This window comes from Brevundimonas nasdae (genome assembly GCF_019395145.1).
Classification (GTDB): Bacteria; Pseudomonadota; Alphaproteobacteria; order Caulobacterales; family Caulobacteraceae; genus Brevundimonas; species Brevundimonas nasdae.
Window position 1 is genome coordinate 2873229 of sequence record NZ_CP080034.1, and the last position, 53880, is coordinate 2927108.

62 protein-coding genes and 4 pseudogenes (2 of these 66 running past the window's edge) are annotated in these 53880 nt (G+C 63.6%); 31 read left to right on the forward strand and 35 right to left on the reverse strand.

Annotated features, from left to right (window positions below; all coding sequences use genetic code 11):
* Positions 1 to 1469: the 3' portion of an integrase gene (locus tag KWG56_RS13985; protein ID WP_219352625.1), read on the forward strand. Its footprint begins 694 nt before the window's first position; only the last 1469 of its 2163 coding nucleotides appear in the window; the start codon falls outside the window, past its left edge; it ends in the stop codon at positions 1467 to 1469.
* A gap of 169 nt (positions 1470 to 1638) precedes the next feature.
* Entirely contained in the window at positions 1639 to 2502 is an 864-nt protein-coding gene (locus tag KWG56_RS13990) for an ArdC family protein (protein ID WP_030538909.1), read from the forward strand.
* Positions 2503 to 2505: 3 nt separating this feature from the next.
* On the opposite strand, the gene KWG56_RS13995 is transcribed toward KWG56_RS13990, so the two are convergent.
* The gene (locus KWG56_RS13995) at positions 2506 to 2922 is read right to left on the reverse strand and encodes a MerR family transcriptional regulator (protein ID WP_016744720.1); all 417 of its coding nucleotides are present in this window, start codon (positions 2920 to 2922) and stop codon (positions 2506 to 2508) included.
* 74 nt (positions 2923 to 2996) lie between these two features.
* On the opposite strand from KWG56_RS13995, the gene KWG56_RS14000 reads away from it, so the two are divergent.
* The 5 genes from KWG56_RS14000 (at position 2997) to KWG56_RS14020 (ending at position 6299) form a co-directional block, all read left to right on the forward strand.
* Positions 2997 to 3356, forward strand: coding sequence for a hypothetical protein (locus tag KWG56_RS14000; RefSeq protein WP_021224336.1), 360 nt, complete (start codon positions 2997 to 2999; stop codon positions 3354 to 3356).
* On the forward strand, positions 3349 to 3573 hold the full coding sequence (locus KWG56_RS14005) for a GDCCVxC domain-containing (seleno)protein (protein WP_021224337.1): 225 nt from the start codon (positions 3349 to 3351) through the stop codon (positions 3571 to 3573). The genes KWG56_RS14000 and KWG56_RS14005 overlap by 8 nt, the downstream gene beginning before the upstream one ends.
* A gap of 12 nt (positions 3574 to 3585) precedes the next feature.
* On the forward strand, positions 3586 to 4365 hold the full coding sequence (locus tag KWG56_RS14010) for an organomercurial lyase (protein WP_021224338.1): 780 nt from the start codon (positions 3586 to 3588) through the stop codon (positions 4363 to 4365).
* Positions 4347 to 5696, forward strand: coding sequence for a dihydrolipoyl dehydrogenase family protein (locus KWG56_RS14015; protein ID WP_016744716.1), 1350 nt, complete (start codon positions 4347 to 4349; stop codon positions 5694 to 5696). The genes KWG56_RS14010 and KWG56_RS14015 overlap by 19 nt, the downstream gene beginning before the upstream one ends.
* Positions 5697 to 6026: 330 nt before the next feature.
* Positions 6027 to 6299, forward strand: coding sequence for a zincin-like metallopeptidase domain-containing protein (locus KWG56_RS14020; protein ID WP_219352626.1), 273 nt, complete (start codon positions 6027 to 6029; stop codon positions 6297 to 6299).
* A 385-nt stretch (positions 6300 to 6684) separates the two neighbouring features.
* On the opposite strand, the gene KWG56_RS14025 is transcribed toward KWG56_RS14020, so the two are convergent.
* Both KWG56_RS14025 and KWG56_RS14030 read right to left on the reverse strand, forming a co-directional pair.
* The gene (locus tag KWG56_RS14025; protein WP_153923443.1) at positions 6685 to 6900 is read right to left on the reverse strand and encodes a hypothetical protein; all 216 of its coding nucleotides are present in this window, start codon (positions 6898 to 6900) and stop codon (positions 6685 to 6687) included.
* The gene (locus KWG56_RS14030; protein ID WP_219352627.1) at positions 6897 to 7619 is read right to left on the reverse strand and encodes a restriction endonuclease; all 723 of its coding nucleotides are present in this window, start codon (positions 7617 to 7619) and stop codon (positions 6897 to 6899) included. Before KWG56_RS14030 ends, KWG56_RS14025 begins: the two co-directional genes overlap by 4 nt.
* Before the next feature lie 265 nt (positions 7620 to 7884).
* Here KWG56_RS14030 and KWG56_RS14035 point away from each other — a divergent pair, with 265 nt between their 5' ends.
* From KWG56_RS14035 to KWG56_RS14045, 3 genes are all read left to right on the forward strand, one after another.
* Complete coding sequence (locus KWG56_RS14035; RefSeq protein WP_153923445.1) at positions 7885 to 8112, forward strand: hypothetical protein; 228 nt, start codon at positions 7885 to 7887, stop codon at positions 8110 to 8112.
* Positions 8113 to 8424: 312 nt separating this feature from the next.
* On the forward strand, positions 8425 to 8727 hold the full coding sequence (locus tag KWG56_RS14040) for a DUF5983 family protein (protein ID WP_153923446.1): 303 nt from the start codon (positions 8425 to 8427) through the stop codon (positions 8725 to 8727).
* 64 nt (positions 8728 to 8791) lie between these two features.
* The gene (locus KWG56_RS14045) at positions 8792 to 9010 is read left to right on the forward strand and encodes a hypothetical protein (protein ID WP_153923447.1); all 219 of its coding nucleotides are present in this window, start codon (positions 8792 to 8794) and stop codon (positions 9008 to 9010) included.
* Here the strand turns inward: KWG56_RS14045 and KWG56_RS14050 are convergent.
* Together KWG56_RS14050 and KWG56_RS14055 are read right to left on the reverse strand one after the other, a co-directional pair.
* Positions 9007 to 9432, reverse strand: coding sequence for a hypothetical protein (locus KWG56_RS14050; RefSeq protein ID WP_153923448.1), 426 nt, complete (start codon positions 9430 to 9432; stop codon positions 9007 to 9009). The two genes, KWG56_RS14045 and KWG56_RS14050, sit on opposite strands and share 4 nt — an antisense overlap.
* Positions 9433 to 9435: 3 nt before the next feature.
* Positions 9436 to 9666 (reverse strand): hypothetical protein, encoded by a 231-nt coding sequence (locus KWG56_RS14055; RefSeq protein ID WP_153923449.1) that lies wholly within the window; start codon positions 9664 to 9666, stop codon positions 9436 to 9438.
* Positions 9667 to 9727: 61 nt separating this feature from the next.
* Between KWG56_RS14055 and KWG56_RS14060 the strand changes: the two genes are divergently transcribed.
* On the forward strand, positions 9728 to 10117 hold the full coding sequence (locus KWG56_RS14060) for a hypothetical protein (RefSeq protein WP_153923450.1): 390 nt from the start codon (positions 9728 to 9730) through the stop codon (positions 10115 to 10117).
* Here the strand turns inward: KWG56_RS14060 and KWG56_RS14065 are convergent.
* Together KWG56_RS14065 and KWG56_RS14070 are read right to left on the reverse strand one after the other, a co-directional pair.
* Entirely contained in the window at positions 10114 to 10497 is a 384-nt protein-coding gene (locus tag KWG56_RS14065) for a helix-turn-helix transcriptional regulator (protein WP_153923451.1), read from the reverse strand. The genes KWG56_RS14060 and KWG56_RS14065 overlap by 4 nt on opposite strands.
* Positions 10498 to 10671: 174 nt before the next feature.
* Positions 10672 to 10881, reverse strand: coding sequence for a hypothetical protein (locus KWG56_RS14070; protein WP_219352628.1), 210 nt, complete (start codon positions 10879 to 10881; stop codon positions 10672 to 10674).
* 858 nt (positions 10882 to 11739) lie between these two features.
* Here KWG56_RS14070 and KWG56_RS14075 point away from each other — a divergent pair.
* The 10 genes and pseudogenes from KWG56_RS14075 (at position 11740) to KWG56_RS14115 (ending at position 16749) form a co-directional block, all read left to right on the forward strand.
* On the forward strand, positions 11740 to 12117 hold the full coding sequence (locus KWG56_RS14075) for a single-stranded DNA-binding protein (RefSeq protein WP_219352629.1): 378 nt from the start codon (positions 11740 to 11742) through the stop codon (positions 12115 to 12117).
* A 73-nt stretch (positions 12118 to 12190) separates the two neighbouring features.
* A complete protein-coding gene (locus KWG56_RS14080; protein WP_153923454.1) occupies positions 12191 to 12430 on the forward strand; it encodes a hypothetical protein in 240 nt (79 codons plus the stop codon).
* 82 nt (positions 12431 to 12512) lie between these two features.
* Entirely contained in the window at positions 12513 to 12869 is a 357-nt protein-coding gene (locus KWG56_RS14085) for a hypothetical protein (RefSeq protein WP_153923455.1), read from the forward strand.
* A complete protein-coding gene (locus KWG56_RS18940) occupies positions 12866 to 13000 on the forward strand; it encodes a hypothetical protein (protein ID WP_255488867.1) in 135 nt (44 codons plus the stop codon). Before KWG56_RS14085 ends, KWG56_RS18940 begins: the two co-directional genes overlap by 4 nt.
* Positions 13001 to 13452: 452 nt before the next feature.
* The gene (locus KWG56_RS14090) at positions 13453 to 14253 is read left to right on the forward strand and encodes a hypothetical protein (RefSeq protein WP_219352630.1); all 801 of its coding nucleotides are present in this window, start codon (positions 13453 to 13455) and stop codon (positions 14251 to 14253) included.
* A 98-nt stretch (positions 14254 to 14351) separates the two neighbouring features.
* Positions 14352 to 14624 (forward strand): helix-turn-helix domain-containing protein, encoded by a 273-nt coding sequence (locus KWG56_RS14095; RefSeq protein WP_219352631.1) that lies wholly within the window; start codon positions 14352 to 14354, stop codon positions 14622 to 14624.
* A 151-nt stretch (positions 14625 to 14775) separates the two neighbouring features.
* Entirely contained in the window at positions 14776 to 15294 is a 519-nt protein-coding gene (locus KWG56_RS14100; RefSeq protein WP_219352632.1) for a hypothetical protein, read from the forward strand.
* Positions 15295 to 15323: 29 nt separating this feature from the next.
* Positions 15324 to 16061, forward strand: a pseudogene (locus KWG56_RS14105) (type IV secretory system conjugative DNA transfer family protein); the annotation flags it as partial.
* 116 nt (positions 16062 to 16177) lie between these two features.
* Positions 16178 to 16456 (forward strand): type II toxin-antitoxin system ParD family antitoxin, encoded by a 279-nt coding sequence (locus KWG56_RS14110; protein WP_021233332.1) that lies wholly within the window; start codon positions 16178 to 16180, stop codon positions 16454 to 16456.
* Positions 16453 to 16749: a type II toxin-antitoxin system RelE/ParE family toxin gene (locus tag KWG56_RS14115; protein ID WP_021233331.1), complete on the forward strand. Its 297-nt coding sequence runs from the start codon at positions 16453 to 16455 to the stop codon at positions 16747 to 16749. The genes KWG56_RS14110 and KWG56_RS14115 overlap by 4 nt, the downstream gene beginning before the upstream one ends.
* 11 nt (positions 16750 to 16760) lie before the next feature.
* Here the strand turns inward: KWG56_RS14115 and KWG56_RS14120 are convergent, their stop codons facing one another.
* The 13 genes and pseudogenes from KWG56_RS14120 to KWG56_RS14180 form a co-directional block, all read right to left on the reverse strand.
* Positions 16761 to 17342, reverse strand: coding sequence for a PRC-barrel domain-containing protein (locus KWG56_RS14120; protein WP_062127261.1), 582 nt, complete (start codon positions 17340 to 17342; stop codon positions 16761 to 16763).
* A gap of 52 nt (positions 17343 to 17394) precedes the next feature.
* A complete protein-coding gene (locus KWG56_RS14125; protein WP_062127258.1) occupies positions 17395 to 18216 on the reverse strand; it encodes a family 1 encapsulin nanocompartment shell protein in 822 nt (273 codons plus the stop codon).
* Positions 18209 to 19306, reverse strand: coding sequence for a Dyp-type peroxidase (locus KWG56_RS14130; protein ID WP_082824898.1), 1098 nt, complete (start codon positions 19304 to 19306; stop codon positions 18209 to 18211). The genes KWG56_RS14125 and KWG56_RS14130 overlap by 8 nt, the downstream gene beginning before the upstream one ends.
* Before the next feature lie 56 nt (positions 19307 to 19362).
* Positions 19363 to 22017: an excinuclease ABC subunit UvrA gene (locus KWG56_RS14135; RefSeq protein ID WP_126014096.1), complete on the reverse strand. Its 2655-nt coding sequence runs from the start codon at positions 22015 to 22017 to the stop codon at positions 19363 to 19365.
* A 22-nt stretch (positions 22018 to 22039) separates the two neighbouring features.
* The gene (uvrB, locus tag KWG56_RS14140; protein ID WP_062126562.1) at positions 22040 to 24016 is read right to left on the reverse strand and encodes an excinuclease ABC subunit UvrB; all 1977 of its coding nucleotides are present in this window, start codon (positions 24014 to 24016) and stop codon (positions 22040 to 22042) included.
* Positions 24017 to 24080: 64 nt separating this feature from the next.
* The gene (locus KWG56_RS14145) at positions 24081 to 25403 is read right to left on the reverse strand and encodes a DUF3422 domain-containing protein (protein ID WP_244999524.1); all 1323 of its coding nucleotides are present in this window, start codon (positions 25401 to 25403) and stop codon (positions 24081 to 24083) included.
* Positions 25396 to 26754 carry an NAD(P)/FAD-dependent oxidoreductase gene (locus KWG56_RS14150; protein ID WP_237237782.1) on the reverse strand — a complete coding sequence of 453 codons (1359 nt, stop codon included), beginning with the start codon at positions 26752 to 26754 and terminating at the stop codon, positions 25396 to 25398. Before KWG56_RS14150 ends, KWG56_RS14145 begins: the two co-directional genes overlap by 8 nt.
* The gene (fghA, locus tag KWG56_RS14155) at positions 26751 to 27581 is read right to left on the reverse strand and encodes an S-formylglutathione hydrolase (protein ID WP_062126555.1); all 831 of its coding nucleotides are present in this window, start codon (positions 27579 to 27581) and stop codon (positions 26751 to 26753) included. Before fghA ends, KWG56_RS14150 begins: the two co-directional genes overlap by 4 nt.
* Positions 27582 to 27728: 147 nt before the next feature.
* On the reverse strand, positions 27729 to 28127 hold the full coding sequence (locus tag KWG56_RS14160; protein ID WP_062126553.1) for a VOC family protein: 399 nt from the start codon (positions 28125 to 28127) through the stop codon (positions 27729 to 27731).
* 52 nt (positions 28128 to 28179) lie between these two features.
* On the reverse strand, positions 28180 to 29289 hold the full coding sequence (locus tag KWG56_RS14165; RefSeq protein WP_017980840.1) for an S-(hydroxymethyl)glutathione dehydrogenase/class III alcohol dehydrogenase: 1110 nt from the start codon (positions 29287 to 29289) through the stop codon (positions 28180 to 28182).
* Positions 29290 to 29630: 341 nt separating this feature from the next.
* A complete protein-coding gene (locus KWG56_RS14170) occupies positions 29631 to 30842 on the reverse strand; it encodes a glutathione-independent formaldehyde dehydrogenase (protein ID WP_020486678.1) in 1212 nt (403 codons plus the stop codon).
* A gap of 669 nt (positions 30843 to 31511) precedes the next feature.
* A pseudogene (locus KWG56_RS14175) lies at positions 31512 to 32233 on the reverse strand (IS3 family transposase); the annotation flags it as partial.
* A 264-nt stretch (positions 32234 to 32497) separates the two neighbouring features.
* A complete protein-coding gene (locus KWG56_RS14180) occupies positions 32498 to 32809 on the reverse strand; it encodes a metal/formaldehyde-sensitive transcriptional repressor (RefSeq protein ID WP_425331928.1) in 312 nt (103 codons plus the stop codon).
* A 162-nt stretch (positions 32810 to 32971) separates the two neighbouring features.
* Here KWG56_RS14180 and KWG56_RS14185 point away from each other — a divergent pair, with 162 nt between their 5' ends.
* Positions 32972 to 33796, forward strand: coding sequence for a cytochrome ubiquinol oxidase subunit I (locus KWG56_RS14185; protein WP_425331957.1), 825 nt, complete (start codon positions 32972 to 32974; stop codon positions 33794 to 33796).
* Here KWG56_RS14185 and KWG56_RS14190 read toward each other — a convergent pair.
* Positions 33748 to 34578 (reverse strand): annotated as a pseudogene (locus tag KWG56_RS14190) (DUF4158 domain-containing protein); the annotation flags it as partial. The gene KWG56_RS14185 and the pseudogene KWG56_RS14190 overlap by 49 nt on opposite strands.
* Positions 34579 to 34703: 125 nt before the next feature.
* On the opposite strand from KWG56_RS14190, the gene KWG56_RS14195 reads away from it, so the two are divergent.
* Together KWG56_RS14195 and KWG56_RS14200 are read left to right on the forward strand one after the other, a co-directional pair.
* The gene (locus KWG56_RS14195) at positions 34704 to 35144 is read left to right on the forward strand and encodes a recombinase family protein (RefSeq protein WP_280638387.1); all 441 of its coding nucleotides are present in this window, start codon (positions 34704 to 34706) and stop codon (positions 35142 to 35144) included.
* A complete protein-coding gene (locus KWG56_RS14200; RefSeq protein ID WP_000480968.1) occupies positions 35144 to 35980 on the forward strand; it encodes an aminoglycoside O-phosphotransferase APH(6)-Id in 837 nt (278 codons plus the stop codon). Before KWG56_RS14195 ends, KWG56_RS14200 begins: the two co-directional genes overlap by 1 nt.
* 41 nt (positions 35981 to 36021) lie before the next feature.
* Here the strand turns inward: KWG56_RS14200 and intI1 are convergent, their stop codons facing one another.
* Positions 36022 to 37089, reverse strand: a complete 1068-nt coding sequence (intI1, locus tag KWG56_RS14205) for a class 1 integron integrase IntI1 (RefSeq protein WP_219352634.1) — start codon at positions 37087 to 37089, stop codon at positions 36022 to 36024.
* Between the two features lie 160 nt (positions 37090 to 37249).
* Here intI1 and KWG56_RS14210 point away from each other — a divergent pair, with 160 nt between their 5' ends.
* From KWG56_RS14210 to aph(3')-XV, 3 genes are all read left to right on the forward strand, one after another.
* The gene (locus KWG56_RS14210; RefSeq protein ID WP_003159191.1) at positions 37250 to 37804 is read left to right on the forward strand and encodes an aminoglycoside N-acetyltransferase AAC(6')-Ib4; all 555 of its coding nucleotides are present in this window, start codon (positions 37250 to 37252) and stop codon (positions 37802 to 37804) included.
* A gap of 84 nt (positions 37805 to 37888) precedes the next feature.
* Entirely contained in the window at positions 37889 to 38443 is a 555-nt protein-coding gene (locus KWG56_RS14215; RefSeq protein WP_003159191.1) for an aminoglycoside N-acetyltransferase AAC(6')-Ib4, read from the forward strand.
* Positions 38444 to 38513: 70 nt separating this feature from the next.
* Positions 38514 to 39308, forward strand: a complete 795-nt coding sequence (gene aph(3')-XV, locus KWG56_RS14220; RefSeq protein ID WP_033945914.1) for an aminoglycoside O-phosphotransferase APH(3')-XV — start codon at positions 38514 to 38516, stop codon at positions 39306 to 39308.
* A 190-nt stretch (positions 39309 to 39498) separates the two neighbouring features.
* Here the strand turns inward: aph(3')-XV and KWG56_RS14225 are convergent, their stop codons facing one another.
* The 6 genes from KWG56_RS14225 to KWG56_RS14250 all read right to left on the reverse strand — a co-directional run bounded on the left by KWG56_RS14225 (position 39499) and on the right by KWG56_RS14250 (position 43865).
* Positions 39499 to 40263: an IS6-like element IS6100 family transposase gene (locus tag KWG56_RS14225; protein WP_001389365.1), complete on the reverse strand. Its 765-nt coding sequence runs from the start codon at positions 40261 to 40263 to the stop codon at positions 39499 to 39501.
* Positions 40264 to 40769: 506 nt separating this feature from the next.
* Positions 40770 to 41270, reverse strand: coding sequence for a GNAT family N-acetyltransferase (locus KWG56_RS14230; protein ID WP_000376623.1), 501 nt, complete (start codon positions 41268 to 41270; stop codon positions 40770 to 40772).
* A gap of 127 nt (positions 41271 to 41397) precedes the next feature.
* Positions 41398 to 42237, reverse strand: coding sequence for a sulfonamide-resistant dihydropteroate synthase Sul1 (gene sul1 / locus KWG56_RS14235; RefSeq protein WP_000259031.1), 840 nt, complete (start codon positions 42235 to 42237; stop codon positions 41398 to 41400).
* Positions 42231 to 42578 carry a quaternary ammonium compound efflux SMR transporter QacE delta 1 gene (locus KWG56_RS14240; RefSeq protein WP_000679427.1) on the reverse strand — a complete coding sequence of 116 codons (348 nt, stop codon included), beginning with the start codon at positions 42576 to 42578 and terminating at the stop codon, positions 42231 to 42233. Before KWG56_RS14240 ends, sul1 begins: the two co-directional genes overlap by 7 nt.
* Positions 42579 to 42734: 156 nt before the next feature.
* Positions 42735 to 43367 (reverse strand): type B-3 chloramphenicol O-acetyltransferase CatB3, encoded by a 633-nt coding sequence (locus KWG56_RS14245; protein WP_000186237.1) that lies wholly within the window; start codon positions 43365 to 43367, stop codon positions 42735 to 42737.
* Positions 43368 to 43502: 135 nt separating this feature from the next.
* Entirely contained in the window at positions 43503 to 43865 is a 363-nt protein-coding gene (locus KWG56_RS14250; RefSeq protein ID WP_219352635.1) for a hypothetical protein, read from the reverse strand.
* A 76-nt stretch (positions 43866 to 43941) separates the two neighbouring features.
* On the opposite strand from KWG56_RS14250, the gene KWG56_RS14255 reads away from it, so the two are divergent.
* The gene (locus KWG56_RS14255) at positions 43942 to 44709 is read left to right on the forward strand and encodes an IS6 family transposase (protein ID WP_066521070.1); all 768 of its coding nucleotides are present in this window, start codon (positions 43942 to 43944) and stop codon (positions 44707 to 44709) included.
* Positions 44710 to 44766: 57 nt separating this feature from the next.
* Here the strand turns inward: KWG56_RS14255 and KWG56_RS14260 are convergent.
* Positions 44767 to 45057 (reverse strand): annotated as a pseudogene (locus KWG56_RS14260) (acyltransferase family protein); the annotation flags it as partial.
* Positions 45058 to 45138: 81 nt separating this feature from the next.
* The gene (locus tag KWG56_RS14265; protein WP_219352636.1) at positions 45139 to 45306 is read right to left on the reverse strand and encodes a hypothetical protein; all 168 of its coding nucleotides are present in this window, start codon (positions 45304 to 45306) and stop codon (positions 45139 to 45141) included.
* Between the two features lie 96 nt (positions 45307 to 45402).
* Here KWG56_RS14265 and KWG56_RS14270 point away from each other — a divergent pair, with 96 nt between their 5' ends.
* Positions 45403 to 46347 (forward strand): LysR substrate-binding domain-containing protein, encoded by a 945-nt coding sequence (locus KWG56_RS14270; RefSeq protein ID WP_219352637.1) that lies wholly within the window; start codon positions 45403 to 45405, stop codon positions 46345 to 46347.
* Between the two features lie 65 nt (positions 46348 to 46412).
* Here KWG56_RS14270 and groL read toward each other — a convergent pair whose 3' ends face one another.
* Complete coding sequence (gene groL / locus KWG56_RS14275) at positions 46413 to 48059, reverse strand: chaperonin GroEL (protein ID WP_201098785.1); 1647 nt, start codon at positions 48057 to 48059, stop codon at positions 46413 to 46415.
* A 52-nt stretch (positions 48060 to 48111) separates the two neighbouring features.
* On the reverse strand, positions 48112 to 48399 hold the full coding sequence (groES, locus tag KWG56_RS14280) for a co-chaperone GroES (RefSeq protein WP_123288102.1): 288 nt from the start codon (positions 48397 to 48399) through the stop codon (positions 48112 to 48114).
* A 347-nt stretch (positions 48400 to 48746) separates the two neighbouring features.
* Between groES and KWG56_RS14285 the strand changes: the two genes are divergently transcribed.
* A complete protein-coding gene (locus KWG56_RS14285) occupies positions 48747 to 49208 on the forward strand; it encodes a hypothetical protein (RefSeq protein ID WP_244999526.1) in 462 nt (153 codons plus the stop codon).
* A gap of 58 nt (positions 49209 to 49266) precedes the next feature.
* On the opposite strand, the gene pgi is transcribed toward KWG56_RS14285, so the two are convergent.
* Positions 49267 to 50874 (reverse strand): glucose-6-phosphate isomerase, encoded by a 1608-nt coding sequence (pgi, locus tag KWG56_RS14290; protein WP_219352638.1) that lies wholly within the window; start codon positions 50872 to 50874, stop codon positions 49267 to 49269.
* Positions 50875 to 50974: 100 nt separating this feature from the next.
* Here pgi and KWG56_RS14295 point away from each other — a divergent pair, with 100 nt between their 5' ends.
* The gene (locus KWG56_RS14295; protein WP_219352639.1) at positions 50975 to 51451 is read left to right on the forward strand and encodes a hypothetical protein; all 477 of its coding nucleotides are present in this window, start codon (positions 50975 to 50977) and stop codon (positions 51449 to 51451) included.
* A gap of 178 nt (positions 51452 to 51629) precedes the next feature.
* On the opposite strand, the gene KWG56_RS14300 is transcribed toward KWG56_RS14295, so the two are convergent.
* Positions 51630 to 52283: a thioredoxin family protein gene (locus KWG56_RS14300; protein WP_219352640.1), complete on the reverse strand. Its 654-nt coding sequence runs from the start codon at positions 52281 to 52283 to the stop codon at positions 51630 to 51632.
* Positions 52284 to 52313: 30 nt separating this feature from the next.
* On the reverse strand, positions 52314 to 53880 hold the 3' portion of the coding sequence (locus KWG56_RS14305; protein WP_219352641.1) for a protein-disulfide reductase DsbD family protein. It continues 632 nt past the right edge of the window; 1567 of the gene's 2199 nt are visible here — the last part of the coding sequence; its start codon lies beyond the right edge, outside the window; it ends in the stop codon at positions 52314 to 52316.

Here is a 53880-nt window from a genome sequence, read left to right on the forward strand (position 1 = left end):
CTCGGCTGCTCGCCGCCGAACGCGGACTGCCTGATGCAGAGCGCCGCCTGCGGCAGCGCGCGCGCCTCGAGCGCTATCTCGCGCGCCGAGCCCGGCAAGGACGCGGCGTGCCCATCTGGACGACGGCACACAACGGCGCCACGCGCATCGATCCCCTCACCGGGGATGCAACCCCGCCGATCAACGCCCATCTCCTCCATTTGCATGCCGGCATCGATGCCGTCGCCGAGCCGGCCATGCATCTCATGCTCACTACCGGCGCACCGGATGTCATTCGCGAAGCGGTTGCATCGCTTGGTACCGAGGTCGGCGGCATGGACACGCCGATCTCGATCGCTCCCGAGAGCGGTCGGCCATGGCGTGCCCGCTTCGACGTGAAGACCCTAGCGATCGAGGAGCGGATGCTGCAGGCCGCCGCCTATATCGTATGCGCCTATCTGACCGGCATGCGCGACTGCGAGGTCCAGGCGATGCGGCGCGGCTGCCTCTCGATCGCGCGCAGCGAAGACGGCCTGATCGAGCGGCAACGCGTCCGATCGACCCTCTACAAGCGCCGATCGAGCGCCGGTGAGTCGGCGAGCTGGGTGACGATCGAACCGGTGGCCGAGGCGATCACGGTGCTCGAACGGCTGTCGGAACACGCGGCACGGAAGACTGGAAGCGACACGCTCTGGCCGGTGCTTCGTCCCCGCGCTGTCACCAAGACGCATCTGTCGAGCGAGGTGGTCCGCCAGCTCAACGCCTTCCGCGACCACCTCAACACCGTCTTCGGCAGCCCCGATGCGCCGGTCATCCCACCCGGCCCCGATGGCAAGCCGTGGCGCATCACGACGCGGCAGTTCCGGCGCACCATCGCGTGGCACATCGCCAACCGTCCGTTCGGCACCATCGCCGGCATGATCCAGTACAAGCATGCCTCGGTCGCCGCTTTCGAGGGCTATGCCGGGACCAGTGGATCGGGGTTTCGCGCAGAGGTCGAGGCGCAGCGCCGGCTCGGTCAGATTGACGATCTGCTGGACTATTTCGACCGGCGGCAGGGCGGCGCATCACTCGGCGGACCGGCGGGACCACGCATCGCGCGGACCCTCGACGATGCCGCCGTTAAGCTCGGGCCACTGCCCGCCATGATCGCCGATCGGGCCCGCCTGCGCGTCATGCTCGCCAGCGTCGCGCGCACCTTCCATGTCGGCCCGCTCGCGGATTGCTTCTTCGATCCCGCGACCGCGCTCTGCCTCAAGCGCGTGACGACCCCCGATCCCGCGCAGCCGCTTACCGCCCTGTGCGAACCGACCCGCTGCCCCAACGCCTGCATCACCGCCCGCCACAGACCTGCCTGGGAACGTGCGGCGGCCGATGCCCGGGCGCACTTACGCGAACGGCGCATCTCCGACCTCCAGCGTCAGGCGCTCCAGCGCGAGCTTGATCGCCTGACCGCGGTGATTGCCGGGATCGACCCTCCCGCGCCGTAGACCACCCCGGCTGTTGGCGGAGTCCTGCGCCGGTCGGCGCGCCCGCGCAACGGCTTCGCCGTCCTTCGCTTCGCTGCGGCCCTGACGGGTGCGCGAGCCCCCCTGTGCCCGGCGCGAACGGGCCTCCGCCGCCGGGGATGGTCCCCGGCGCGAGAACGGAGAACATATCATGTCAGCCTCACCACGCTCAGACGTCTACGCTCGCGTCACGCAAGCGATCGTCGACGCCATCGAAGCCGGCACCGGCACCTGGCGCATGCCGTGGCATCATTTTGGCGCCGACGTCACCCGCCCGACCAACGTCGCCAGCGGCAAGCCCTATCGCGGCATAAATACGATCTCGCTCTGGGCGGCCGCCTATGGCAGCGGCTACGCGAGCGGGGTCTGGGGCACCTATCGCCAGTGGCAGGCGCTCGGCGCGCAGGTCCGCAAGGGCGAGCACGCCAGCCTCGGCGTCCTCTGGAAGGAGTTTCGCGCGAAGGGTGACGACGCCGGCGGCGATGACGACCATCGACGGCTTTTCGCCAAGGCGTTCAGCCTGTTCAACGCCGATCAGGTCGATGGCTACGCGCCCGAACCGGCGCCGGACCTGCCTGAGAGCGAACGCCTCGCCGCCGCCGAAGCCTTCATCGCCGCGCTCGGCATCGATACTGTCTACGGCTCGGCCAGCGCCTATTATCATATCGCCGAAGACCGCATTCACATGCCGGATTTCAGCGCCTTCCACGATGCCCACGGCTTCTACGCCACCCACATTCACGAAGCGGCTCATGCCAGTGGCGCAGCCCATCGGCTTGACCGGGATTTCAGCGCCAAGTGGACCAGGCACGCGCTCGCCATGGAGGAAGCGACCGCCGAACTGACCGCATCGTTCCTGCTCGCCGATCTTGGGATCGCGCACGAACCGCGACCCGATCATGCGGCCTACATCGCCTCCTGGCTGCAACTGCTCAAGGACGAGCCTCGGGCGATCTTCACCGCGGCGAGCAAGGCGCAGGCGGCAGCCGACTGGATGCACGCCCGACAGCCGTAATGCTCACGCGACCCGCACTTCGGCGCCAAGTGTGTCGAGCAGCGGACAGCCCGGATCCCGACCGGCATCGCAGGCGCGCACCGAGTCGGCCAGAACCCGTTCCATCCGCTTGAGGTCCGCGATCCGCGCGCGTACGTCCTTCAGGTGCGACGCCGCGAGCTCGCGCACCTCGGCGCAGGAGGCCTGACCGCCAACCGCGAGTCCGAGCAAGGCGCGTACCTCGTCCAGGGTAAAGCCCAGCTCCCTCGCGCGGCGCACGAAGCCCAGGCGAGCCACGTCCTCCCGGCCATAGCTGCGGTAGCGGCCCCGCCGCGGCGGAGCGGGCAGCAGCCCGATCCGCTCGTAATAGCGGATCGTCTCGATGTTGCATCCGGTGCGGCGTGAGAGTTCGCCGATCTGGATCGCGCCGGTTGCGGCCATCCCCAAAATACCTCTTGAGTCTGTAGTCGCTACAGATGTTAGGACAGCTCAATGCCCGCCACAAGGAGTCGCCCGTGACCCAGACGCCAAGCCCGCCTAAGGGGATCGGCACCGCCACGCTCACGCTGGCGGGGATCGCTGCGGCGTTCGGCGTCGCCGCCTGCTGTGCGCTGCCGATCCTCTTCGCATCCGCCGGGATCGGCGCAGCTTGGCTCGGCGGCGTGGCCATTGTCGCCGCGCCGTATCGCACGCCGCTTCTCCTCATTGGCGCATTGTGCCTGCTTGCCGGCGCGGCGCTGCTGTTGCGCCAGCAAGTTACGGCGGCGCGCTGTGGGCCGGGCGGCATATGCACGCCGCGCTGGATGCGTGTTCTCACGCTCATCGGATTGCTGCTCGGTGCGGCCCTGCTCTGGGCAGGCTATCGCTATGTCTGATGCCACCCCCGAGCTGCGCTCGACGCTGACCTGTCCCCACTGCGGTCATCGGGCGACGGAGACCATGCCGACCAATGCCTGCCAGTATTTCTACGACTGCCGGGGTTGCGGCGCGGTCCTCAAGCCCAAGCCGGGCGATTGCTGCGTCTATTGCTCCTACGGCGACGTGCCCTGTCCGCCGATCCAGGAGAGCGGCGGCAAGGCGTGCTGCGGCTGAGGAGGGCGGGCGATGGCGCGCGCATCATCCGCTGAAGCCGCCTTTGGATCGACGGTTACATTTCCCGGCGGTGCCGTTGTCCCGGACTGGAGCGCAGTCACAACACCCAGCGCCCGCGCAGCCCTGACGGCACTGTTCGCGGCGTTCATCGGTTCGAAGTGGCGCGGGATGGACGGCGTCGAGGAGCGGGTCCGGCGCGCCGTGCTTCAAGCCTATGCTGCCGATGGTCGCTCGCCGGTGCCGGCACAGATCGCCGCCGCATCGGGACTCCCCTCCGGCGAGGTCGGCTCGGCCCTGCAGCGGCTCGCCGGGCGCGATCTCGTGGTCCTCGACGGCGCGGGCCGGGTGACCGGCGCCTATCCGTTCACCGACGGCCCCAGCGAACATCAAGTCGAAGTCAGCGGAGTGACCATGAGCGCCATGTGCGCCATCGACGCGTTGGGGATCGGCGCCATGCTGGAGCGGGACTGCATGATCCGCTCGGCCTGCCGCCAGTGCCGGCGCACGCTCGCCATCCATACCCCCAGCCGCGGCCGCGAGCTGGAAGAGGTTGAGCCGGGCGCGATCGTCGTCTGGTCCGGCCGTCGCTATGCCAGTGGCTGCGCGGCATCGTCGCTCTGCACCTTGCAGGCCTTCTTCTGCGATGACGATCATCTGGCGGCCTGGTGCGCGAGCGGTCCGGTCGGAGCCGATGACGGCATTCGTCTGTGCCTGGCCGAAGCGCTCGAGGTTGGGCGCGCGATTTTTGCGCCGATGCGGATGGAGATGCGACCATGGCTTCCTACGACCTGATCGTCATCGGCAGTGGCACGGCAGCGCAGGTCGCGGTCGGCCGGGTCCGTGCCGCTGGATGGTCCGTCGCCGTCATCGATCACCGTCCGTTCGGCGGCACCTGTGCGCTGCGTGGCTGCGATCCCAAGAGGATGCTGGTCAGCGGCGAGGAAGCGATCGACGCGGCAAGGCGCATGGCCAGACATGGCGTCGACGGCACGCTGGCGATCGACTGGCCCGACCTGATGGCGTTCAAGCGGACCTTCACCGATCCGATCCCCGCCAAGCAGGCGCACCGCTACGCCGAGCTCGGTGTCGACGCATTACACGGTGTTGCTCGCTTTGCCGGCCCAGACACGATCGTGGTGGAAGGCCGGACATTGCGGGCCCGCCATATCCTGATCGCCAGCGGCGCGCGTCCAGTCCCGCTCGGCATTCCGGGCGAAGATCTGGTGAGCACAAGCGATGCGTTCCTGGAGCTTCAGGCCCTGCCGCGCCGGATCGTGCTGATCGGCGGCGGCTATGTCGCTGCGGAGTTCTCGCATCTGGCGGCCCGAGCGGGCGCAGAGGTCACCATCCTACAGCGGGCCGAGCGGCTCCTGCCGCACTTCGATCCCGACCTGGTGGGCTGGCTGACGCCCCGGTTCGAGGCGCTCGGCATCCGCGTCGAGACCGGTGCCACCGTTACCCGGGTCGAGCGCAGCGGGAGCGGTCTGCTGGTCCACGCCGAGCGCCAGGGCGAGCCTGATCTCAGCGTCGCCGCCGATCTCGTCGTTCATGCCGCCGGGCGCGGTCCTGACCTCAAGGCGCTCGACCTGTCCGCCGGCGAGGTGGCGGTGCAGGACGGGCGCCTGCAGCTCGACGCGCATCTGCGGAGCATTTCCAACCCGCGGGTCTATGCCGCCGGCGACGCTGCCGGAGTCGGGCCGCGGCTGACGCCGGTGTCCAGCCACGATGCCAAGGTAGTTGCCGCCAACCTCCTGGATGGCCCGACGCACCAGCCGGACTATCGCGGCGTGCCGAGCGTGGCCTTCACTCTGCCGCCGATCGCCGCCGTCGGACTGTCAGAGGAGGCGGCGCGCCGCGGCGGCGTCGCGCTCCGGGTCAACGCAGCCTCGACGCCAGACTGGTTCACCGCCCGCCGCCTCGCCGAGCCGGTCTACGGCCATAAGCTGCTGATCGACGAGGACACGGACCTCATCCTCGGCGCGCATCTCGTGGGGCCGAACGCCGACGAGGTAATCAACGTTTTCGGTCTGGCAATCCGCCACGGCCTCACCGCGGCCGATCTTCGCTCCACCATGTTCGCCTATCCGACCGGCGCCTCCGACGTCGGCTACATGCTGACTTAACGCACGAGCGCCACTGCCATGGCGGCCGATCCCTCGCGCGATCGGCCGCTTCGCGATGCATGTCGATGCGGGCTGTCGCCCGCCATTAAGCGGACGCCGCTTGCGCGGCGGCTCCGATTTTTTGGCCTCTCCCTCGATGCGGGAGTGGTCGGCGCTCCCTGCTAGGCCCGCCGCGGCGCGCTGCAAGCCTCGGCTTCGCCGGGCTGCTCCATTTCATTTCGCCCCTGCGGGTGCAGCCCGCCGCTTCAGCAGGCCTCTCCGGTCGCTCTCGCCGCCCACCCCCGCCTCGGGGGAGGCCATGGGGCTTTTGGGCAGTGCTGGAGGCAACCGATGGTTTTCACCTTCCAACCGCCATTTTGGGCTGGACTGTCAGGATATGTCGCCGAGCTTGGAAGCGCCTTCCTCGGCGCCCACCTCGGCTTGCGGCCCGACCACATCGAGGACCATGCGGCCTACCTCGACCACTGGCTGAAGGTCCTGCGCACCGACAGCCGCGCCATTCTTCGCGCCGCGTCCCAGGCCCAGGCCGCAACCGATTACCTTCTGGCCATCGCTGGACGCGCGGTCGCCCCTGTCACGGAGGATCTCGCAGAGGCCGCGTGACGGCCTTTCCCTACCCTCTTCGTGTTCAAAAGGCGGCACGCCGGCGGCCCTCCGTCGGCGTGTTTCCTGTCGGCGTTTTCCGCAAGGAGAGCGTCTGCCCCATACCCGACACGACATCGATGGGCTCGACGATCTCCTCCAGGCCTCCTGTGGCCCTAGCTCGACGACCGCCGGCACATCGGCCAACCCGAAGTCGATCGTGCGCCACCAATTCTTGGCGCCGAGCGCGAGAGTTGCTCCAGCCGAGAGCAGAATGGCAACGCCCGCGAGGATTTGCCTATCGATCACCCGGCGTCGCCCTTTATGACGCATCTGACGCGGGGTCGCATCGCCGAACGCCTTCCGCAAACGCTCGGCCCGGGCCTCCCGGAACCACTCTCTGTCCTCAACGCCCACTGACTTGCTCCTCTCTCACGAAGAGCCAGCCGTTCACCTGCAGGACCTCGCCGGTGTCCATGCACGTCGCCTCGAACGTCCCGTCCAGATCGGCGTCTGCAGCATGGGCGAGATCTAGATCCACACCCGTCGAGAAGAAGTCTCCGCGACAGTCATGGCCGCGCTCGGCGGCCAGCTGCGCGGGCGATCTCGGGGCGGCGCTCACAGCACCGCCCCTTCGATCGCTGCGCGCCCCTTGGAGGGAGGGGGGACAGAGGCGCGCGCGATTTGAGGTTTTCCGGCTTCGACGGGCGAGACCGGCGACGCCGGCGCGAGGGTCAGACTGACGCTATGCCCGGCGAAGAACTTCAGCAGCTCCTCGCCGCTGATGATCCGGACGTCGCCGCACTGGCGTTGCATCTGGCGCAGTCGCTCGGGCGTCCGTCCCGTATGGACGAACAGCCCTCGCGCCTTGCGCCTTTGGCAGACGGCGTCGAAGGCCCAGACGTGATCTTCCTTGATGTAGGCCTTGTAACGCTTGGCCTGGATGAGCCAGCGTTCGCCGTTCAGCGTGAACTGGCCGTCGATTCCGCCGTCCCCGGAGTAGGAGGTTCCCCGGATGATGTTGATGCCGCGCCGGGCCAACTCCGAGAGGATCATGTCCTCGAACCGGTAGGGGCACACCTTGCGCAGGTAGCCGAAGACGCGCCCCGGGTTTTCCAGCGGCGCCATCGAGCGGATGAGCTTCAGGTCGTCCCAGGAACGGCGCTCGTTGTAGGCGTGCTGTTTTTGCGCCTTCGTCTGTTTCGGTCGTTGCAAGAAACCGATGAAGATCGCGAACAGGAAAAACCCCGCCAGATAGGGCAGGGCGGGTTGCATCGCGGTCCAAAGGGCACCGGCGATGTCGATGTTTTTAGTGGCTTCGAGAGCCGCGTTTTCACTCATGTCCTGCATCCTGGGGTTGGGGATGCAGGGATCGGACTGACAGCCCGACTGTTTTGCCACGATTTTCCGGCGAAGTCTTTAACGGCGAGGGTTAAATTCGGGCGTCTCCCCGCCGAGGCGGGGGCGGGCTCTACTCGTCGCTGCGCTCCTCACCGAACCTCGCCAAGGGGCGAGTTTCGTCCCGTCCGGGTGACGATCCCTGACGCGGGATGCTGGACAGCGTTACACCCCGTGTGCAGTCTCCCCGAGACCAAAGGAGAGCACATTGGAACGACTTCCGACCCCTCTGAAGATCGTAACGGTCGCTTTGGCCGTGCCGCTTTTCGCATTCGCGATGTGCGCCATCGCCGTTTTCGCGGTGAAGCTCTTCGGCCTTATGCCCGTATCGGTGGCCGCGCTCTTGCTCTTGCTTGTCGGACCTTCGACCTACGGCTTTCTGGTACGCGCCCAGGAACGCAGAAAGCCCTTCGTGCGGTACGATACCAAGCGCTAGGACTCCGCCGTCCGTCTGGGCATTTCGCCGAGTTCGTCAACCAAACTGCGATCTGTCAACCACGGCTCGGTTTGTAAACCGGGCCACTTTCACGGTTCGTTCCGTTCCTATGTCGTGAACAGGACACCGCCTGTCCCTCGGCCCTGCTCCTCGAGACCGGAAGGTGCGGACCCCAGATCGCTAGCGGCCCGGGCCCGGTCGCCGCCAACCGCTGCGCAGTCCTCCACTCCGTTCCGGCCCTCCGGGTGCGGCTCAGACCCTACCCGCTACGCGTTCGGTCACGCACTGATCCCGGTGCTGTCTGGAGGCCCCATGTCCGACTTCGACCCCAAATCCCTCGACAACAACACCCGCCGGATGCTCGACGTCTCAACGGCTCACATCTCCCAGGAGACCTGTGACGCCGCCACCGCCAAGGCAATCAGCTGGGCGAACACCGGCCCGACCGAGTTCGGTTTCATCGTCTACGTTCACCAGGAACGCGACGACGAGACCCACAACGACCTCTGGGCCGTCATCGAGTTCGCCCGCGCTTGGGGCTTCGACTACGTCATGTTCGACCGAGACGCTCCGCACCTCCCCGAAGGCGCCGCTCTACCGGTCTTTGACTGGTGACCACGCGCGCGGCCGCTGGACACGACCGGTGGCCGCGTGTGACCATCCTGAAACGGAGCCCTTCATGACGCGCATGACCTCGCCCCTCTTTCCGATGACCTTCGCCGCCATGGCGATCGGCCTTATCGCCTCCCTCCTGATCGCCTTTACGCCGGTCATTCATTCCGGCCTTCCGCTGGCGATCGTCGCCGGCGGCCTCATGCTGGCGCTGATGACCGCCGGGATCGCCATCGACCGGCGCCGGGCTATGCCCGCCGCCGTTCTGGTCCGGACCAGGTCTTAGGCCTCGACCACGTCCGCGAACGCCCTGCAGTCGTCCAGCAGATCGCGGGCGACGGCCGCGCAGTCAACGAGCGACGGCCTACCGGCATCCTTCGCCATGTCGTCCAGTTCGTGCCTCGCATAGCGGGGACTTAGGGCCGCGACGACGGCCTGCGTCCGGTCGTTTCGCACCTTCAGCCCCGCGCCGGTCGCCGCCTTCAGACCACGCATCAGGTCATGCCTGATCTCGCGCCGGTTCTGATCGTCCGTCCAGCCGTTTGCAATCAGGGCGGCCTTCAGCGCCAGCTCGATGGCGCAGCACAGCATCTGCGCGCGCGGGGCCCACGCCTCCGGCTCAGGCCCTTCGGAGCCGGCGCGCAGGAAGCCCTGCGCATTTTCCAGAAACACCGGCACCAGGTGGGCGTCCGCCGATCGCTGCCGCATCGTCTATCGCCCCCTTACGTCCGCTGACACCCGCACCAGGTCCTCGCCCATCATCTCGAGCACGATCCGCTCCTTCTCATTGGTCGGCCGGATGATGATCCCGAAGGTGAACGGTCGCTCCACGAACGCGGCTGGGCTCAGCAGCGAACGCACGTGTTCGATCTTGTCCGGATCCATCGGCATCCACCATTCCGGCATCTCATTACCCACGCTTGTTTCGCCCTTCTCGCGCACGTTGCGATTCCAGTAACACCGCTCGGCTTATGTTCAACTCACAGTGGCGGGGGAGAGCCGCGTGTTTGTCGTGATAGCCGCTTCAGGTATCGGGATCGCCGCCTCTGGCTGGGCGGCGCTGCGCTGGCGCGCCCGCCGTGCTGCAGAAGCGCCTGTTCACGAGGAACTATGCCGCCTCATGCTCGCCGCGGCAAAGCCCGCCTTGCGGGCGTCGCCCACGGTGACGCACGGGCGCACGGTCGACGGGGCCTGGATCATCCCCGAAGGCTTCCCGCATGACTTCGTCACGGGATGGGAGGAGGTCCGCCACTATCTCGGCACCACATGCGGCGGCGAAGGCCTCGCTCGCCGCCGGAGACGACTCCGCCGGGCCTGCCGCGCAGTCCGGCGCGACCTCGACCCGGCGCAACGCGATCGCCTACGGACGATCTGCGAGACCTATGGCGGCTAGGCCGCGTCCGGCCGCTCGAATTCTCTCGCGACCTTCAGCAGCAACGCCCGGTTCGGCGCCGGCATACGCGAGAAGCTCTCCGCCAGCTCGTGGCTTCCCTTGATGGCGCCGAAGCCCGCCTGGGGGCTTGCCGCCTCTACACCGTGCACCGGGAAGACATCCCCCGGATGGAAGTCCAGGACGCCCGCGATCCGGTGCAGCATCGAGGCCGAAATCCTGTTCGCGCCTTTCTCGTATTTCTGAATCTGCTGGAAGGTCACCTTCACCGCCTTGCCCAGGGACTGCTGGTTCATCCCGGCGCGGAGCCGATACGCCTTCACCGCCAGCCCGACATGCACATCCACGGGGTCCGGACCTTCGTCTTCCACCTTGCCGCTCATCTCAATCTCCAACGGATTACCACAACCCCCACTGGCATATTCGCTCACAGGTTCACTGTCACGGGGGAGGGCGCAGATCGACGAACCCACTCCCTCCGCCCCGGCCCTTCTGCAGAAACCGCCCGGGCTTCGGACTGACGGCCCCTGCGCAAAAGGGGGGCGAACCCCCCTCCCTTAGTGGACGCTCTCGATGGCCGACAGCACCCGGTGGAACTGGTGGAACACCCGCTCGCTCGGACGAGTAGCGGTCCAGTCCGCCCAAGCCTGCAGCTTCTGTTTCCGGCTCAGCTTCTCCCAGCCTGCGGCCAGTTGCTGCGCCTGGTCGATCATCTGTTCGACGATGACCTGGTGACGGTTGGCGGTTTGGATCGAAACGGTTTGCATGGCGAAGCCTCCATTGAAGCCGCCCCCAACGGGCGGCGATGAAGCCTTCGGGGCACGGTGGGCCCCGGCCAGTCACCGGAGCGACGGCTCTTGCCGGCGCGGAGGGGAACGGCGAAGCCGTTGACGGGCAGGGTGCCGTGAAACGATGCGTAATCGACGCGCGTGGGGCCTGTGGCCGCGACTAGCGGCCACTCGATCCGGGTAGAGAGCGCAGCGAACGGACCGGGAACCGGCGGGGCCGCATCCTCGCCGTTCAGGGGCGGATGCCCATCACCGATCTCTGGGCCAGCCACTCATTGACCAGCACAGACCCCGTCGGACGCCCTTCGTACAGGGCATAGGCTCATGGTGACGACGATGGATCGCTGTCCTCTTCGACGGCTTCGTCGCTTCGAATGCCTTTGCTGAAGGCCGAGGCGGGGAGGGGGTGGGCGTCTGGCTCTGGGCCCGTCCCCGGGCGTCTTGGGGGCGTCGGAGTTGGGCGCGTTCGGGGGCGCGTCATTGTGGAAGCATCGGGACGTTGATGGACCAAGGGCGGCCTGTCCAACAGGCTTCAGCGCGTTTTCCGCTCACCTGAAGGATGGGTTCCCCCGGCTGGGCGGGTAGCCGCAATGGATCACTCTTAACCTACGACGGGTCGGGTTCTTACCGAAGGCAACCCCGCTGCGCGGGGCGAGCCTGGCGGACCCTCACGGCGCTGCGCGCCTCGGCCTTCCGCGCTGCGCTTGTGCAGGCCGGTTTCCACCAGTCTCGGCCTTCGGACGTCCCCTTGTCCCCGTCGCTGACGGTCTCGTGATCGCGGCAGTGCCCGCGAGCCGGACGGGAAATCCCGACCGGTGAGAAAGAAGGAAAACGACGATGCTGAACCAAGTTGAACTGATCGGCCGCCTGGGCAACGACCCGGAGTTCCGCACCCTGAACAGCGGCGACCGCGTGTGCAACATCCGGCTGGCCACGACCGAAACCTGGAAGAACGATGCCGGCGAGCGCAAGGAGCGCACCACCTGGCACACCGTCGAGGTCTTCGGCAAAGGCAAGGTCAACGCGATCGAGAAGTGCCTGCGCAAGGGTTCGCTGGTCCACATCATCGGCCAGCTGCGCTACGACGAGTACGAGAAGGACGGCGTCAAGCAGGTCCGCGCCAAGATCAACCTGAGCGGCCCGAAGCACCAAGTCATCTTCCTGGACAAGAAGCCGACCGAACAAGCCGACGACGAGCCCGGCTCGGAAGGCTGATCCGCCAGCAGCGGCCCCCCGGGAAACCGGGGGGCCTTTTGGTTTGCGAAACCACAGCAGCCTGGAGGCTCACATGTTCGATAGCATCCAAAGCACCCCACCCTGGGACGAGGTCCAGCCCCGGCCGGACCATCCGGGACCCTTCGCGGTGATGCACCGGCCCCACGGCCGGCTCAACATCGAGACCCGCTTCTACGGTCCGTTCGACAGCTTCGACGAGGCCTATGACGCGATGGACTCGATCCCCGCTCTCGGCTTCGCCGTCGAGCTGCCGGGCGTGAAGTGGATCGTGCCGCTGGAGCGTCTGCCGTGAGCAGCCGGCGGCCCGAGGGGGACACTGGTCCCTGGTTCAGAAACACGTATGAGTGCCCGTGCGGCACGGAATGGAGCGACGAATGGTCATGCGCCTGCGACGACGACTGTCCCGACTGCGGGACCACCTGTTCACCTTCGGACAGCGAGGAGGCCGACTGATCGGCCGCGGGCTGGCCTTGGCGTCCGGCGTCTTCCGTCCGGACCATCCCAAGGTCACCGAGGAGCGCCTGAAACTCGGCGCCAACGGTTGCCAGACGGCGGCTCTCACGCTGGCCGTGGCGGTGTTCGTCACGCCCCAGCTGAACGCGGCCTTCGTGGTCACGCCAGCGTGGATCATCTCAAGCGGCATCGGCGTTATGTTGCTGATCGTGGCGGCCCACGCTCTTTTGGGCTATATTCCCAATCCACAGACGCCCCAGAAGGAGGATCGTCCATGATTGAAGTTGGTCTCTTCGGTGTCGGCCTCGCCGCTGGCGCGGTCATCGCCTGGTTCGTGAAGCCGCTTGTTGCTGGCTTTGTCGCCGGTCTTCAGGCCTCGGCCACGCAGCCGACCATCCCGGCCGAGTAGATTTCTCGCACCGCCATTCGAGGCCCCGCCGTTCCCCGGCGGGGCCTTTTTCGTTTTATCCGCTCAGCGCTGGCTCTCGCCGCCTGCGAAGGCCGTCCGCGCGAAGCGCGGTCGCTTTCTGTGCGCTTGGCCTAGCTGGACGCCGTCCGTGCCGTCTAAGGTCGCTCTATGCCCGCTCGCGGGCATAGAGCGGTCGTCTCACTCCCCCCCGACGTCGACCGCTCCAGAGATCCTGACGGCGTTCTCCTGCTTTCCGCCGTTGGGGTCTCTGTAAGGGGAGGGGGCGCGCGGTTCTGTCCCATCCCACCGTGAGGGCTCCGCCGGTTATCCCGTCAACGGCTAAAGCCGTTCCCCTCGCGCCGCCGAAGGCGGCGCTTCGGTGACGGGCCGGCACCTCACGTTCGGATTGCTCCATCACCGCCCAGCCCGGGCGGTCTTCACTGGAGGATCCCATGACTGCCGTTTCCATCGAAACCATTCAGCCTGACCCCGCCGTCATCTTCGATGACGCGACCGCTGCGCTCGATGAGGATTTCGACGACGATACCGATTTCACAGGGGACGATGACGACATCGACGACGTCCCCGCGCAGCGGGGTCGCTCGCGGGAGCCTTCGTACATCGATCTCCGCGATGCCGCCGTGTTGCGCATGGCGCCCGATCTCCCGGCCGACCAGGCCGGACTGGACACTGTGGCGCGCGAAGCGTTCGAGGCCTTCCACGCGGCCGTCGTCATAGGCGACGAGGCCGCCATGATGGCCGCCAGCATTCGCTATGATGCGGTTGTCTGGAAACTCAACGGCGGCGCCTTCTTCGCCTGCGAGGCAGGCAACGAGGCGGTTTCACCCCGCCTGCGGGCACGCCTTGCCGCCGCTCCGGGTGCTGTCCCCCTGTGGGGCCAGTCCGGAGAGTTCCTGGTCGATCATGCCGGCATCAGGGCGATCGTCATCGCCCGGGGCGGGCCTTCGTCCCTGCAGGTCGAATTCCGCGCCGTGTCCGCCACCGGCCCATTCATCTCCAACACGGGTTATCGGTCCCTGTGCGGCTGCCGGCCGATTTACGAGACGACCATGGATGAGGCCGCCAGAATCTGGATCAGCCAGATCCTGACCGAGAAGAAGGGCCGGGAGTTCATCGGCCCCCAATACCGTAATCGCGACTTCCTCGCGGCGTTCCCCTGGGCCGAGGCCGGCGAAGCGGCCTCTCCGGCCCAATACCAGGAGCCGACCGGGCAGTTCGCCTTCAGCTTCTAGCCCGGGCGGGTCGCGTGAGGCGCGACCCGCTTCGTCGTCCCCTTGTCCAGCTGCAGCCCTGTTGCGATCTGAGGGGGCCATACATCGCGAGCCCCTTCATGTCCCAGACCCATACCCTCACCGCAGACGACTACGGCGTGCTGGCCAACGCGGATGCGGCGGCCGACGGCCGCTGTCGCATCAGCCCTTCGGCCAGCCCTGAAGGGCGCGAGGCCACCAAGGCGGCCCTGCGTCACCTCCATCGCCTAGCAGATGAGGGTTATCTTGCGGAGGTCCCCGTGCCGCATCGTCCGGACTTCCCGGTCTTCGCCCTGACCGAGACGGGACGGACGGCGCTGGCCGCACGCACGGCAGGTTCCGCAGCAGACTGATCGGATTCGGCATCTGTCGGCCCGGCCCATCGTTCGTGGGCGCCCACACTCGGCGGCAAGGGACGCTTCGCTCTGAAGCCCTTGCCGCCTTCGTGAGCCCACTACCGCCAGGCTCCGGCCGCCAGCGAGGCGGCTTCAAAAGGAGCCTCCCATGTCTGCAGCACAGGCTACCCTGCCCGGGTTGTTCGCCACCTCGGCGCAAAGCGCCCTTGTGGCCTCGATGTCCCCTGACGAGGCCATTGGCTTCGTCGCCTGTTCCATCATGTCGGTCGCCCAGGCCTGCGGTTGCGATCCTGTCGCGAACACCGTCGATCGCAAGCTGCAGAACGACATTCGCTTCCGCTCGGCCATGAGCCAGGCCGTAGGCCTGTCGCTCGCCCTCGATGATCGGGCCCGGAAGCTAGCCAGCGACCGTTGCGCCTTCCTCACCAAGCATCTGCGCGATCGCGGCGCCGGCGGCATTGCGGGCAAACTTGCCCGCGCCGCCTATCTTCTCGGCCGCGCAGCGCAGGCGGTCGAAGAGACGACCGACATGACCGAGGCCCTCGCGCTCCTGGATGAGGCGATCGTGCTTCATGCGATCATCCACCAGCAAGATGTCGCCGTCGCCCGCGCCCGCCACCAGCTCGGCATCCTCAACCGGGCGCAGCCCGGTCGTCGCCTTCACTAGGCGGGCGCTGTTCGGGTAACAAGCACCAGGTCCGCTTGCTGCTCTTGCTGGACGAGTTCTCGCGCCTCGGCCGCGCATCGGTGATCGCCAATGGCTTCAGCTACGTCGCCGGCTATGGCATTCGCCTCCTCCCCGTCATCCAGAGCGGAGCGCAGCTCGAGAACGTCTATGGGCCGAAAGTCGCCACGGAGATTGAATCCAACTGCGGCGTCCAGATGGTCATGCGCCCCGCGACCAACGATGATGCGAAGGATATTTCCGAGCGGCTTGGCACTTATACGTTTCGCGCCAAATCGCGCTCCTTCGGCATGTGGGGCCGTGGGGGCGGCTCGGTATCGGAATCCGATCAGCGCCGGCCCCTGATGCTTCCTCAAGAGCTGATGCAGCTCCCCGAAAAGGACATGATCGTCCTGCGCCTCGGCATCCCGCCCGTCTATGGCAAGAAAATCCGCTATTATACGGAGAAGGCCATGGTCGCACTGACCAAGATCCCCGCACCGCAAATGCCGAACATTCGACCCGACCCCACCGCACCGATAAACAGCCTGCGGGTGATCGCCGCGGCCGAGGCGGATGATAATGGCGCCCCTGGCTCGGCCCCGCCTGCTCATGGTCCTGGGCCGCAATCCGGAGGCGGCGGCACGGCCCCGACCCACCACCGCTTGAACCAAGCCGCGATCGCCGCCGCCATGGCCGCCCCTGCCGGGGAACGCACCAGCAAGCTTTTCCAACATATTGTTATGGTGGGCGAGGCAAAGGTCGCTTAGCGTTATGTGATCTTGCCCTCGCCGGTGGGATGACCCGAAGGGGGAACGGCTGCACAAGAGAGGCAGGCGCCTTGAAACCAATGGCAGTTTTTGCCATAATGGTAGTGAGGTGATTTATGGCTTCGATGAACGTCTCCCTTCCAGACCCCATGCGGGATTACGTCCAGCGCCGCATCGACAGCGGGCATTATGCCAGCGTGAGTGATTATGTTCGCGATCTCATTCGGCGCGATCAGGGTGAGACGCAGGATGTCGAACGGTGGCTGCATGATCTTGACGCCTCGATCGAACGCGGCCTTGCCGATGCGGAGGCGGGGCGCACCCACGACCTCGACGACGCCTGCGATGCTATCATCGACAGGATTCGGACACGGGCAAGCGCTCAGCCGCAATGAAAGTCATCCTGACGCCGGATGCGCTGGCCGACCTCGATCACATCGCCGAACATATCGAAAAGGACAATCCCGCGAGAGCCATCAGCTTTGTCGAGGAATTGCGTGAGGCGGCCCGTCGCCTTGCCGATCTGCCCCAGGGCTATCCTCTGGTGCCTCGCTATGAGCGCTACGGTATCCGTCGCCGTTCCTATCGCCGCTATGGCATCCTCTACCGGCCAGAAGCCCACCGTATCCTGATCCTGCGCTTTCTTGGCCCCGGTCAAGATCATGATCGCGCGCTCCAATTGGTTTGAGCGATCGCTTGCTAGGGATTGATCGGAGCGAAGGCGGGCCAGTCACGACTTTTGAGGCCGGGCTGTGACAGGAAGCTCGGGCCGTCCAGCAACAGCGTCATGCGCGTGTAGCCGATCCTGAGGGATTCGAGCGGCACCGCTCGCAATGTCTCTTCAAGACCGGCATATCGCTCGTCCGAGATCACCACATAGTTTATCCTGCCGGTCGAACATTCGATCAGGGCCTCGACAACCCGGCCCAGATTCATCCCGCTCTTGTCATCAACCGCCATGCCGATCAGGCCGGTCGCGGTGAACAGGTTCGGCGTATCGGATCTTTGGCTGGCTGTTTCGGCCGATCGGCCGCCATCCTCATATTTGGTCTGCTGCCCCAACCATCGCCAGATACCGACGAGGTTCGTCAGCATCAGGAATCCATTGGTGGCAACCAAGGCTGTCTGTCCTGTGGCGTAGCCCAATGTGGTCCAGCAAACCGAGCTGATGCTGAACACCACGAAGCCCCAGCCCGTCACGCGCGCGCCCAGGTTGGAAGCCGTCATCATCGCCGCGATCATCGTCGCGATCGTGGCGAGCCAACCGACGAGACTTATCATCGTCCCACCCCTCGCTGCGGCCCGCGTGGGGGCGGCGCAACCGGCAACGCCTTCACGCCGGCTGCGCCGACGCTTCCGCTGTCGGGAGCGAAACAGCCGCCTCGCTCGTCAGCAGCCGGAAGGTGAAGCTCTCTTGCAGGTACAGCTCAACCACCTCGGCGGTGTGGCTGAGATAGCCAATCGACAAGTCCTGTCCGAGATCGAGTTCGAAATCGCCGCCCCGTGTTGTCAGGACGACGCCGCCCGTGATGCCCGGCGCCCAGATGATATCGCCATCCACCAGACGATTGATGTGCTGGAGCACCGGATAGCCCTCCTCGCTGCCGCCGCTGATCGCGGTGAACGGATCATCGCCCAGCACCAGTCGATAAGGCCCCTCGACGCCGGCAAGGCGCAACCGGTCGACGGCTTGGGCGACGATGGCGGGATATCCGGCGACGGCCGTGGGCAGCGGCACCGGCTCGTTGCTCGCGCCGGGACGGATGCCGCCGATATCGGCAGCGGCATAGCCATCAAAGATCGCACGATTTTCGGCAAAGGCGATCGTGCGGGCAGCTTCCTTGAGCGGCTGCCAGTCGGAATCTTCGGAGCCACGCTCCACATCGTCGATCGCAGCGCGGGTCAGCGTGAAGGGCACGCGCAGTTCGACTACGGCATTGGCCGCACGCCGCACGGCCTGGACGCCATCGCTCGGCGCATCGATCGGCTTGGTGTGGCCCGTGCCCACGGCCGCGAGCGTAGCCCCCTTCGGGTCCGGCACGTCCACGACGCGGCGCGCGGCCAGATAGCGCTTGAGGGTTCGGGTCGCCTCTTGTTCGATCTGTGCCCAGGCGGCGTCTGAGATCGGGGCGAGTTCGCGATGGAGGTTATTCATGTCCGGCCTCGTCTTTGAGTGATCCAATGCGGAGCGATCCGTCCAATGCCGTTGGAGCCTCCGGGGTCGGAGCCGTGGGTGCCGGCGCAGCCACCGCTTCATCGCCATTGCTATCGTCGCCATCGGCCGCAGGCGGCCCCGGCGTCACGGCGTCCAGAAAGTCGGCCGACGGCACGAAATAGAGCGAGCCGGTCACGGCCCGGCTGACATCGAGCAGGCGATCGTAGTTGCCGGGCGGCAGGCCGATGAACATATTGTCGAGCATCCGCTCGATCCGCGTGGGTGAGCGGGCGTAACCGATGAAATAGGTGCCGAACTCCCCCTTGCCGACATCGCCGAACGGCATGTTGTCGCGCAGGATCTGGAGTTGCTCGCCGTCCTCCTCGATGTTGGTGAGGACGTTGTGCGCGAAGCTCGGCTTCGCTGCCTCGTCCAGCTCGATGTCCGACAGTTTCTCGCGCCCGACGATCTTCTCCTGTTGCTCGACGGGAATCGCGTTCCACTTGTCGAGGTCATGGAGGTATTTCTGGACGATCACATAGCTGCCGCCAGCGAAGACCGGATCGTCCGCCGCCCCGATCACCGTGGCATCTCTCGCCCCCTGCTCGACGGGGTTTTCCGTCCCATCGACGAAGCCCAGTAAGTCGCGATCATCGAAGTAGCGGAAGCCATGCACCTCGTCCGTGACCGAGGCGACGCCGGCGAGGCGCTTCACGATCTGCGCGGCCATCTCGAAGCACAGGTCCTGCCGTGCGGCGCGAATGTGGAACAGCAGGTCGCCGGGTGTCGAAGGCGCATGATGGACGCCATGAATTTCCCGGAACGGATGCAGCTCCTTCGGCCGCGGTGCCCCGAACAGTCGGTCCCAGGCATCGGAGCCGATCCCCATGATGCAGGAAAGCCCTCCATCCGCTGCCCTAAAGCCGACGCCACGCACCAGCGAGGAAAGGATTGCGCAGAGATTTCGCACCGCCATCTCGGGCTTTGCACCCGCGCCCATCGACACCACGAGGAAGATGGCTGCACGAGTGAGCCGGGCATCGACGGCCTGGGAACGTGCGGTAACATCCTGAGCGACAGTGGAAGGCAAGCTCGTCTCCTATGGCCGGACCCGGCCCATCGTTATGGCACACACCCAAGAGGCGGCTAAAGCGCCGCCTTGAGATAGGGCGCGGTCAGACTGCCTTCCGCCTCTGCAACGTCGCTAGGGACGCCGCTGGCGATGATTAGGCCACCTTCCTCCCCGGCTCCCGGTCCGAGATCGATGACCCAATCCACCTGTGCGATGGCGCGCATGTCATGCTCGACGACAACAACCGTATTGCCCACGTCGACAAGGCCCTGCAGGTGCCGCATCAGCCGGTCCGCGTCGGACGGGTGAAGCCCCGAAGTAGGCTCGTCGAGGATGTAGATGGTGTTGCCGCGCTGGGCGCGTTGCAGCTCGGTCGCAAGCTTGATGCGCTGCGCCTCGCCGCCCGACAGTTCCGTCGCCGGCTGCCCGAGCCTCAGATATCCAAGGCCGATCTCCCGCAGCACATCCAGCGAGCGCATGACGGACGCCTCACCCGCGAAGAAGTCGCACGCCTCGTCCACCGTCAGCTCCAGCACCTGGGCGATGTTGCGGCCGTTCCATTCGACTTCGAGCGTTTGCGGGTTGTAGCGGCTGCCGTGGCAGGTCGAGCACGGCGCATAGACGCTTGGCAGGAACAGCAGCTCCACCATCACGAACCCCTCGCCCTCACATACCGGGCAGCGGCCTTCGGCGACGTTGAACGAGAAGCGGCCGGGGCTGTAACGGCGCTTCTTGGCCAACGGAGTGCCGGCAAAGATCTTGCGCACATGATCGAACAGGCCGCTGTAGGTGGAGAGGTTCGAGCGTGGGGTGCGGCCGATCGGCTTCTGATCGACCCGCACCAGTCTGCGCACATGCTCCATGCCCGCAACGATGCGGCCTTCGGTCTCTTCCTGCGCAACATCAAGCAGCGGATCGGCATCCTCTTCCTCGGCAGCCGGCGAGCCGCCGAGCTGTTCCGCGACAAGCTCCGGCAGCGCCTGGCTGACCAGACTGGACTTGCCCGATCCCGAAACCCCGGTGACAGCGGTGAAGCAACCGATCGGAAGCTCGACGTCGAGGCCGCGCAGGTTGTTGCGCGTCACCCCCTCTAGACGGAGCCAAGCCTTTGCTTCGCGCGGGGTCCGGTCATGGGCGACGGGCTCTGCGAACAGATAGCGGCGCGTGATCGACGCCTCGACGTCGGCCAGTCCCGCGATCGGCCCGCTGTAGAGCACTTCACCGCCCTTTTCGCCTGCTCCTGGCCCTACATCGACCAGCCATTCGGCATGGCGGATCACGTCAAGATCATGCTCGACGACGAACAGCGAGTTGCCCGCCGCTTTCAGCCGCTCAAGGATGGTGAGCAAAGCTTCGCCGTCTGCCGGGTGCAGCCCCGCCGAGGGCTCGTCCAGCACATAGACCACGCCGAAAAGCTGCGAGGACAATTGAGTGGCAAGGCGCAGGCGTTGCAGCTCGCCGGAGGAAAGCGTCGGCGTGCTTCGGTCGAGCGAGATGTAGCCAAGGCCAAGATCGATCAGCGGGCCGAGCCGTTCGAGCAGCTCGGATGCGAGACGCTGCGCGGCGACCCGCTTCTCATCGGAGAGGTTGGGCGTGCGGCGCACGTCGGGCGCTGCCTTGTGCGCCGAGCCTCCCGCCGCGACCCTGCGTTCAACTGCCGCATCGCGGGCCGCCTTGCCAAGAACATGGCCCTTCGGGGCCGCCGCGGCGCCCCCATACTCGCCATGCGCGACAGGCGTGAGCAAGTCCCGGAGCTTCAGCACCGTCAGGTCGCCAAACTCGGCGATGTCGAGGCCCGCGAACTTCACCGACAGAGCCTCGCGCTTCAGCCGCTTGCCGTCGCAGGTCGGGCAATCGCGGCCTATGATATATTGCGAGACGCGCTTCTTCATCAGCGCGCTTTTGGTGTTGGCGAACGTCTCCAGCACATAGCGACGGGCGCCGGTGAAGGTGCCCTGATAGCTCGGCTCCATGCGGCGCTTGAGGGCGACGCGCGTCTGCTCGGGCGTCAGACCCGCATAGACCGGCACCGTCGGCGTCTCGTCGGTGAAGAGTATCCAGTCGCGATCCTTCTTCGGAAGATCCCGCCATGGGGTGTCGACATCATAGCCGAGCGAGACGAGGATATCGCGCAGGTTCTGGCCGTGCCACGCGGGCGGCCATGCGGCGATGGCGCGTTCCCGGATCGTCAGCGTGTCGTCGGGCACCATCGTCTCTTCGGTCGCGTCATAGACGCGCCCGATGCCGTGGCAGGTCGGGCAGGCGCCCGCGACTGTGTTTGGCGAGAAGTCCTCCGCATAGAGCATGGGCTGATTGCGCGGATATTCGCCGACGCGCGAGTAGAGCATCCGTACCAGGCTGGAGAGCGTCGTCACGCTCCCAACCGAGGACCGCGCATTGGCCGAGCCGCGCTGCTGCTGCAACGCGACTGCGGGAGGCAACCCGTCGATAGCGTCAACCTCCGGCACACCGGCCTGATCGATCAGGCGGCGGGCGTAGGGCGCGACCGATTCCAGATAGCGGCGCTGTGCCTCGGCATAGAGGGTGCCGAAAGCGAGGCTCGATTTGCCCGATCCGGATATGCCGGTGAACACCACGAAGGCGTCGCGCGGCACGTCCACGTCGACATTCTTGAGATTGTTCTGCCGCGCGCCGCGTACCTGAACGAAGCCGGAGCGCGGCGCGCGTTCCTTGCCGGGGGTGGTTTGAGGCTCCTGATCCTTGCTCATACGGTCACTTTCACTCGGCGCATCACAGATAGATGAACTGACGGTACAGGCCGTCCAACTCGCCCCGGATCGTCTCCGCCCGATCCTCGTCATCGTTATCTACTGCCGTCAGCAGCGCCTGTTCCTTCGCGGTGATCCGGTCGCACAGCTCGTACAGATTTTCGCAGAAAGCCTCCGAATGGACCGACGGCTCTTCCCGGTCGGGCTGCGCCGACGCCAGGCCGCGAACCGACGAGAGCGGGGTGACATCGTTCTCTTCGTTGAAGGCGATCTGGCGCTGTCGCCGACTCTCGGTCTCGTCGATCGCGGCCCTCATCGCCGGCGTCACGGTATCGGCGTAGAGAACTGCGGTGCCGTTCACGTTGCGCGCGACGCGGCCGATCATCTGGATCAGCGCCTGGGCCGAGCGCAGGAAGCCCGCGCGGTCCGCATCGAAGATCGCGATCAGCGACGCTTCGGGGATATCGAGCCCTTCGCGTAGCAGGCTGATACCGATCAGCACGTCGAACTCGCCCGCGCGCAGGCCCTCGATGATCGCGACCCGATCCTCGACCTTGACGTCAGAGTGCATGTAGCGCGCGCGCACGCCCTGGCTTTCGAGGAATGCGTGCAGCTCCTCGGTCGCGACCTTGGTCAGCGTCGTGACCAGCACGCGCTCATCGCGCTTCGTGCGCTGCGCGATCTCGCGTAGCAAATCATCCCGCGCGCCTTGGGACGGGCGGATTTCCACTTTCGGATCGAGCAGGCCGGTCGGCCGAACGATCTGTTCGACCACCCTGCCTTGCGAGGCCCTTACCTCATAGGCGCCGGGGGTGGCGGACACGAAGATCGTCTGCGGCTTGACCTGTTCGAACTCGTGGAAGCTCAAGGGGTGGCTGTCCTTCGAGGATGGCAGGCGGAAGCCATAATCGATCAGCGTATCCTTGCGGGCCTGGTCGCCCCGGAACATCGCCGAGATCTGCGGGATCATCACATGCGATTCGTCGACGAACAGCAGCCCATCCTTGGGCAGATAGTCGAGCAGGGTTATGGGCGGGAGCGCTGGGTCACGGCCGCTCAGATAGCAGGCGTAATTTTCCATGCCCGAGCAATATCCGACCTCGCGCAACATCTCGGCATCGTTGGTGATGCGATCATAGAGGCGCGCCGCTTCCGTCAGGCGATTTTCGCTGGTCAGCCGCTCGACCTGCGTCTCCATCTCTGCGAGGATCGCCGTTGCGGCCTTGCGGGCCTGATCGGCGGTCGCCGCCAGAACGGTCTTGGGCGATACGAGATAGTGATCGGTGCTCTCTAGCTGCCTTCCGGTCGCCGCATCGAACCACTGGAGGGACGCGATCAGGCCGTTCGCCAATCCGACCCGCAGGGCCTTATATTCCGAATCCGCCGGGTAAACCTCAACAGCGTCGCCATCAGCGCGATAGGTGCCGCGCTTCAGCTTGTGCTCGGCCCGATCATATTGCAGACGCGCCAGGCCGCGAAGAAGCTCTTCCTGTCCCAACCGCGCGCCCTCGGTCAGCGGAACCTGGAGCGCGCGATAATTGTCGGGATCGCCCATGCCATAGATCGACGATACCGAGGCAACGACGATCGTATCGCGGCGCTCAATCAGGGATTTTGTCGTCGAAAGGCGCAACCGTTCCAGATGCTCGTTGATCGAGGAATCTTTCGGAATGAACTCATCGCGGCCCGGCAAATACACCTCTGGCTGGAAATAGTCGTAGTAGGAGACGAAATACTCCACGGCGTTTTCAGGGAAAAATCGCCGCATTTCGTCATAGAGCTGCGACGTTAGCGTCTTGTTGGGGGCCAGGATCAGCGTGGGACGCTTCAGGCGATGGATCACGTTGGCCATCGTGAACGTCTTGCCCGACCCCGTGATGCCCTTGAGGGTCTGATGGTGCGCCCCCTCCTCGATGCCGGATATGAGCCGCGCGATCGCTTCGGGCTGATCGCCCGCCGGGGTATAGTCGGAGTGCAAAATGAATATGCCAGTCGACATCAGATATCCTCCTGCCAGGGCCAGGCCATGAACGCCTCAAGCGTGCCCAAAAACGATTGTCGGGTCACATCTGCCCCTTCGCGGGCGGCTGTCCATGGTCCTTGTGTGCGTGCCTGATCCGCCGAACGGTCCACCAGACACCAAGGAGGACAAGGGGAACCAAAGCTGCGATCACCAGCTCAGGCGCCACTGCGTCGTGAATGCCCGGTATGCCCTTGATGAAATAGGAGAGCAGGCCGATCACATAATAGGAGATTGCGGCGACAGACAGGCCCTCCACCGTCTGCTGAAGCTGCAATTGCAGCTTCGCCCGGTTGTTCATCGAGGCGAGCAGGTCGCTATTCTGGCGTTCGAGCTGCACATCGATCCAGGATCGCAGCAAGGTGGTCGCGCGCGCCAGCTTGTCCGAGAGATTGGCCTGCCGCTCCTCGATCACGCGACAGGTCCGCATGGCGGGGGCGATCCTGCGATGCAGGAAGCTGCGCCAGCGATAGCAGCCGGGGACGAAGGTTTCGCCGAGTGCGGCAAGCCGTTCCTCGACGATCTCGTAATAAGCGCGGCTCGCGCCGAAGCGGTAGAGGCTGGACGCCGTGTCCGCCTCCAGCTCGGCCGAGAGATCCGTCAATCTGGAAAGCAGCGCCTCGCTGTTGCGCCGAGCCGACTTGCGCATCTCATCCGTGATCGCGGCGAGGCGCTTTTCTATATTGCGTAGATGCGGACCCAGCGATTGGGTCAGGGGAATACCGAGCAGGGCCAACGTCCGATAGGTCTCGATTTCAAGGAGCCGCTGCGCCAGCGCGCCAAGCCGGATCGGCGTCAGGCCGCGATCGAGGATGAGGATGCGGGTCAGCCCATCTGCATCCTGACGGAAATCGGTAACGATATCCGCCATGCCGTCCTCGACGAGCGAATGGCAGCGGCTGATCGGATCGAAGCGGTCAATGTAGGTCGCGGTCTCTTCCGTCCACGCCACCACGTCCAACCGGATGCCGCAAATGACCGGCCCAGGCGGGGTGAAGCCGTGCTTGAACGGGTCTTCGCCCGCCAGATCCCCGGTTTCGGGATCAACAGGCGCGCTCCACAGGTAGGTCGAAAACTCCGTATGCTTCTCACAATGCAATTTGCCCTGATCCCAGGTCAGGCCATGAAGGGGGGAGTTCTGATCGGGCAGCGACGCGCCCATTCGGCTCGATATTTCCGCGAGCGTCGCCTTATCCTTGGCCAGATTGCCTTCATTCATGAAGGCGAGCTGCACCAGGGCGCGCGGTGACTCGATCAGGAGATATGGGCGCGCATGTACCTCGTCGATGGCAACCCGCCTATTTTCATAGGTCGGCATACCATAGACAGTCGAACCGCCATTCGGAGCGCTGCCCGCTTCACTCAATCGGCTTTCCCCCCTTGTCATCCTTCTCCCCCACGTCGCGATGATCTAGATCGCCATAAGTAATCAGCCGAGAGCCACGATATCCTATGCCATGGGTCCACAGCCAGCTTAGTGCCACACTAAGCCGGTTCTGCGCCCCGATCAGGAAATAAATGTGGATGAGCTTCCACATCCACCACGCCAGGGCCCCGCGCAACTTAAACCGACCCATGTCGACGACGGCAAGGCTGCGGCCTATAGTCGCCAAATTGCCCTGATGCCGGTAATGGAAGGGCGCGACCTCGTTCTGCCCCTTCAGGCGCTGGCGGATAAGCCGGGCGACATATTGACCCGCCTGCTTCGCAGCCGGCGCAAGACCGGGGACAGGCTTGCCATCGAACCCGTTCGAGGCCGCGGTGTCGCCGATCACGAAAATGTCGCGATGACCCGGCACCGTCAGGTCCGGTCCGACAATCACGCGGCCAGCGCGATCGGCTTCAGCGTTCAGCCAATGCGCGGCGGGCGATGCCTGGACGCCTGCTGCCCACAGGATCGTTTCGGCGGGAATCTGCTTCCCATCCACGACGACGCCATCGGCGGAGCATTCCGTGACCGGCGTGCCGAGCTTGATTTCGACGCCGAGCTTTTCGAGCGCCTGCCGGGTATAGGCGGAGAGGTCTTCCGGGAAAGCCTGCAAGAGCCGTTGCCCGGCTTCGATCAGCACGACGCGGGTCGCACGCGGGTCGATCGACCGGAAATCCCGCACCAGCGTCAGGCGGGCAAGCTCCGCGATCGTGCCGGCCAGCTCCACGCCGGTCGGGCCACCACCGATGATGACGAAGGTCTGCAAAGCGGCACGGCGCGCGGGGTCCGTCTCACGCTCGGCTTCCTCGAAGGCGACCAGAAGGCGCCGGCGAATGGTGGTTGCATCCTCCAGCGATTTCAGGCCGGGAGCAAACGGTTCCCATTGATCGTGGCCGAAATAGGAGTGCCGCGCGCCCGTCGCGATGACGAGCGTGTCATAGGCAACCGTCGAGCCGTCCTCCAGAATGACGCGCCGACCGCCTGTATCGACACCTTCAACCTCGCCGAGCAGGGTCCGCACGTCCTTCCGCTTGGCGAAGAGCGAACGGATCGGCCATGCGATCTCCGATGGCGACAGCGAGGCGCCCGCCACCTGATAGAGCAGCGGCTGAAAGAGATGGTGGTTGCGGCGATCGACGAGCGTGATGTCCACGCCGCTCCCGGCGAGCCGCTGCACGGTTTCAAGGCCGCCGAAGCCCGCCCCCACGACCACCACGCGATGGCGGCCGTGAGCCGGCTCATGGCTGGGCGCGATTTCGCGCATGGTTGAAGGTGACGGCCCGGTCATTGGGACAACGCCGCGGCATGGTGGGCGATATGTTCGCCGATGAAACTCGCGATGAAATAATAGCTGTGGTCGTATCCAGGCAGCCGATGGAGCGTCAGCGGGTGCTCGGCAGCCTTGCACGCCGCCTCCAGCAAGTCGGGGCGCAGCTCGCGCTCGACAAACTCGTCATCCAGACCCTGATGGACGAGCAACGGCAGACGCTCGCGGGCGGCCTTGATAAGTTCGATGGCGTCATATTGCTTCCACGCCTCGCGATCGTCACCCAGATAGGCCGTGAAGGCACGCTCGCCCCAAGGCACCTGGCTCGGCGCTACGATCGGCGAGAAGGCCGATACGCTGCGATAGCGTCCGGGGTTGCGCAGGGCGGCAACAAGGGCGCCATGCCCGCCCATGGAATGGCCCGCGATAGCCCGGCGATCATCGGCCGGGAATGTGGCTTCGATCAGCGCCGGCAATTCCTCGACGACATAATCGTACATGCGGTAGTGTGCGGCCCAAGGTTCCTGCGTCGCGTTGACGTAGAAGCCGGCGCCCTGCCCCAGATCATAGCCGGGATCGTCGGCCACGCCTTCGCCTCGCGGGCTGGTGTCCGGCACGACGAGGATGATCCCGTGCTCGGCCGCGAAACGCTGCGCGACAGCCTTGGTGATGAAATTCTGCTCGGTGCAGGTCAGGCCGGACAGCCAATACAGCACCGGCACGCGACCGTCCTTCACCTGGGGAGGCAGATAGACGCCGACCTTCATCGGACAACCGAGGCTGATCGAGTCATGCTGATAGACGTCCTGCCAACCGCCGAAGCTGGCGTGATGTTCGACACGTTCCATTTTTGTTTCCTTGCTTCGACGGTTGGTGGACGGTGTGGCGATAGGAGCCCTTTTGCTGGCTGTTGTGCGGGGGGAAGCGCCGGCGCCTGTTTCAGCGCCGGCGACAGCCAGTCATAGGGTTGCGGGTATCGCCCTCACCTTCCGGCTTCAGATGAAGGTGTACGAGCAGACCTTGTTGCCCGCCGGATCACGCAGATAGGCCGCATAGGCACCCGGCAGATGGCCACGCGGGCCGGGCTGGCCCTCGTCGGTGCCACCGGCCGCGAGGCCGGCCGCGTGGAAAGCGTCCACTTCGGCGGGCGTCGCGGCGGCAAAGCCAACCGTCACGCCGTTGCTGGAGGGCGCTTCGCCATTGCCGGGACGGGCAATGATGAAGGCGGGCTTGTCGCGACCGTACAGCACCCAGCCATTGCCGAAGGGGCCGAGGTTCTTGACGCCCAGGGCGCCCAGAGCGGCGTCATAGAACGCCGACGACTGCTCGACGTCGGCAGCGCCGATGAAGACGTGCGAGAACACGCCGTTGCCGGAGATAACGGGGTCAGCCATGATATTCTTCCTTGAGGTTAGTGTTTGAAACTAAACGGCGTAATCTGTCGGATCAGTAGTGGATCACGGTGCGGATCGACTTGCCTTCGTGCATCAGGTCGAACGCCTCGTTGATCTCATCGAGACCCATGGTGTGGGTGACGAAGGGCGCCAGATCGATCTCGCCCTTCATGGCGTCCTCGACCATGCCGGGAAGCTGGGTGCGCCCCTTGACGCCGCCAAAGGCCGACCCCTTCCAGACGCGGCCCGTGACGAGCTGGAACGGACGGGTGGAGATTTCCTGGCCCGCGCCGGCAACGCCGATGACGATCGACTGGCCCCAGCCACGATGCGCGGATTCCAGCGCGGCCCGCATGACATGGACGTTGCCGATGCACTCGAACGTGTGGTCGATGCCCCATCCGGTCATCTCGATCAGCACTTGCTGGATCGGCTTGTCATAGTCCTTGGGGTTGATGCAGTCGGTCGCGCCGAACTGACGTGCCAGCTCGAACTTCGTCGGGTTGGTGTCGATCGCGATGATGCGGCCTGCCTTGGCCTGACGCGCGCCCTGGATCGCGGCGAGACCGATGCCGCCCAGACCGAACACGGCAACCGAGTCACCCGGCTGCACCTTGGCGGTGTTGTGGACCGCGCCGATGCCGGTGGTGACGCCGCAGCCCAGAAGGCAGACATGCTCGGGGTTCGCTTCCGGGTTGATCTTGGCGAGCGAGACTTCGGCGACGACGGTGTATTCGCTGAACGTCGAGCAGCCCATGTAGTGATAGAGGGGCTGGCCGTTGTAGGAGAAGCGCGTGGTGCCATCAGGCATCAGGCCCTTGCCCTGCGTTTCGCGGACCGCGACGCACAGGTTGGTCTTGCCGGACAGACAGAACTCGCACTTGCCGCACTCGGCGGTGTAGAGCGGAATGACGTGATCGCCCGGCTTGACGCTGGTGACGCCCTCGCCGACCTCGACGACGATGCCCGCGCCCTCGTGACCGAGAACGACCGGGAAAATGCCCTCCGGATCGTTGCCGGACAGCGTGAAAGCGTCGGTGTGGCATACCCCGGTATGCGTGACCTTGATGAGCACTTCGCCTTTCTGGGGCGGTGCGACATCGATCTCGACGATTTCGAGCGGCTTGCCTGCCTCGAAGGCTACGGCGGCGCGAGATTTCATTTTGATTTCCCTCGTTGGTTGAATCGGACCGCCGGTTGTGAAGCCCGGCGAAGCGCGACTCTCGGACAAACACATAATGGCGGGAGTATGTCTAATATACTCCTAGCCAGTATGCAAGAGGGATATCGACTGAGGGATGGAGGCGCCTGACAGGACGTCATGGCTTGGGAAAGCGCAGCGCGATCGTTGATGCTGCGTTTCCGGAAAGGGGCGGCTTGCCGATCCGGGGGGGAGTTAGATCGACAAGCCGGAAGGGGGTGTTCGTGCGGAAAGCAGTCCGCCCCCTACGACTCAGAATATCCCCCGGTCATGACCGGGGGATATTCCGGGTTAGAAGAAGATCAGGCCGCTACGGAGCCGTGCGGATCGATGACGTACTTGAACGCCGATCCGTCATCGAACTCCTTGTAGGCCGCCGGCGCATCCTCCAGCTTGATGATCTTCGTGTTCATCATCGGGGTCAGATAGGGCATCCGATCGTTCAGGATCGCCCGCATGAGGGCGTGGTTGTAATTCGCCGTCGGCGACTGGCCTGCCGACATCCGCGGCGACTTGATCCAGCCACTGGCCCAATCGACTTCCATGCTGCCCTTCTTGTTGTCCCTATTCTTGGAGATCGGATTGGGGCAGTAAACGCCGACCGTGCTGGTCATCCCACCGAAGCGGACATATTTCAGCAGCGCGTTGGTGACGGCGTTCTCGACGATCTGGTCGGACTCCGCCCCGAACCCGCGACAGTCGAGGCCCACATAGTCGATGACGCGATCGGCCTCGCGCTTGCCGGTGATCCGTTCCAGATGATCCTCGATCGGAATGCCGTCCGACAGGTTGATGGTCTCGACGCCGTGCGGCTTGAGCAGATCGAGCCGCTCCTGAATGAAGTCGGCGACGATGATGGCGCCGGCACCGAGGAGCTTCGCGCAGGCTGCGCCCGCGCGACCGACAGGCCCCGCGCCGAAGATCAGCACGTTCTCGCCGACGATATACGCAGGCTGCGCCGGCCAGTCGGGCGCGGCGAACCCGTGGAACGCGGTCGGCAGCACGTCCGAAAGCAGCGTCAGATCACGGATCTTCGCCATGGCCGCGTCCTTGTCGGGGAAGGCCAGCAGATTGAAGTCTGCATAGGGCACGAACAGGTAATCCCCCTGACCGCCGGTCCATCCGCCCAGGTTGAAGCCGTAGGCGCCGCAATCGACTTCGGGGTTGGTGTGCTCGCACACGTCCGAGCGCATGTGCTTGCAGTTGTAGCAGCGTCCGCAGCCGACGTTGAAGGGAACGGACACGATATCGCCGACCTTGATATATTCGACGTCGGAGCCGACCTCGATCACCTCGCCGGTCATCTCGTGGCCCATCGTCATCCCCTTGGGGACTTCGAACGAACCGCGGTAGATGTGAAGGTCGCTGCCGCAGATGTTGGTGGTGACGATCTTGAGAATGGCGCCGTGGGGGGCTTTCTTGCCCTGCGGCGTAATCAGCTCCGGGAATTTGAAGGTGTTGACCTTCATCTCCATCGGCTTCTCGAATGTGACGATCCTGTTTCCGGTAGCCATCGAATTATCTCCTAGCTCTCGTCCGCCACCCCTCAATAATGTTGAAGTTTCTACCGGACGCGCCAAAGGAGCTGCGCTGAATTAAATCAACACAATACGCCTTTGGCGATCCAGACCTCTTCATTATCGTCCATGCAGAATGGCTTTGGCTGCATGTGACAGCAAACTCGAAGTTTCTATCTTGAGATAGGAAATTCCTATGAGCGTTTTTCGCACCGCAACATTGCCGGTTCAGCCCTTTCGAGGCTGAAATTGGCGATGCAATGCAAGGATTTCCTGCAAAGGAGACACGACTTTGGGAGTGTGGACCAGCTCAAGAAGGGCTGCCGAGGGCGGCGACTTTGCCTCCCCCTTGACGCTGACGAATCCAACATCTGCGTGCGCGCCCGCACCCGTCAGTGCTGAAGCCTGAAGGTTTGGAATGTGGGCGAGGCGGGTCGCAAGCGATTGGGGCAAGACTGCCGCGTAACGCCCTGTGGCCAGATGCGCCGCCAGAATGTCGATCGTGTCCGTGTTGATCGTCGCGGCCGAGCAGTGCGCGAGCTGCAACTGTGCCTCGCTGGGGAGCGCGCCTGCCAGAATGCAAAGCGGCAGGCTCACGACATGATCCCACGCGACTCGCTTGGGCTGCGGCTCTTTGCTCATCTGGAACAGGGTCGTATGTTCCCGGTCGGCCACCAGCGCCAGGCATTCGCGGGTGCAGTTATCGATCACCGTCAGGATGCGGAAGCGCCGCCCGTCCGTCATCTGGTCTGAGACGAAGTCCAACGACCAGCGCTGATTGGCGACCAACGGCGTCTCCAGTGGTCGCCGCGTGCCCATTGCTCGCTTCCGACCGCCCCGCCGGCGCACCGTCAGTCGCTCCTCGCGATAGATCCGCTGGACCCGCTTCCTGTTGACTGCATGGCCCTCGCGCCGCAGCAGCACGTGCAGGCGGCGATAGCCGAACCGGCGACGCTCCTGGGCCAGGGCCTTCAGCCGGTCGCGCAGGGCGCCGTCGTTCGGGCGCGTCGCCTGATAGCGCACGCTCGTCCGATCAACACCCAGCACACGGCACGCCCGCCGTTCGCTCATCTCGTAGGCGGCCTGCAGATGGCCAGCCGCCTCGCGATAGCCGGCGGGCGTCACCACTTTTTTCCCAGCAGCTCCTTCAGCGCCACGTTGTCCAGCATCGCGTCCGCCAGCATCCGCTTCAGCCGGGCATTCTCATCCTCGAGCGCCTTCAGCCGCCGAGCCTCCGACACATCGAGCCCGCCGAACTTGGCCTTCCATTTGTAAAAGGTCGCCGAACTGACCCCGTGCCGCCGGCACACCTCCGCCGTCGTCACACCGGCCTCCTGCTCCCGCAGGATCCCGATGATCTGCTCTTCCGTGAACCTCGATCGCTTCATTCTGTCCGTCCTTCGTTAGGGCGGACTCTAGCTATTCCTGGAGGAGTTTCAGGGGGTCACGTCAGCGTGTTGAAGCTGAATCATCAATCCAAGACACGGAACCGGAAAAATATATATCCGCCTCTTCGGACGATCTATGAAAACGCCAACCCACAAATCGTACCAAGCGAAGATTGGTCGTATCTTCATTATTACCACCACATTACCGATACATACGCATCAGATATCCAGATAATTACCTATACGGGATGATCTTGGCCGCGCTCATTTGAGATATGTTCTCAATATCTTCATGACCCCCTCCATGTCATTATCGTAAGAGTCACCGTCCTGCCCCCCAATCGCCTTGCTTGAGGGTCCGAACGTCTCTTTAAGATGGCTCTCCATCACCTCCGCCATCAATCCGTTGGTCGCTCCCCGCATTGCCACGATCTGTTGGAGCAGGGGTGCGCAGTCCGTACCTGCCTCGATCGCCCTTTCCAGCGCTTCCGCCTGCCCTTTGATACGGCGAAGGCGTGTGATGGCCCGCTTCTTGTCCTCTGGTGAATGTGGCATCGCGCTTTCCTGAAAGATCACCACTACATACTATACAGGGGGGGAGTTTCAAGCCGCTTGTGAATTAAGGGTCGCGGCTCGTCGACGGCCTCTGCCGATTCATAGCTGCAACGGCCCGCTTTCCCCCTCCAAACATCAGGAGCTGATCTATGGTTCCCTGCCCCCTTGATACTGGTGGGGAGTATGGTATTAAAGTGCGCAAGGCTGTTCCACCTTTCGCCGAGCACGCGCCGCAGCACCACAACGCTGGTCGCAGTTGAGGAGGCCGAAAGTCAGGGAGAAAATCTGGTGCTTGCGAATCTCGATCCGGTAATCCTGGCGCGCGCGCAATTCGCGTTCACGGTCTCCTTCCACTTCATTTTTCCGGCCTTCTCCATCGGCACGGCAAGCTACCTGATGGTGCTTGAAGGGTTGTGGCTGAAAACGGGGAGCGGCGTTTACGCCAACCTCTACCGCTATTGGCTCAAGATCTTCGCCGTAGCCTTCGGCATGGGCGTGGTCTCGGGCGTGGTCATGTCCTATCAGTTTGGGACGAACTGGTCGGTCTTCTCGGCCAAAGCCGGCCCCGTCATCGGCCCGTTGATGGCCTATGAGGTTCTCACCGCGTTCTTCCTTGAGGCGGGCTTCCTCGGTGTCATGCTGTTCGGAATCAACAAGGTGGGCAAAGGGCCGCACTTTTTCGCGACCTGCATGGTCGCCGTCGGGACGCTCATCTCGGCGACCTGGATCATTTCCGTGAATAGCTGGATGCAGACGCCGGCAGGCTATGCGATCAATGCCAAGGGCCAGTTCGTGCCCGCAGGTTCGTGGCTTCCGATCATCTTCAACGCGAGCTTTCCATACCGCCTCGTTCACACGGTCATCGGGGCCTATCTGACGACGGCGATGGTCGTCGGTGCGGTCGGGGGATGGCACCTTCTGCGCGACCGCGCGAATCCCGGCGCGCGCAAGATGTTCTCGATGGCGATGTGGATGTCCTCCGGGAGATCGCGCATGCCGTCGGCATAATACCGTTCACCCTGCCTGCGCAGACGAGTCACCCGATGGGCAGGAACGCCGGCAAGCAGATCCTCGGGGAGATCGATGCGTTGCAGATATTCGAGCCGGTCGAGCAGCCGGTTGGCCGACGAAGAGTTCGAGCCAGGCTCGAACTGGCGCAGCCACACAAAACGGGTCACCCGATCATCAGCCGTCTCCTCGAGCAATGCCAGCAACTGTTCTCGGATCGACATAGGCAGCCGACTGGCGATCCTCGTCTCGATGCGTCGCTCGGCATCGACGAGAGCCGCGGCACAAAGCCGCTCGATCGTGGATGTCGCGGGAAGGACAGTGCGGGTGCGTCGGCACTCGGCTACGAAGCGACGGGCGATATCCTCGTTCGACACCGCCATCTCGGCTTCTCGGAACAACCATTCCTTCAGCTCGCTCGCACCACGTCCGGAGAAGGTGCGGAAGCCGTAGAGCCCCCGTAACTCGGCAAGATGCTCGTGCCGTGTTTCCTCGCGGGCAGCATAGTCTACGAGATCGTCGGCACCCAGGCCAAGCTGCGCTCCGATAAATTCGATGACCTCTGCAGGGATCAGTTCGCCTGGAGCCAGCACCCGGCCGGGATAGCGCAGGACACACAATTGCAGGGCGAAGCCGAACCTGTTGTGAGCGCGCCGACGCAGCCTGATATGCCCAAGGTCTTCATCACTCAGCGTATAGTGCTTGAGCAAATCCGTCTGTGAAGTCGGCAAGCGCAACAGCGCGTCTTTCTGCCGATCGGTTAGAGTGACGCGACGCGGCATACATGTTCCTTTTTCAAAATCTGATAGCGTTCAAGACGCTTTGTTTATGAAGCTGGTTGAGATACATTTCCAGAGGTCAATGCAATCGTGGCCGAAGCGCCGCCTCAAACCAACGTTTGTGATACATGCTGATCGGATATGCCCGCGTCTCCAAAGCCGATGGCTCGCAGTCTCTCGACCTGCAGCACGACGCCTTGCGCGCCGCAGGTGTCGAACGGGACAATATCTATGATGATCTTGCTTCCGGCGGTCGTGATGATCGCCCTGGCTTGACTGCCTGCCTCAAGTCATTGCGTGACGGCGATGTGCTGGTGGTCTGGAAGCTCGATCGCCTCGGACGATCGCTTGCCCATCTGGTCAACACGGTGAAGGAGCTGTCAGACCGCAAGATCGGCCTGCGGGTTCTGACTGGAAAGGGCGCTCAGATCGACACCACGACTGCGTCCGGTCGCATGGTGTTCGGAATCTTCGCCACCTTGGCCGAGTTCGAGCGGGATCTGATCGAAGCCCCCGACCGCGAACGCCTTGCCTTCTATCTGCGATTGGACCCTCTGACTTGGGGTTGATGTTCATGCCGCCTGTTTTTCCTGCTCATTGGCACGTTTCGCAACCTGTTCTCATTGCGGACACCTTTTCCAGCCTCGTTTGGAAAGTTTCATTGCCAGACGGGACTCCTGCAATCGTCAAGGGATTGAAACCTATAGAAGACATTGCTGATGAACTGCGCGGGGCCGACTATCTGGTATGGCGCAATGGGAGGGGAGCAGTCCGGTTGCTCGGTCGTGAGAACAATCTGATGTTGCTCGAATATGCCGGGGAGCGAATGCTCTCTCACATCGTTGCCGAGCACGGCGACTACCAGGCGACCGAAATTGCAGCGGAACTAATGGCGAAGCTGTATGCCGCATCTGAGGAACCCCTGCCTTCTGCCCTTCTCCCGATCCGGGATCGCTTTGCAGCTTTGTTTCAGCGGGCGCGCGATGATCAAAACGCAGGTTGTCAAACTGACTACGTCCACGCGGCGATTATAGCCGATCAAATGATGAGCAATGCCTCGGAACTGCGTGGGCTACATGGCGATCTGCATCATGAAAACATCATGTTCTCCAGTCGCGGCTGGCTGGTGATAGATCCCGTCGGTCTGGTCGGTGAAGTGGGCTTTGGCGCCGCCAATATGTTCTACGATCCGGCTGACAGAGACGACCTTTGTCTCGATCCTAGACGCATTGCACAGATGGCGGACGCATTCTCTCGTGCGCTGGACGTCGATCCGCGTCGCCTGCTCGACCAGGCGTACGCTTATGGGTGCCTTTCCGCAGCTTGGAACGCGGATGGAGAAGAGGAGCAACGCGATCTAGCTATCGCGGCCGCGATCAAGCAGGTGCGACAGACGTCATACTAGATATCAAGCGACTTCTCCTATCCCCTGGGAACACATCAATCTTACCGGAGAATATCGTTGGCCAAAGCCTTAGCGTAGGATTTCGCCCTCTCCCGCAAACGACCCCTAGTGAGGGGCGGCAGCGCATCAAGCGGTGAGCGCACTCCGGCACCGCCAACTTTCAGCACATGCGTGTAAATCATCGTCGTAGAGACGTCGGAATGGCCGAGCAGATCCTGCACGGTTCGAATGTCGTAACCGCTGCGGAGCAAGGCCGTCGCGAACGAGTGGCGGAGGGTGTGCGGTGTGGCGGGCTTCGTGATGCCTGCTTGTTCTACGGCACGTTTGAAGGCGCGCTGAAAGGTCTGGTCATACATGTGATGGCGACGCACGACACCGCTCCGTGGATCGGTCGAATGCGTGTGCTGCGCAAAAACCCAGAACCACGGCCAGGAATGCCCGGCGCGCGGATACTTCCGCTCAAGGGCGTCGGGAAGCGCAACGCCGCTGCGGCCCTCGGCCTGGTCCTTCAGCCACCATGCCCGTGCACGCGACAGCTGCTCGCGCAGGCTGGGTGCCAAGCTCTCGGGTAACATCAAGGCCCGATCCTTGGAGCCCTTGCCCTCCCGCACGATGATCGTGCCGTGATCGAAATCCAGATCCTTGACCCGCAGTTGCAAACCCTCACTGATCCGCATGCCCGTTCCATACAGAAGCTGGGCGAACAAACGATGCTCGCCTTCCAGAAAACCGAGGATGCGAACCACTTCATCCGGGGTCAGCACCACCGGCAAGCGCCGCGACGGCCGAGGTCTTCCGATCTCCTGAAGCCAGGGCAGATCCGTGCACAGCACCTTGCCGTAGAAGAACAGCAAGGCCGCCAATGCCTGACGATGCGTGGAGACCGAAACCTTGCGCTCGTTCGCCAGCCAGGACAGAAATGCCTCGACTTCGCTGCTGCCCAAGGTTGCCGGGTGACGCACACCGTGGAAACGGATGAAGGCACGAACCCAGTGGACATAAGCCTGTTCGGTTCGTAAGCTATAATGCAAGTAGCGTATGCGCTCACGCAACTGGTCCAGAACCTTGACCGAACGCAGCGGTGGTAACGGCGCAGTGGCGGTTTTCATGGCTTGTTATGACTGTTTTTTTGTACAGTCTATGCCTCGGGCATCCAAGCAGCAAGCGCGTTACGCCGTGGGTCGATGTTTGATGTTATGGAGCAGCAACGATGTTACGCAGCAGGGCAGTCGCCCTAAAACAAAGTTAGGCATCACAAAGTACAGCATCGTGACCAACAGCAACGATTCCGTCACACTGCGCCTCATGACTGAGCATGACCTTGCGATGCTCTATGAGTGGCTAAATCGATCTCATATCGTCGAGTGGTGGGGCGGAGAAGAAGCACGCCCGACACTTGCTGACGTACAGGAACAGTACTTGCCAAGCGTTTTAGCGCAAGAGTCCGTCACTCCATACATTGCAATGCTGAATGGAGAGCCGATTGGGTATGCCCAGTCGTACGTTGCTCTTGGAAGCGGGGACGGATGGTGGGAAGAAGAAACCGATCCAGGAGTACGCGGAATAGACCAGTCACTGGCGAATGCATCACAACTGGGCAAAGGCTTGGGAACCAAGTTGGTTCGAGCTCTGGTTGAGTTGCTGTTCAATGATCCCGAGGTCACCAAGATCCAAACGGACCCGTCGCCGAGCAACTTGCGAGCGATCCGATGCTACGAGAAAGCGGGGTTTGAGAGGCAAGGTACCGTAACCACCCCAGATGGTCCAGCCGTGTACATGGTTCAAACACGCCAGGCATTCGAGCGAACACGCAGTGATGCCTAACCCTTCCATCGAGGGGGACGTCCAAGGGCTGGCGCCCTTGGCCGCCCCTCATGTCAAACGTTAGGCATCACAAAGTACAGCATCGTGACCAACAGCAACGATTCCGTCACACTGCGCCTCATGACTGAGCATGACCTTGCGATGCTCTATGAGTGGCTAAATCGATCTCATATCGTCGAGTGGTGGGGCGGAGAAGAAGCACGCCCGACACTTGCTGACGTACAGGAACAGTACTTGCCAAGCGTTTTAGCGCAAGAGTCCGTCACTCCATACATTGCAATGCTGAATGGAGAGCCGATTGGGTATGCCCAGTCGTACGTTGCTCTTGGAAGCGGGGACGGATGGTGGGAAGAAGAAACCGATCCAGGAGTACGCGGAATAGACCAGTCACTGGCGAATGCATCACAACTGGGCAAAGGCTTGGGAACCAAGTTGGTTCGAGCTCTGGTTGAGTTGCTGTTCAATGATCCCGAGGTCACCAAGATCCAAACGGACCCGTCGCCGAGCAACTTGCGAGCGATCCGATGCTACGAGAAAGCGGGGTTTGAGAGGCAAGGTACCGTAACCACCCCAGATGGTCCAGCCGTGTACATGGTTCAAACACGCCAGGCATTCGAGCGAACACGCAGTGATGCCTAACCCTTCCATCGAGGGGGACGTCCAAGGGCTGGCGCCCTTGGCCGCCCCTCATGTCAAACGTTAGACCGCTATGACAGTCGCCCTCGACGAAGTATCTGAACTAAAGAATTTGCTTTCACCCTTGTTGGATGAATGCACTTTTGAAGAAGTTGAGTGTGGTCAGTCAGATGCTCGAGTGATTCGAGTTCTATTTCCTGATCGCAATACCGCGTATCTAAAGTACGCCTCCGGATCTTCTGCTCAAGAAATTCTTCAAGAGCATCAGCGCACTAGATGGCTCAGAACACGAGCTCTCGTACCGGAAGTGATCTCATATGTCTCGACTTCAACTGTCACCATCCTGTTGACAAAAGCATTGATTGGCCACAATGCCGCTGACGCCGCAGATGCAGATCCAGTTATTGTTGTAGCAGAGATGGCACGAGCGTTACGCGACCTCCATTCGATCTCGCCTGACGATTGCCCATTCGACGAAAGGCTCCACCTGCGACTGAAGCTGGCTTCGGGCCGTTTGGAAGCCGGGTTAGTTGATGAGGAGGACTTTGATCACGCAAGGCAAGGCATGCTGGCGCGGGATGTTTACGAGCAACTTTTTATACAAATGCCTGGAGCGGAGCAGCTGGTAGTCACACATGGCGACGCCTGTCCCGAGAACTTCATCTTCCAAGGTAATGCCTTCGTCGGCTTCATAGACTGCGGTCGGGTCGGGCTTGCCGATAAGTATCAAGACCTGGCGCTTGCATCGAGAAACATTGACGCGGTATTTGGACCAGAACTCACTAACCAGTTCTTCATCGAGTATGGAGAGCCAAATCCGAACATAGCTAAGATTGAGTACTACCGGATCTTGGATGAGTTCTTCTAAGCGCGGTCTAACAATTCGTTCAAGCCGAGATCGCTTCGCGGCCGCGGAGTTGTTCTGTAAATTGTCACAACGCCGCGGCCGCAAAGCGCTCCGGCTTAACTCAGGCGTTAGAGGATTGCATGTACTGTCATCAATGGGCTCTGTTGCAAAGATTGGCGGCAGTCAGAGGTAGGCTGTCGCTCTGCGCCGATCAGGCGGCTGCTGCGAAATGGTGGTTGAGCATGCCCATGGCCTCCGTCAGCGCCGAGGGCCCAATGCCAAAAGCTCTCTCCACAAGGCGCACCTCGCCCCTGATGCCGGGCTGCAGGCACCAGGGGCGAGCCTGTCCTTTGCGCAGGGCTCGCATGACTTCGAATCCCTTGATCGTGGCATAGGCCGTGGGGATCGATTTGAAACCGCGCACCGGCTTGATCAGTATCTTGAGCTTTCCGTGATCGGCCTCGATCACGTTATTGAGATACTTCACCTGCCGGTGGGCCGTCTCCCGGTCCAGCTTTCCTTCGCGCTTCAATTCGGTGATCGCTGCACCATAGCTCGGCGCTTTGTCGGTATTGAGCGTGGCAGGCTTTTCCCAGTGCTTCAGGCCTCGCAGGGCCTTGCCCAGGAACCGCTTCGCTGCCTTGGCGCTGCGGGTCGGCGACAGGTAGAAATCGATCGTGTCGCCCCGCTTGTCGACTGCCCGGTACAGGTAGGTCCACTTGCCCCGCACCTTGACGTAGGTTTCATCCAGGCGCCAGCTCGGATCAAAGCCACGCCGCCAGAACCAGCGCAGCCGCTTCTCCATCTCCGGGGCGTAGCACTGGACCCAGCGATAGATCGTCGTATGGTCGACCGAAATGCCGCGTTCCGCCAGCATTTCCTCAAGGTCGCGATAGCTGATCGGATAGCGACAATACCAGCGCACCGCCCACAGGATCACATCACCCTGGAAATGGCGCCACTTGAAATCCGTCATCGTTCCGTCCGTCCAATCTCCGCCAAGCATGCTCAAGCTTCACGATTTTTGCAACAGAGCCCACACGAGTATTGAGCATAGTCGAGATTGGTGCAGATCACTTCTGATATTGAACTGTCAGGAGCTGGCTGCACAACAGCCATTACGCCCAATCAACTGGTGCAGTCGTCTTCTGAAAATGACATTTGGTATCTCTCATAAACGGATGTTTTTGAGAGAACTATCTTCGGCCTTCACACGCACGAAAGGCGGCGAAGCTCCGCCGTTAATCCGTCCGCCGGAGATCTCGCCCAGGCAGGCTGAAGGCCGAGCAAGCCTGACAGGCCCGAAAAGCCCGGCACGGGCGTCGGCGGCGATGACGGCGGCGGCATTATCCAGGGTTGATGATGGAAGTGGAGGATATCGACAACCTCTCGCGCAACCAAGACATCGCGGTCGGACTGCAAGTGATCTTGAAGCCACGGGCCCGTCCCACCCCGACATGGACCTCGATGCCCGAACGGACGTTAGATTTCGAGTTCTAGGCGTTCTGCGATGAAGGTTGGATCCCAGCCGGGATTGAAAGTGTCGACGTGGGTGAATCCGAGCCGCTCGTATAGGCCACGCAGGTTCGGGTGGCAGTCGAGCCGCAGCTTGGCGCACCCCTGCGTTCGCGCGGCATGGCGGCAAGCCTCGATCAGCGCGGAGCTGACACCCCGGCCCGCATGTGTCCGTCGCACCGCGAGCTTGTGCAGATATGCGGCCTCCCCCTTGAGGGCGTCGGGCCAGAACTCGGGATCCTCGGCCGACAAGGTGCAACAGCCGACGATGCCGTCGCTGCAACTCGCGACTAGGAGCTCGGATCTCAGGACGAAGGTCTCCGCGAATGTCCGGTCGATCCGCGCGACGTCCCAGGCGGGCGTTCCCTTGGCGGACATCCACGCCGCAGCGTCGTGCATCAGCCGCACAACCTCGTCGATATCACCCGAGCAGGCGACCCGAACGTTCGGAGGCTCCTCGCTGTCCATTCGCTCCCCTGGCGCGGTATGAACCGCCGCCTCATAGTGCAGTTTGATCCTGACGAGCCCAGCATGTCTGCGCCCACCTTCGCGGAACCTGACCAGGGTCCGCTAGCGGGCGGCCGGAAGGTGAATGCTAGGCATGATCTAACCCTCGGTCTCTGGCGTCGCGACTGCGAAATTTCGCGAGGGTTTCCGAGAAGGTGATTGCGCTTCGCAGATCTCCAGGCGCGTGGGTGCGGACGTAGTCAGCGCCATTGCCGATCGCGTGAAGTTCCGCCGCAAGGCTCGCTGGACCCAGATCCTTTACAGGAAGGCCAACGGTGGCGCCCAAGAAGGATTTCCGCGACACCGAGACCAATAGCGGAAGCCCCAACGCCGACTTCAGCTTTTGAAGGTTCGACAGCACGTGCAGCGATGTTTCCGGTGCGGGGCTCAAGAAAAATCCCATCCCCGGATCGAGGATGAGCCGGTCGGCAGCGACCCCGCTCCGTCGCAAGGCGGAAACCCGCGCCTCGAAGAACCGCACAATCTCGTCGAGCGCGTCTTCGGGTCGAAGGTGACCGGTGCGGGTGGCGATGCCATCCCGCTGCGCTGAGTGCATAACCACCAGCCTGCAGTCCGCCTCAGCAATATCGGGATAGAGCGCAGGGTCAGGAAATCCTTGGATATCGTTCAGGTAGCCCACGCCGCGCTTGAGCGCATAGCGCTGGGTTTCCGGTTGGAAGCTGTCGATTGAAACACGGTGCATCTGATCGGACAGGGCGTCTAAGAGCGGCGCAATACGTCTGATCTCATCGGCCGGCGATACAGGCCTCGCGTCCGGATGGCTGGCGGCCGGTCCGACATCCACGACGTCTGATCCGACTCGCAGCATTTCGATCGCCGCGGTGACAGCGCCGGCGGGGTCTAGCCGCCGGCTCTCATCGAAGAAGGAGTCCTCGGTGAGATTCAGAATGCCGAACACCGTCACCATGGCGTCGGCCTCCGCAGCGACTTCCACGATGGGGATCGGGCGAGCAAAAAGGCAGCAATTATGAGCCCCATACCTACAAAGCCCCACGCATCAAGCTTTTGCCCATGAAGCAACCAGGCAATGGCTGTAATTATGACGACGCCGAGTCCCGACCAGACTGCATAAGCAACACCGACAGGGATGGATTTCAGAACCAGAGAAAGAAAATAAAATGCGATGCCATAACCGATTATGACAACGGCGGAAGGGGCAAGCTTAGTAAAGCCCTCGCTAGATTTTAATGCGGATGTTGCGATTACTTCGCCAACTATTGCGATAACAAGAAAAAGCCAGCCTTTCATGATATATCTCCCAATTTGTGTAGGGCTTATTATGCACGCTTAAAAATAATAAAAGCAGACTTGACCTGATAGTTTGGCTGTGAGCAATTATGTGCTTAGTGCATCTAACGCCTGAAATAAGCCGTGCCGCGAAGCGGCATCGGCTTGATTGAATTGTTAGACGGCAAACTCGAGCCAATACTTGTGCAGGCCAACAATATTAGACGAGCACAGCATGGGCATTGCCGCTTTGATCTTCTCCAGTGACCAATTCCACCACTCCATCTCCAGAAGCAATGAAATTTCCTCATCGGTGAAGCGTTTCTTAATCTTCTTAGCGGGATTTCCGCCAACGATAGCGTAAGGCTCCACATCTTTTGTCACCAACGAGCGGCTGCCTATCACCGCACCGTGCCCGATCTTGATTCCGGGCATGACCATTGCCTCAGAGCCGATCCAAACGTCATTGCCAATGACAGTATTACCTGCTTTTTGGAAGGCATCGAGTGCGCTTGAGAATGCAGGTTCTTCCTGCATATAAAAGAACGGGAAAGATGATGCCCAGTCGTACCGATGCCCCTGATTGCCAGCCATGATAAAGGAAGCCCCACTCCCGATAGAGCAGAAACTACCGATGATCAACTTATCAACGTCATCACGGTCCGGAAACAGATACCGTGCGCAGTCATCGAATGAGTGCCCATGATAGTAGCCAGAGTAATAGCTGTACCGCCCAACTTTGATATTGGGGTTCTTCACTTGCTCAGAAAGCAGCTTGCCTTTGAAGGGGCTATCAAAGTAGTTGGTCATAAGAGATCCCGCGGTCTGTGACTTTGCCGTCTAACGTTTGAAATAAGGGGCAGGACAAAGCGCTAGCTTTGGACTGTCCCTGTTGATTGAAGGGTTAGAGGGTTGCCTTTTATTGGAAAATAGACAGTGATTAAATTAAAGGCCGGAAGATTTTCTTCCGATAGCTCTGCCAATTAATCCACAAGCCCATGTGCCAGCAACAACCAGTGGTGGATTGCTTCCAATGTTTGGAATAACAACAAACGCGATAAATAAAAACGCCAGACTAAAACCTAATGCATACAGTCTTCCAAGGAAAACAGCATCATGTTGGGCATGCTTTTTTTTAAACTCAGTCGGGCTGCTAATTGATGTGCCAACTAAGTTTGCACCACATTGAATGCATCTTAAGCTTGTTGGTAGATTTTCAGTGTTGCATTGATGGGCTCTGTTGCAAAAATCGTGAAGCTTGAGCATGCTTGGCGGAGATTGGACGGACGGAACGATGACGGATTTCAAGTGGCGCCATTTCCGGCTCTGTTGCAAACTGATCCGATTTTCGGTGATCTGTCTTGCCGAGAGTGAGGGTGGCGCGATGTCAGGGTTCAAAGGGCGGCATTTTGAGGGTGAGATCGTGCTTTGGGCGGTGCGATGGTACTGCCGGTATGGCATCAGCTACCGGGATCTTGAGCAGATGATGGGCGAACGTGGCGTGAATGTTGACCATTCCACGATCTACCGCTGGGTTCAGAGATACGCCCCGGAGATCGAGAAGCGGCTGCGCTGGCAATGGCGCCGCCCTGCCTCGACGAGTTGGCGGGTCGATGAGACCTATATCAAGGTTCGTGGTGCCTGGACGTATCTGTATCGCGCGGTCGACAAGGACGGGAACACGATCGATTTTTATCTCTCGCCAACGCGGAATACGAAGGCTGCGAAGCGTTTCCTGGGCAAGGCGCTGGGCGGGTTGAAGGACTGGGAGAAACCCGAGATCATCAATACCGATAAGGCGCCGACCTACACCGCCGCCATTGCTGAACTGAAAGCGGAAGGCAAATGTCCCAAGGATACCCAGCATCGCCAGGTGAAGTATCTGAACAACGTCGTTGAGGCTGACCATGGCAAGCTGAAGCAGCTGATCCGGCCGGTGCGGGGTTTCAAGACACTGAAGACGGCGTATGCGACGATCAAAGGCTTCGAGGTGATGCGGGCCCTGCGCAAGGGACAGGCAGCTGCCTTCAATCTCACCCGCGACATTTGCGGCGAGGCGCGGCTGGTCGAGCGTGCCTTCGGCCTCGGCGCTTGCGCCCTCACCGAAGCCATTCAACTCATCGGCAAACGGATGGAACTTGAAGCAGCCTAATGGGCACCGCTCGAACAGCCATGAGACGAACTGCGCCCGTCATCACAGTTTGCAACAGAGCCCGATCAGGGTCGCCAGATGCAGCGGATAGACCCGCGCGATCCGCGCCCACAGGAAGCCGCGATACGAGAACTGCTTCTCGCCCGCCGCCTGCAGATAGACGTGGCTGAGGATGAAGCCGGACAGGACGAAGAACAGTTCGACCCCCAGATAGCCCTTGTCCACCAGGCCGGACCGCCCGGCGCCCGCCAGGTTTTCCCAGAAGGTGTAGATGGCCACCCAGATCGCCGCGCCGAAGCGCAGGGCTGTGATGGGGCGAAGATCAGCAGGTGTCTGGACGGGGGTCATGGTCTCACCTTGGCACGACAGCCTTTTCGAACCGTGAAGGCGCGCAAAGGTTGTGCCTGAGGCGAGCCTCCGGCCTTCAGATCAGCGGCGGACGGGACATTCGACCCGTCCGAGCCCCGCTTGCGGCACCTCCATGGGGATCGGCAAGGGGCGCATCCGGCGGCACGGCTGGCGACGCTGGATCGTGCGGGCGATCAGGGCGATCTCGTCCACCCATCCCCACACGGGTTCCTTATGTGTGCGGTGCATTTCTTCCATGGCTTGATCTCCTTTCCTGTCGCCATATTGGGCTTGACGCGGAGGTCTGACAAACGAGACCATGGCGGCGACACATAAGGCCAGCCTATGTCAGACAGTCTTTCCCGCATTCCCCTGGACGCCCTGCGCGTGTTCGAGGCGGCGGCGCGCCTGCTCAGCTTCACCCGCGCCGCCGAGGCCCTGGGCATGACCCAGGCCGCCGTCAGCTGGCGCATCCGCGATCTGGAGGAGCGGCTGGGCCGCGCCCTGTTCGTGCGCGGCGCCCGTCAGGTGGCCCTGACGCCGGAGGGCGAACGGCTGGGCTCGGCGGCGACCGAGGCCATCAGCCTGCTGCGCCGCGCGGTGACGGAGGTCACTGACGCCGATCAGGGCGTGCTGGCCATCACCACCCTGCAGACCATGGCGACCCAGTGGCTGGCGACGCGGCTGGGCGGCTTCCAGCTGGCCAATCCCGATCTGGCGGTGCGGGTCGACACCAGCGCCACCCTGTCCACCCTGGGCGGCGACGGGCTGGATCTGGCGATCCGATTCGGTTCAGGCCGCTGGCCGGGGCTGGAGAGCCGCTTCCTGATGCCGGGCGTCTTCACCCCCCTGTGCACCCCCGCCATGCGCGACCGGCTGAAGCTGACGCGGCCTGAAGACCTCAAACACGCCCATCTGATCGGCGAACCGACGGAATGGACCGCCTGGTTCGCCGCCGCCGGGGTCGCGCCCGCCGACACCGCCGCTCCGCCCCGCCTGACCGCCGACAATCAGGCGATGGAGGTCGCCGCCGCCATGGGCGATCAGGGCGTCGCCCTGGGGTCGCCCATTCTCTATGCGCGCGAAATCGAGCAGGGCCTTCTGGCGCGCCCCCTCACCCAGACCATCGCCCTGGCCGAGGGTTACTGGGTCTGCTACCCGCCCGGCCGCCGCCTTCAGCCCAAGATCGCCCGCTTCCGCGACTGGATTCTGGACACCGCCCGCGACGACCCCCGCGTGGTCGAAGGCGTCCGTCTGGCCGGGCGCGAGATCGGTGAAGCGGGCGGCTGAACAAACAAAAAGGGCGGAGCCTTGCGGCCCCGCCCTTCTGCACTTCAGCAACGGTTGGCTTGGACTTAGAAGTCCATGCCGCCCATGCCGCCCATGCCGCCCATGTCGGGAGCAGCAGCGCCGCCGCCCTTCTTGGGTGCGTCAGCGACAGCAGCTTCCGTCGTGATCAGGATGCCGGCGACCGAAGCGGCGTCTTGCAGAGCTGTGCGGACGACCTTGGCGGGGTCGATGACGCCCATCTTGACCAGATCGCCGTATTCTTCGGTCTGGGCGTTGAAGCCGAACGAGGCTTCGTTGTTTTCCAGCACCTTGCCGACGACGATCGAACCTTCGACGCCTGCGTTTTCCGAGATCTGACGGATCGGAGCCTGCAGGGCGCGACGGATGATGGCGATGCCGGCGTTCTGGTCGGCGTTGTCGCCCTTGACGTCAGCCAGGATCTTCGACGCCTTCAGCAGCGCAATGCCGCCGCCGGGAACGATGCCTTCGTCAGCCGCGGCGCGCGTGGCGTTCAGGGCGTCGTCGACGCGATCCTTCTTTTCCTTCACTTCGACTTCGGTCGAACCGCCGACGCGCAGAACAGCGACGCCGCCGGCCAGCTTGGCCAGACGTTCCTGCAGCTTTTCCTTGTCGTAGTCGGACGTGGTGTCTTCGATCTGGCGCTTGATCTGGGCCACGCGGGCTTCGATCTCTTCCTTGCCGCCAACGCCTTCGACGATGGTGGTGTCTTCCTTGGTGATCGAGACCTTCTTGGCCTTGCCGAGCATGTCCAGCGTGACCGACTCAAGCTTGATGCCCAGGTCTTCCGAGATGACCTGGCCGCCCGTCAGGATGGCGATGTCTTCCAGCATGGCCTTGCGGCGGTCGCCGAAGCCCGGAGCCTTGACGGCGGCGACGCGCAGGCCGCCGCGCAGCTTGTTGACGACCAGGGTCGCCAGGGCTTCGCCTTCGATGTCCTCAGCGATGATCAGCAGAGGACGGCCCGACTGCACCACGGCTTCCAGGATCGGCAGCATGGCCTGCAGCGAGGTCAGCTTCTTCTCGAACAGCAGGATGAGCGGCTCTTCGAGAACAGCCTCCATCTTGTCTGCGTTGGTGATGAAGTAGGGCGACAGGTAGCCGCGGTCGAACTGCATGCCTTCGACGACGTCGACGGTGGTGTCGGCGGTCTTGGCTTCTTCGACGGTGATCACGCCCTCGTTGCCGACCTTGGCCATCGCCTGAGCGATCAGCTCGCCGATTTCCGAGTCGCCGTTGGCCGAGATGGTGCCGACCTGCGCGATTTCCGAGTTGTTGGAGACCGGCTTGGAGTTCGACTTGATCTCTTCCAGCACCAGGCCGACAGCCTTGTCGATGCCGCGCTTCAGGTCCATCGGGTTCATGCCGGCGGCGACGGCCTTCAGGCCCTCTTGCACGATGGCCTGAGCCAGGACGGTTGCGGTGGTGGTGCCGTCGCCCGCCTTGTCGTTCGTCTTCGAAGCGACTTCGCGGATCATCTGGGCGCCCATGTTCTCGAAGGCGTCTTCCAGCTCGATCTCTTTGGCGACCGAAACGCCGTCCTTGGTCGAGCGCGGGGCGCCGAAGGACTTCTGGATCACCACGTTGCGGCCCTTGGGACCCAGGGTCACCTTGACGGCGTTGGCCAGGACGTTGACGCCGCGCAGCATCTTGTCGCGCGCGTCGGTGTTGAACTGTACGATTTTAGCGGCCATGCGGGCTGCTCCTATCTAGGATTTTATTGAAGAAGGTCGTCGACGCGGGTGCTTAGGACAGCACGCCCAGAACGTCGGATTCCTTCATGATGATCAGGTCTTCACCGTCGATCTTCACTTCCGTGCCCGACCACTTGCCGAACAGGATGCGGTCGCCAGCCTTCAGTTCCAGAGCATTGACCTTGCCGCTGTCGTCGCGGGCGCCGGGGCCGACGGAGACGACTTCGCCTTCCTGCGGCTTTTCCTTGGCGGTGTCGGGGATGATGATCCCGCCCTTGGTCTTGGATTCTTCTTCAACGCGCTTGACCAGCACGCGGTCGCCGAGCGGACGAAACGCCATCGGACTTCTCCCTGATGAAACCCCCGAAATCGGGGCATTCTGAAACGGTGAGCGGCACCCTTGCGATCGCCGTTTTGGCAGCCGACCAGCGAGAGTGCTAACGCATCGGGCAAGTAGGGGGACTGGGTGACACCGTCAAGACAATGGCGGAAAACAAACCGCCGCACCCCGACGCCCAGGACGCGGATTTGATGCGCCCGCGATCCCCTGACGCCCCCTCAGGCGATGAACTGAAGATGAACGCACGCCTCAGCAGCACGTTCAGACGGCGCCCCTTAAAAGAGGATCAGACCATCGGTCATGAACAGCGTGTTCGACCGGTTCACCGTTTCAGAGGAGACAGCGCCGTGAAGACCATCAGCAAGATCGCCGCCACCGCCTTCGTTCCGCTCATGGCTGTCACCATCATGGCCGCCAGCCCGGCAGACGCCCAGAGCCGCTACCGCGACTATCGCGACAACGGCCATAACGGCCGCGACGACACAGGCCGCAACGCCCTGCTGGGCGCCGCCATCGGCGGCATCGCCGGGGCCATCTACGGCAATGGCGACGGCAGCTATGTCGCAGGCGGCGCCCTGGCCGGCGCGGCCCTGGGGGCCGTCGCCTCCAACCGCGGCTCCAACTGCGAATACTACCGCGGCGGCCAGTGCTACCGAAACCAGGGCCACTGGGAGCGTGAGCACGGCATCAACAGCCGCAACGGCGGCTACGACTACCGCTACGGCCCCGACCGCCGCGACTATCGCTACGACCGTCGGGACTATGGCCGCGACAACCGCCGCGACTACCGTTACGACCGCCGCTGGTAAGCGACGACAGGTCGAGAATGAAGAAAGGGCGCTCCGCAGGGAGCGCCCTTTTTCGTTGCTAGTTCATCAGACGGGTCATCAGGGCGGCGGTGGACGGGTCCAGATCGGCGGATGGGCCGCCTGCGTGGACGTCCTTCAGGATCGCCTTGGCCAGCACCTTGCCCAGTTCGACGCCCCACTGGTCGAAGCTGTTGATGTCCCAGATCACGCCCTCGACGAAGGTCTTGTGCTCATAAAGCGCGATCAACGCGCCCAGCGCCTGGGGCGTCAGCCGCGCCATGACGATGGCGGTCGAGGGGCGGTCGCCGGTGAAGGTGCGGTGGGTCGAAAGCCGGGTCGCCTCTTCTTCCGACAACCCTTGCGCCAGACCTTCGGCCTTGGCGGCCTCGGTCGACTTGCCCACCATCAAGGCCTGCCCCTGGGCCAGGGCGTTGGACCAGAGCGGCGATTCCGGCGTGTCCTCATAGGTGCGGGCCACGATTACGAACTCGGCGGGCACGACCTGCGGTCCCTGGTGGATCTGCTGGAAGAAGGCGTGCTGGCCGTTGGTGCCGGGTTCGCCGAACACGACGGGGCAGGTCTGGCGCGTGACGGGGGTTCCGTCGCGATGCACCCGCTTGCCGTTCGATTCCATCTCCAGCTGCTGCAGGAAGGACGGCAGGCGGCGCAGCGCATGGGCATAGGGCGCAACCGTCCGCGCCGGACGGTTCAGACCATCGACATTGAACACCTGGGCCAGGGCCAGCAGCACCGGCGCATTCTTCTCCAGCGGCGCCGAGGCGAAATGGTCGTCCATCGCCGCCGCGCCGTCCAGCAGGCCCTGGAACACATCCCAGCCCAGGGCGATGGCGCAGCTCAGGCTGACCGCCGACCACAGCGAATACCGCCCGCCGACCCAGTCCCGGAACGCAAATGTGCGGCCGCAGCCGAACTGGGCCGCCTTGTCCGGCGCCGCCGTCACGCCGATGAAATGCCTGGTCATTCCGTCCGCAGGCAGGGCCGCCGCCAGCCAGGCCTTGGCCGCCTCGGCATTGGCCAGGGTTTCTTGCGTGGTGAAGGTCTTGGACACCACCACCACCAGCGTCGTCTCGGGATCCAGCCCGGTCAGGGCCTCGGCCATGTCGCGCGGGTCGATATTGGCCACGAATCTCAGGTCGATGGCCGGGTCCAGCGGGCGCAGGGCGTCCCAGACCACGCGCGGCCCCAGATCCGATCCGCCGATGCCCACATGGACGATGGCCTCAAACCGCCTGCCCGTGGCCCCGGCCTCAGCGCCCGACCGCACAGCCTCGGCATAGGTTTTCATCTCGGCCCGCACGGCGTCCACTTCGGCCGACACCGGCTCGCCCAAGGCGTGGAAGTCCGCCCCGACCGGCGCGCGCAGGGCCGGATGCAGCACCGCGCGGCCTTCGGTCAGATTGACCGCCTCGCCCGCGAACAGGGCCGCGCGCCGTCCCTCGACATCGCTGGCGCGCGCCAGATCGAGGCAGGCGTCGAACGCCTGACGCGTCCAGCTCTGTTTCGACAGGTCCAGATAAAGACCCGCCGCCTCGACCGACATCCGCTCCAGACGGTCGGGATCGGCGGCGAACTGATCGACAATGCGCGTGCGCGCCGTCTCGGCTGCGGTGCGGTCGAAGGTCGTCCAGGCGTCGGCGCGCGTCATCAGGCAGTCCTCTGGGGAGCGAAGAAGGTAAACTCTCGTTTACGGCTCAGGGTTACACCCGTTCAACGTCCTAGCCGACGATGAAACAGGAAGTCAGCCCATGTCCTGCGGCCTTGCTCTCACAATCGCCCTGGCGATGTCCAATCCTGCTGTGGCGCTTGCCGCCGAACAGCCCCCCGCAGCGGTCGGCGCGCCGGTCTCGGTGGCGGGCGAGCCGCTGTTCGCCGACATCATCGCCCGCTCCGGCGCATTGAAGTCCGTCGTCGACGGCTGGTCCGCCTCCAAGGCCGCCGATGACGCCGCCTTCTTCACCAGCCAGGCCTTCACCGGCTTCAAGACCCAGGCCGACGCCTTGGCCGATCTGGATATGCAGGGCCACCTGATCCTGAAGGAGCGCGGCACCGACGGCGATCTGAAATGCATCCTGCGCGGCATCTCCGAGGACATCCCCAAGAAGATCGCCGCCGTCCAGGCCGCAGCCACCCCCGCCGAGCGCGCCGTGGCCCTGTCGGAGCTGTCCTATCTGCTGAACGACAACGTCGAAGTCATCACCGCCCCGCCCCAGCCGGAAGTCTGAGGCTCTAGGCGACATGTCTCCCTCCCCCTGCGGGGGAGGGCAGGCCGCGCAGCGGCCGGGTGGGGGCGGCGCCGCGATACGGCGCGGACCGAAGCCAGCTTCAAGTCGCCCGGCCGTCCCCACCCGGTCTCGCCTGCGGCTCGACCACCCTCCCCGCAGGGGGAGGGAGACGCCGATTTCACCCCGTCACCGTCTCCGGATATTTGATCGCGCAGCCATAGGGCTGGGCGAAGGCGGTGCGGACCGGGCGTTCGGCCTTCACATCCTCCAGCGCGGCGCGGACGAAGTTGTTCGCCCCCTCCAGGTCCTCGACCTTGCTGGTCGGGCGGTCGTCGATGCCGCCTTCGAAGACCAGGCGCCCCTGGGCGTCAATCACCCGCATGTCCGGCGTCGTCTTGGCGCCATACAGTTTGCCGACCTCGCCGGTCGGGTCCAGCAGCAGATGGGCATAGGCCGACTGGTGCTTGGCCTTGTAGGCGCGGGCGGCGTCGCCCTCGACAAAACCTTGGGTGCCCGGCGCCGACGAGACGATGGTCAGCCAGACCACCCCATCCGCCTGGGCCTCGCGCTGCAGGGCCTGCATCGCGCCGGTGTAATGTTTCTGGACATAGGGACAGCCCTCGTTGGTCCATTCCAGAACCACGGTCTTGCCCCGGAAGTCGGCCAGCGAACGCTGAACCCCGTCGGCGTCGACCAGGGTGAAGGCGGGGGCCAGCCCCTCTTGAGCCGCAGCGGGCGCGGATGCGTTTTCAGCGGCGGGCGCCGAGGCCTGCGGCTGGCAGGCGGCTAACAACGCCGCAGAGGCGGCGACAACAAACAGACGGCGTAGCATTCAGACACTCCCCCATGTTCAGGGTCGGCGTCAGCGCGCCGACTTCAGGGAGTCTAACACCACGCCTTCCGTCAGCAGCTGCGGCAATATGCGCGGCTCTCCGCCGCCCGCTGGATACATCAGATACAGCGGCACGCCCGAGCGTCCGCGCCGCTCCAGCTCATAGGTGATGGCGTCGTCGCGGCGGGTCCAGTCGCCCACCAGATAGACGGCGTTCGCCTGCTCCAAAGCCTCGGCCACGCGCGGCGAGGACAGGGCGGCGCGCTCATTGATCTTGCAGGTCACGCACCAGTCGGCGGTGAAGTTGACGAGGACCGGACGCCCCTGCGCCTGCGCCGCCTCGACCGCCTCGGCGGACCAAGGCTGGGCCGACAGGGCCCGGCCTTCGCTGGAGGCGCTGTCCACCACCGGCGAACCGCCCGCCAGAACCGCCAGACCCAGGGTCGCGATCAGGACGACGATGGCGGCCAGACCGGCGATCAGGCCTTTGCGGCCATGCGCCCGCTCGGTCTGGGTCAGGCCGAACAGCCACAGGCCCAGCGCCGCCGTCAGGCCCGCGATCAGCAACAGGCCCAGACCATCGGCTCCGGTCTGGCGCGAGAACACCCAGGCCAGCCACAGGGCCGCGCCATACATGGGGAAAGCCAGCAGGCCCTTGAGCCGGTCCATCCACGGCCCCGGACGCGGGAAGCGCCGCAGCAGGCCGGGCGAGAAGCTGATCGCCACATAGGGAAGGGCCAGACCCAGACCCAGCATCAAGAAGACCAGCAGGGCGGCGGGCCAGGGCATCAGCAGGGCCGCTCCCAGCGCCGCCGCCATGAAGGGCGCTGTACAGGGCGCCGCGACCACCACGGCCAGCACGCCCGTGAAGAAGGCTCCCGCTCCGCCCGACAACCGCGACAGACGCCCCGAACCCGCACCCTGCAGACCTGCGCCGATCTGGAAGACGCCGGACAGGTTCAGACCCACGGCCAGCATCAGCAGGGACAGACCCGCGATGACGGCGGGCGACTGCAGCTGGAAGCCCCAGCCGACGGCCTCACCGCCCGCACGCAAGGCCAGCAGCAGCCCCGCCAGGATCAGGAAGGTGACCAGCACGCCCAGACCGAACAGCAGGCCGTCGCGGCGCGCCTCTCTGGCCTGATGGGCGGTGGCGGCCAGGGACGCGGCCTTCATCGCCAGAATGGGGAAGACGCAGGGCATCAGGTTCAGGATCAGCCCGCCGATCAGGGCGAACAGGGCCGCCTGAACAATGGCTGCGGCGTCCAGGGCCGATGAAGCCTTGCCCCCGTCCGCCTCGCCGGACAGGGCGCCCTGCCCCGATGCGCCCGCCAGCGCAGGGCCGGGATTGGCGGTGATCTCCCAGGCGCCGATGTCGGTGGCCAGAACACCCGAGATCGGACCCTTCAGCCCTGTGGCGCGGATTTCGCCGCCCTGGGCCAGCGACAGGGTCAGGCCGTTGGCGCCCCGCTGGCCGGTCTGGTCGGCGGCATGGTCGATGATCCCGCCTTCGAACGGGAAGAAATGGGCGCGGCCGATCTTGGCGCCCGCCAGAGGTCCGCCCGTGGCGCTCAGGGTCAGGATGCCGTGCGACAGC

Excerpts from the sequence above, each read along its gene's own strand:
- KWG56_RS14080 (WP_153923454.1), top strand. The coding sequence starts at position 12,191 with ATGTTCGATAGCATCCAAAGCACCCCACCCTGGGACGAGGTCCAGCCC.
- KWG56_RS14040 (WP_153923446.1), top strand. The coding sequence starts at position 8,425 with ATGTCCGACTTCGACCCCAAATCCCTCGACAACAACACCCGCCGGATG.
- KWG56_RS14115 (WP_021233331.1), top strand. The coding sequence starts at position 16,453 with ATGAAAGTCATCCTGACGCCGGATGCGCTGGCCGACCTCGATCACATC.
- groL (WP_201098785.1), bottom strand. The coding sequence starts at position 48,059 with ATGGCCGCTAAAATCGTACAGTTCAACACCGACGCGCGCGACAAGATG.
- KWG56_RS14295 (WP_219352639.1), top strand. The coding sequence starts at position 50,975 with ATGTCCTGCGGCCTTGCTCTCACAATCGCCCTGGCGATGTCCAATCCT.
- KWG56_RS14245 (WP_000186237.1), bottom strand. The coding sequence starts at position 43,367 with ATGACCAACTACTTTGATAGCCCCTTCAAAGGCAAGCTGCTTTCTGAG.
- sul1 (WP_000259031.1), bottom strand. The coding sequence starts at position 42,237 with ATGGTGACGGTGTTCGGCATTCTGAATCTCACCGAGGACTCCTTCTTC.
- KWG56_RS14065 (WP_153923451.1), bottom strand. The coding sequence starts at position 10,497 with ATGAGCGGCAAGGTGGAAGACGAAGGTCCGGACCCCGTGGATGTGCAT.
- KWG56_RS14030 (WP_219352627.1), bottom strand. The coding sequence starts at position 7,619 with ATGAGTGAAAACGCGGCTCTCGAAGCCACTAAAAACATCGACATCGCC.
- KWG56_RS14085 (WP_153923455.1), top strand. The coding sequence starts at position 12,513 with ATGGTCATGCGCCTGCGACGACGACTGTCCCGACTGCGGGACCACCTG.
- KWG56_RS14255 (WP_066521070.1), top strand. The coding sequence starts at position 43,942 with ATGTCAGGGTTCAAAGGGCGGCATTTTGAGGGTGAGATCGTGCTTTGG.
- KWG56_RS14270 (WP_219352637.1), top strand. The coding sequence starts at position 45,403 with ATGTCAGACAGTCTTTCCCGCATTCCCCTGGACGCCCTGCGCGTGTTC.
- KWG56_RS14120 (WP_062127261.1), bottom strand. The coding sequence starts at position 17,342 with ATGATAAGTCTCGTCGGTTGGCTCGCCACGATCGCGACGATGATCGCG.
- KWG56_RS14225 (WP_001389365.1), bottom strand. The coding sequence starts at position 40,263 with ATGACGGATTTCAAGTGGCGCCATTTCCAGGGTGATGTGATCCTGTGG.
- KWG56_RS14090 (WP_219352630.1), top strand. The coding sequence starts at position 13,453 with ATGACTGCCGTTTCCATCGAAACCATTCAGCCTGACCCCGCCGTCATC.
- KWG56_RS14185 (WP_425331957.1), top strand. The coding sequence starts at position 32,972 with ATGGTATTAAAGTGCGCAAGGCTGTTCCACCTTTCGCCGAGCACGCGC.
- KWG56_RS18940 (WP_255488867.1), top strand. The coding sequence starts at position 12,866 with ATGATTGAAGTTGGTCTCTTCGGTGTCGGCCTCGCCGCTGGCGCGGTC.
- KWG56_RS14160 (WP_062126553.1), bottom strand. The coding sequence starts at position 28,127 with ATGGCTGACCCCGTTATCTCCGGCAACGGCGTGTTCTCGCACGTCTTC.
- KWG56_RS14045 (WP_153923447.1), top strand. The coding sequence starts at position 8,792 with ATGACGCGCATGACCTCGCCCCTCTTTCCGATGACCTTCGCCGCCATG.
- intI1 (WP_219352634.1), bottom strand. The coding sequence starts at position 37,089 with ATGAAAACCGCCACTGCGCCGTTACCACCGCTGCGTTCGGTCAAGGTT.
- KWG56_RS13995 (WP_016744720.1), bottom strand. The coding sequence starts at position 2,922 with ATGGCCGCAACCGGCGCGATCCAGATCGGCGAACTCTCACGCCGCACC.
- KWG56_RS14075 (WP_219352629.1), top strand. The coding sequence starts at position 11,740 with ATGCTGAACCAAGTTGAACTGATCGGCCGCCTGGGCAACGACCCGGAG.
- KWG56_RS14100 (WP_219352632.1), top strand. The coding sequence starts at position 14,776 with ATGTCTGCAGCACAGGCTACCCTGCCCGGGTTGTTCGCCACCTCGGCG.
- KWG56_RS14265 (WP_219352636.1), bottom strand. The coding sequence starts at position 45,306 with ATGCACCGCACACATAAGGAACCCGTGTGGGGATGGGTGGACGAGATC.
- KWG56_RS14200 (WP_000480968.1), top strand. The coding sequence starts at position 35,144 with ATGTTCATGCCGCCTGTTTTTCCTGCTCATTGGCACGTTTCGCAACCT.
- KWG56_RS14005 (WP_021224337.1), top strand. The coding sequence starts at position 3,349 with ATGTCTGATGCCACCCCCGAGCTGCGCTCGACGCTGACCTGTCCCCAC.
- KWG56_RS14135 (WP_126014096.1), bottom strand. The coding sequence starts at position 22,017 with ATGAGCAAGGATCAGGAGCCTCAAACCACCCCCGGCAAGGAACGCGCG.
- KWG56_RS13990 (WP_030538909.1), top strand. The coding sequence starts at position 1,639 with ATGTCAGCCTCACCACGCTCAGACGTCTACGCTCGCGTCACGCAAGCG.
- KWG56_RS14150 (WP_237237782.1), bottom strand. The coding sequence starts at position 26,754 with ATGACCGGGCCGTCACCTTCAACCATGCGCGAAATCGCGCCCAGCCAT.
- KWG56_RS14300 (WP_219352640.1), bottom strand. The coding sequence starts at position 52,283 with ATGCTACGCCGTCTGTTTGTTGTCGCCGCCTCTGCGGCGTTGTTAGCC.
- uvrB (WP_062126562.1), bottom strand. The coding sequence starts at position 24,016 with ATGTCGACTGGCATATTCATTTTGCACTCCGACTATACCCCGGCGGGC.
- KWG56_RS14110 (WP_021233332.1), top strand. The coding sequence starts at position 16,178 with ATGGCTTCGATGAACGTCTCCCTTCCAGACCCCATGCGGGATTACGTC.
- KWG56_RS14230 (WP_000376623.1), bottom strand. The coding sequence starts at position 41,270 with ATGGACAGCGAGGAGCCTCCGAACGTTCGGGTCGCCTGCTCGGGTGAT.
- KWG56_RS14170 (WP_020486678.1), bottom strand. The coding sequence starts at position 30,842 with ATGGCTACCGGAAACAGGATCGTCACATTCGAGAAGCCGATGGAGATG.
- fghA (WP_062126555.1), bottom strand. The coding sequence starts at position 27,581 with ATGGAACGTGTCGAACATCACGCCAGCTTCGGCGGTTGGCAGGACGTC.
- KWG56_RS14015 (WP_016744716.1), top strand. The coding sequence starts at position 4,347 with ATGGCTTCCTACGACCTGATCGTCATCGGCAGTGGCACGGCAGCGCAG.
- groES (WP_123288102.1), bottom strand. The coding sequence starts at position 48,399 with ATGGCGTTTCGTCCGCTCGGCGACCGCGTGCTGGTCAAGCGCGTTGAA.
- KWG56_RS14195 (WP_280638387.1), top strand. The coding sequence starts at position 34,704 with ATGCTGATCGGATATGCCCGCGTCTCCAAAGCCGATGGCTCGCAGTCT.
- KWG56_RS14020 (WP_219352626.1), top strand. The coding sequence starts at position 6,027 with ATGGTTTTCACCTTCCAACCGCCATTTTGGGCTGGACTGTCAGGATAT.
- KWG56_RS14165 (WP_017980840.1), bottom strand. The coding sequence starts at position 29,289 with ATGAAATCTCGCGCCGCCGTAGCCTTCGAGGCAGGCAAGCCGCTCGAA.
- KWG56_RS14050 (WP_153923448.1), bottom strand. The coding sequence starts at position 9,432 with ATGCGGCAGCGATCGGCGGACGCCCACCTGGTGCCGGTGTTTCTGGAA.
- KWG56_RS14095 (WP_219352631.1), top strand. The coding sequence starts at position 14,352 with ATGTCCCAGACCCATACCCTCACCGCAGACGACTACGGCGTGCTGGCC.
- KWG56_RS14240 (WP_000679427.1), bottom strand. The coding sequence starts at position 42,578 with ATGAAAGGCTGGCTTTTTCTTGTTATCGCAATAGTTGGCGAAGTAATC.
- KWG56_RS14010 (WP_021224338.1), top strand. The coding sequence starts at position 3,586 with ATGGCGCGCGCATCATCCGCTGAAGCCGCCTTTGGATCGACGGTTACA.
- KWG56_RS14070 (WP_219352628.1), bottom strand. The coding sequence starts at position 10,881 with ATGCAAACCGTTTCGATCCAAACCGCCAACCGTCACCAGGTCATCGTC.
- KWG56_RS14125 (WP_062127258.1), bottom strand. The coding sequence starts at position 18,216 with ATGAATAACCTCCATCGCGAACTCGCCCCGATCTCAGACGCCGCCTGG.
- pgi (WP_219352638.1), bottom strand. The coding sequence starts at position 50,874 with ATGACGCGCGCCGACGCCTGGACGACCTTCGACCGCACCGCAGCCGAG.